Here is a 49268-nt window from a genome sequence, read left to right as displayed (position 1 = left end):
CGCGAATGCGGTGCATCAGTCGCCGTTATGCTGAATGACGCACCGCTTTCGCGAGCAAGCCCGCTCCCACAGGAGGAATGTGGTGAATCCGAGAGATCTTCAGCGCATAAAAAAAGGGCCTGCAATTGCAGGCCCTTTTTATTTGCCGAAATCCGCTTAAGGCTTGTGCGCCCGCGATAGAAACTCGTGGGATTGCATTTCCAGCAATCGGCTCAGCGTGCGCTGGAACTCGAAGGTCAGGCGTCCGCCGGTGTACAGATCCTTCAGCTCGACTTCGGCAGAAATGATCAGTTTGACGTTGCGGTCGTAGAATTCGTCGACCATGTTGATGAAGCGCCGGGCGATGTCGTCGGTGGTGACGCTCATCTGCTCGACGCCGCTGAGCAGCACGGCGTGGAAAATCTTGCCCAGTTCGATGTAGTCGTTCTGGCTGCGCGGGCCGTCGCACAGTTCGCGGAAGTCGAACCAGGCCACATCGTCGCAAGTACGCAGGGCACGGATTTCGCGGTTCTCGATGATCAGCACATCGTTTTCCACCGCCGCCGTGCACTCCGGGGTCAGCGCCTTGAAGCTCTTGCGCAGGCTTTCGTGGGCCGCTTCGTCGAGCGGATAGTGGAACAGCTCGGCCTGTTCGAGGTGACGCAGACGATAATCGACGCCGCTGTCGACGTTGACGATCTCGGTGTTCTGCTTGATCAGGGCGATGGCCGGCAGGAAACGCGCACGTTGCAGGCCATCCTTGTACAGGCCGTCCGGAACGATGTTCGACGTCGCGACCAGGGTCACGCCGTTCTTGAACAGCTCTTCCATCAGCGTGCCGAGGATCATCGCGTCGGTGATGTCGGAGACGAAGAACTCATCGAAGCAAATCACTCGCGACTCGGCTGCGAAGCGCTTGGCAATGATGGTCAGCGGGTTCTTCTCGCCGCCGAGGGTTTTCATTTCCTCGTGCACACGCTTCATGAAACGGTGGAAATGCGTGCGGGTCTTTTCCTTGAACGGCAGCGCTTCGAAGAAGGTGTCGACCAGGTAAGTCTTGCCGCGACCAACGCCGCCCCAGAAATACAGGCCCTTGACCGGTGCCTGATCTTTTTTGCCAAACAGCTTGCCGAGGAAACCCGGCTTGTTCTGGTCAGCGGCGATCAAGTCGTCGTACAGACGCTGCAAGTGACGCACAGCAGTTTCCTGCGCGGCGTCATGGAAGAAGTCCGGGCGTTTCAGATCAGCTTGATATCGTTCTAGGGGCGTCATAATTCGTTAGCAAGGCAACAAAAACGGGCCGTCACTGTAGCGACGGCCTGTGGGAATGGCAATCGGCCCTTGGTCGGGTCGTGCCGCCGATCAGTCTTGAGCTGGAGTCAGCGCGACGCGCAACGCCTCGATGGCGGCGTCTCGCGCGGCAGCGTCGGCGAAGGCCGGGCTGTCGCCTACGCACTCACCCGCCAGCCAGACGCTGAAGCTCAGGTCTTCATTGCGTACGTCCAGCGGCTCGCCGGACTGCAACTGTTTGCTCACCTGACCGGCGGTTTTGCCGTCGGCGAAGTTGCGCGACAGCAACAGTTGCTCGCCATCAGCCGCCAGCAGACGGAAACGGAAACTGCCGTCGTCTTCGCGGAAGCTGACAAAACGCGCGGCTTTCGCGGCTTTCTTCTTGGTGGTCGCGGCGACTTGAACCTGATTGACGAAAGAACGCAGGCCAACGGCTTCGCGCAGTTCGTTGAGGAACGGCGTGGCCACGGCGCGGGCCTTCTTCGCGCCGATCTGCAGAATGTCTTCCAGGTCCGCCGGACGCTCGATCAACTGGTGATATTTCTCGCGCGCCTCGCCCAGCTCGTTGTCGAGCAACTGGAACAGGCGATTCTTCGCCTCGCCCCAGCCCAGACCACCGAGCAGCTCGCTGCGGAATTCGTCAGCCTGCGCCGGGGTGGCGAAGGCCTGGAACAGGGTGAACAGGTGCGAGTTGTCCGGATCTTTCGCTTCGCCCGGGGCCTTGGAGTCGGTGACGATCCGCGAGATCGCGTCCTTCATCTCTTTGGCGCTGGAGAACAGCGGAATGGTGTTGTCGTAGCTCTTCGACATCTTGCGCCCGTCGAGGCCCGGCAGCGTTGCCACGCTTTCTTCGATCAGCGCCTCGGGCATGGTGAAGAATTCTTTGCCCTGGCCGAACAGATGGTTGAAGCGCTGGCCGATATCACGCGCCATTTCCACGTGCTGAATCTGATCGCGACCGACCGGTACCTTGTGCGCGTTGAACATCAGAATGTCCGCCGCCATCAGCACCGGGTAGCTGTAGAGGCCCATGGTGATGCCGGCGTCCGGGTCTTCGCCGGTCTCAACGTTCTTGTCCACCGACGCTTTGTAAGCGTGCGCACGGTTGAGCAGGCCCTTGGCGGCGACGCAGGTCAGCAGCCAGGTCAACTCGGGGATTTCCGGAATGTCGGACTGGCGGTAGAAGGTCACGCGATCAACGTCCAGACCACCGGCCAGCCAGGTCGCGGCGATTTCCAGACGCGAGCGCTGGATGCGCAGCGGGTCATCGCATTTGATCAGGGCGTGGTAGTCGGCCAGGAAATAGAACGAATCGGCCTGGCTGTCGCGGCTGGCGAGGATTGCCGGGCGAATGGCGCCAGCGTAGTTGCCCAGGTGCGGCGTGCCGGTGGTAGTGATGCCGGTGAGAATGCGGGTACGGTTGGTCATGGGTAATCGCTTGTCAGACTGCAATCAATTCGAGAGACGCGGCAGCAGCAGATCCTTGAGATCGGTCAGCTTGCCGTGAAAAAAGTGTCCGCATTCTGCCACTTTCAGCAGCTCATGGGGGCGCTGGAGTTGTTCCGACCACTGGTAGACCAGTTGCGGATCAATGACTTCATCGGTTTCCGGCTGGATCACGGTCAACCCGCCGTGTTGCGGCAGCTGATCCTGCTCACCCAGACGCATCACCGCCGGTGCAACCATGAACAGGTGCTCAAGCTGCACGCCCTGGGCCTCGAGACGGCCGCCGAGACTTGCTGCAACAAATCCGCCGAAGGAGAAACCGAACAGGGTCAGCGGCAGATTCGGGTGTTTTTCGCGCAGCCATGTGGCGGCGGCCTGGGCGTCGTCGACTTCACCGGTGCCCATGTCGTGCGTGCCCTGGCTGGCGCCGACGCCGCGATAGTTGAAACGCAAGGTGATCAGGCCTGCGTCGCGCGCGGTGCGCTGCAGGGTCGAGACGACCTTGTTGAGCATGGTGCCGCCCTGCACCGGGTTCGGATGGCAGATCAGCGCGATGCCGCGCGGCTGCTCGCTATCCAGGTAAAGGCTTTCCAATTGACCCACCGGGCCGTCAATCACTACAGGGGTTTCACGCATCAGCAAGGGAGGAACTCCGTGACCTCGAATCGGGTCGACTCGTCTAGCAAATTGTCTGTGCCAATCTATTGCGAGTGAATCGCGGTATACAGCGCAGGTTCGAGCCGTTAACGTAAAGCAAAGCCGTTTATAGAGGAAGGACTCGTGGAACACTCGCTCTTAGTTTGGTTGTTACCGACTCTTGCCCTGGTTGTGGGTGTCGCCATTGGATTCCTGATCGCGCGCGTTGCGCCGAACGCCGCACCGAGCCGCACGCAGCGTCAACTGGATGATATCCAGGAGCGTTTCGACAGTTATCAGAACGAAGTGGTCACCCACTTCAACAGCACCGCGATGCTGGTCAAGAAGCTGACCCAGAGCTATCAGGAAGTGCAGGACCACCTCGCCGAGGGCGCCAATCGTCTGGCCCTGGACGAGCAGACCCGCCAGCGCCTGATCGCCGCCCTGCACGCCGACGCAGCGCAGACACCCCGCGAACGCCTGACACCACCGCGCGATCAGGAACCACCGCGTGACTATGCACCGAAGAATCCAAACTCGCCGGGCATGCTCGATGAGCATTATGGTCTGAAGAAGTAATCGGGTTTCGCGCCCAACAAAAAGCCCCCGGACAATGCTGTTGTCCGGGGGCTTTTTTGTATCTGCAATCTTCGCTGCCCTCGCCGGCCTCTTCGCGAGCAGGCTCGCTCCCACAGGGGGAATGCATTTCAAATGTGGGAGCGAGCCTGCTCGCGAAAGGGCCGCTACAGGCGACACAAAAAAATGCCCGATCATAAGACCGGGCATTTCTTCAATCAGGCAATCGCTTACGGATACTGCTGCACCGTACCCGGCTGTTGCTGCTGACCGCCATACTCCTGACCCGGAATAGCCTTCAGGTTGACCTCGACGCGGCGGTTCTGCGCGCGGCCATTGACGTCGCCGTTGCTGGCGATCGGGTTATCCGGGCCGGCGCCACGGGCCGACAGGTTGGCACCGCTGACGCCTTGCGAGGTCAGGTAGGTCGCTACGCTCTGCGCACGACGCTGGGACAGGTCCATGTTGTGCTGGCGGCTGCCGGTGCTGTCGGTGTAGCCGACGATTTCGATCTGGTTCTGGTTGAACTCTTTCAGCGAGTTGGCCAGGTTGTTCAACGGCTGGTAGAAGCTCGGGGCAATGTTCGCCGAATCGGTGGCGAAGGTGATGTTGCCCGGCATGATCAGCTTGATCTGATCGCCCTGACGCTGCACTTCAACGCCAGTGTTGGCCATGCTTGCGCGCAGTTTCTTTTCCTGCTGGTCGGCGTAGTAGCCGTAGCCGGCAGCGGAGGCACCGACGACAGCAGCGCCGATCAAGGCGCCCTTGCCACGGTTGTCGTGGCCGATGGCAGCACCGGCGAGAGCGCCGGCCAGCGCACCGAGGCCACCGTATTTGGCGGTTTTGCTCATGCCTTGCGAGCCACCGTCGGCCTGACCCTGATTGTCATACGGATTAGGCGAGGCGCAGCCGGACAGCACGGCCACGGCAGTAGCGACAATAATCAAACGACGCGTGGTGAACATGGAGAGCTCCTGGTTTTTTGCATTCTGTGGTGCAGCGGCCACTGATCAACCAATGGACCTGCGCGGGCGTTGGATCATGACAATGCGCAAAAATTCCGCCGCACACCCGTGACAAAAATTTCAGGCACGCACAAACGGGTTCTCGCGCATCTCATCACCCAGACGAGTATCCGGGCCGTGCCCGGTGACAACCGTTGCGTCCTCGTCCAGCGTATACAGCCGCTGCTTGATCGAACGCACGATGGTCGCCTGATCGCCACCCCACAAATCCGTGCGCCCTACCCCGCGACGAAACAGCGTGTCGCCGGCTATCAACAGCTTAGCCTCGGAAAACCAAAAGCTCATGGAACCGGGTGTATGTCCTGGCGTGTGTAATGCCACGCCACAGCCGCAAGCCAGTTCTTCATCGTCACTCAACCAGCGATCCGGCGATGGCACCGGGGTGTAAGGCACGCCGAACATCTGGCATTGCATCTCCAGATTGTCCCAAAGGAACTGGTCTTCCTTGTGCAGATGCAGGGTCGCACCGGTTTTCTCCTTCATCTGCCCGGAAGCGAGAAAGTGATCGAGATGCGCGTGGGTATGGATGATGCTGACGACTTTCAGGCCATGGGCATCGAGGCGCGCCATGATCAGGTCAGGGTTGCCGCCCGGGTCGACGACGATGGCTTTTTTTGTGAGCGGGTCGCCGATGATGGTGCAGTTGCACTGGAGCGGGCCGACGGGGAAGGTTTCGCGGATGAGCGCAGGGCTGGGCGTGGTCATGGAAAATCCTGGACAGGGTCAACGCCGTTGGCAACGGCCGATGGCGAATTTTACCGTCGCTAGAGCAATAACCCCAACGCCTTCGCCCGCGCCACCGCCTGCGTACGCCGCTCAACCCCGAGCTTGCTGTTGATATGGCTGGCGTGGGTTTTCACGGTGTGCAGGGAAATGAACAACTGCTCGCTGATTTCCTGATTGGAACAGCCTTGAGCGATTAGACGCAGCACCGCCAGTTCACGGCTGCTGAGTTGTTCGGTAGTTGAGTTTTCTACGCTCGGTCGCGGCGCGGCTGTTGGGAACTGTGTGAGCAATTGCTGGCTGACGGCGTTGCAGGAAAGCGCCTGCAATTGCCCGCGCATCCAGTCGGCATGACTTTTCACCAGCGCATCGAAGGGCTGGAAGACGCCGCCGGCCGCTGCTTCCAGGGCCTGACTCAACACCTTGCGCGCCTCGGGCTCGCGTCCACTCGACAGCAACAGCGCCACCTTCTGCGTCAACGCCATTACGCTGAGCAACTGCCGCCCAGTCCGCTGACCATTCTCATGCAACACGTTCAACCGCCCTTCGGCGAGCATCGGCTGCCCCTGAATCACATCGAGCAGCGCCTGTTGCAGCTCCACGTGCAGTGGCAGCTGTGGATGAAACTCTGGCGGTGCGGCAGCGTGTTCGCCGGTGTAGGTCTGGCCCAATCGTGCGAGCCAGGCCTCGGCGAGATCGATGCGGCCCTGGGCCAACCACAGTTCGCATTTGACCAAGGTGATCATCGCCAGATAGTAGATCGGCGGTACGTCCCAGATGTGCATCAGGCGTTCAGCTTCGGCGAGTTCGGCGAAGGCCTTGGCGAACTCGCCACAGGCGCCGTCCAGGCGAGCGATCACGCAGTGACCGATCAGCACGCTGATGTCGCGACAGGCCCGTGCCTCGCCAATGCCGGCCAGCAGACGCACGCGTGCGGCCTGCGGCTGCAAACGCATCGCCAGCAGGAAACCTTCGTAAAGCGTCAGCCGCGCGCGCACGGCGTACAGGCGTTGCGGCGACAGACCGCGCAAGCGTTCCAGGCCCTGATGCACTTCATCCAGCGCGCGCAGGATCTCGCCACGCGACTGCAGAACCCGCGCCCTGTCGTAATGCGCCAGTGCTTCGAATAATGGATTGCCGACGCGTTGCGCCAGCTCGAGCGACTCACGGTTCAGGCCACGGGCGCGCCACAGATCGCCGTCGGCGATCGCCAGATTGGACAAGGTCGACAGGCACATCAGCCGCTGGCCGTAACGCTTGGCCGGCAGGCTCTCCAGCGCTTCACTGCAATAACGCAGGGTCAGTTCGCGATGGCCGCGTCCGCGAGCGATGATCCCGCTCAGCGCCAGCCATTGCGCCAGCATGGATTTCTGCGCCGTGGCCGAGGGCGCCGGCAGGAAACGGCTCAAATGGCTGGCCAGCTCTTCAGCGGCATCGAGCTGACAGGCCAGCCCCAAGGCCCAGCTGTAGAGCACGATCAGTCGTGGCGTGCTGATCAGCAGGCTGTCGGGCAAGTCCATCTTCCAGCGCAGCAACATGCCGACGTTCTGCTCGGCGAGGAGTTGTTCTTCGGAGAGGTTCTGTACCAGATTTGCCGCAACATCGAGATGCCCGGCACGCAAGGCCTGTTCCACTGCTTCGTCGAGCAGGCCTTGCGCGTTGAACCAGCGGCAGGCGCGCAAATGCAGGGTGGCGTTGGGCACCATCGCCTGGGCGATGGGCCGGCTGCGCAACAAGTCAGAAAACAAATGGTGATAGCGATACCAGTGGCCGTGCTCGTCCAGCGGCACCAGAAACACTTGGTGGGCGAGCAGAAAGCGCAGGATCTCGGCGCTGTCGTGGGCTTCGCGGACGGCGTCGCACAGTTCGCTGCAAAAGCGTTCCTGCGGAGCGGTTTCGTAGAGAAACGATTGCACTTCGGACGGCAGGCAATCGATGACTTCTTCGAGCAGATAATCGCGGATCAGCCCTTCCCCGCCGTTCAGCGCCTGCGGCAGCGCGGCATCGTTGCCCGCCTCGGCCACCGCCAGCAGCCAGAAGCGCAGGCCGGCGACCCAGCCTTCACTGCGCTGGATCAGGCTCTCCAGCGCCTCGCCGCGCAGTGAGCTGCTGTGGCGATCGAGCAGAGTCAGGGCTTCGTCGTGGTTCAGGCGCAAGTCCTGTTCGTGCAGCTCGAGCAACTGCCGCGACAGACGCAGACGCGCCAGATGCCACTCCGGGCGCTGGCGGCTGGTGACCATCACCAGCAAGCCATCGGGCAGATGATTGAGGAAAAATTGCAGGCAACGATCCAGCACCGGCCCTTGGGCAAGGTGGTAGTCGTCGAGGACCAGCAGCAACGGCGCGGCAGGATCGAGATGCAGCGCCAGCTCATCGAGCAGTCCGTCGAGCCACTCTTCGAACGCGAATGGTTGATGGCGCTGACGCATTTTCAACAGGCCGAGGGCGCCAGCGCCCAACGCCGGAAAATAGTCCTGTAGCCCTTCAAGCAAGCGCTCAAGAAAACGTCCGGGATCGCTGTCACGCGGACTCAAGCCCAGCCAGAGGCTTTGCCAGTGCGCCGGCAGGCTCTGACAGAACTCCACCGCCAGCGAGCTCTTGCCGAATCCGGCCGGGGCGCTGACCAGCAGCAACCGACCTCCGAGCCCGGCCTGCAGACGCTGGCATAGGCGCGGCCGCAAGACATAGCCATCAGGCAGCGGCGGGCGAAAAAAACGCCCGTCCAGTGCTGCGACGGTGATGCTTGCGGGACCCGGAAGTGGGGACAGATCAGTCATGGCCGGCTCTTGTTCGAAGGCGATTGGCGGCGTTGCAGATGTCCGCAGCCTAGCCTTAAACGAGGAGGTAATGAAGGTCGCTGCTACAAATGGCTACAAAAAGCATACATCCACCGGCGCGCGCCCCCCTGTAGGAGCTGCCGAAGGCTGCGATCTTTTGATCTCGCTTTTGCTGTTGCAAAGGCAAAGTCAAAGTCAAAGTCAAAGTCAAAAGATCGCAGCCTTCGGCAGCTCCTACATGAGCGGTGCGGCGTAAACCGCACGCAAAAAAACGCCCCGAACCGGTCGGGGCGTTTTCACGAGGATGCGGCCTCGGGTTACGCAGGGTTAGCGAACACCGTCCTGACGCAGAGCGGCCGGGGTGAAATCGCTGGTGGTGGCGGTGAAGCCGAAGTCATACGCCTGCTTCTCTTCGTTCTTCATGCCCAGTGCCAGATAGCGGCCAGACTGCAGGTCATAAAGCGTTTCGAGGGCGTACCACGGCACTTGTTTGTCGTAGTAGTTCTCGGCGTGCGCCTCGGCTACGCGCCACAGTTGGCCACGACCGTCGTAGTGGTCGATGACCGCTGCCTGCCAAGTGTCCTCGTCGATATAGAAGTCACGTTTGGCGTAGATGTGCCGCTGGCCTTCCTTCAGGGTCGCGACCACGTGCCAGACGCGGCGCAGCTCGTAGCGCGCCAGGTCCTGGTTGATGTGACCGGCCTTGATGATGTCCGAGTACTTCAGTTTCGGATCGTCGAGCTTGTAGCTGTCGGAGGCGATGTACATCTCTTTCTTGCCTTCAAGCTTCCAGTCGTAACGATCCGGCGCACCGTTGTACATGTCGAGGTTGTCGGAAGTACGCAGGCCGTCGGCGGCAGTACCCGGGCCGTCATACGACACTTGCGGTGCACGACGCACACGACGCTGACCGGCGTTGTAGACCCACGCCGAACGCGGCTCCTTGACCTGATCGAGCGTCTCGTGCACCAGCAGTACGCCACCGGCCAGACGCGCCGGCGCGGTCACTTTCTGCTTGAAGTAGAACAGGATGTTGCCCGGGTTCGCCGGATCGTAGTCCTTCATCTTGTCGCGGAACACGAACTGATCCTGGAAGTACACCAGGCTGTACGAGCCGTTCGGTTGCGGCGTGGCCTGGGTCACCAGACGGGTCACGCTGCCGCCGCGATAGCGGGTGATGTGGTTCCAGATCACTTCCACACCGGTTTTCGGGATCGGGAACGGCACGGCGGTATCGAAGTTTTCCAGACCGTTGCCGCCGGACACCAGGTTGGTGCTGGTGGCGTTCTTCTTGATGGCGGCGAACACGTCATCCGGCACGGTGGCGCCGCGATGGGACGGGTAGACCGGCATCTTGAAGGTTTCCGGGTAGCGCTTGAACATCGCGTACTGGCCCGGGGCAAGCTTGTCCTTGTACTTGTCTACATCCTTGGCGGTGATGGTGAACAGCGGCTGCTCACTGGCGTAAGGGTTGGACAGGAAGCCCTTGCTGTCGACACTACCGGCGTTTTTCGGCAGTGGTTTCCAGGCCGGGATCGAACCGTCGGCATTACCGGCCATTTCCGCGCCCATCGGCGTCAGGCTCTTGCCCAGTTTATCCGCTTCGGCAGCAGGCACCGCCGCCATGACACTGGTCGCCAGCAGCGACAGGCCCAGAACACCGGCGTGGAACAGACTCTTTGTTATTTTCATAAATTCGTTCGTCCTGAAATGCAGTGCTTAGAAGTTCACGCCGAAGCTGAGTGCCACGAAGTCGCGGTCATCCACGGTGGTGTACTTGCCGTCGAAGAAATTGGTGTAAGCCAGGCTCGCGGTGTAGGTGTTCTGGTATTCGGCATCGACGCCCAGGCTGACCGCTTTACGACCTTCCTCGAAGTTACCGCCAGGGCCTGGAGAGTAACCGCTGACGTCGTGGGACCAGGCTACGTTCGGTTTCAGGTTCACACCGGCGAACACATCGTTGTATTCCCAGATTGCCCGACCACGGTAGCCCCAGGACATCGAGGTGGTGAAACCGTCGTTGTCGCAATTGCGGCTGCGGTTGTTCTGTGGCGAACCCGGGCCGGCGCCGTTGATGGTGCTGTTGTTGAGGATGTTGGCGCAGGTATTGATCCCACCGGTGGCTGGCAACTCACCCGGACCGTAGACCGGATCGCGGCCATAACGTTTGTCGGAACGGCTTTCCAGGCCACCGACGTAGGTAGCACCGACTTCGCCGACGAGGGTCAGACGGCTGGCGCCCATGACCTGATCGAAGAAGTGCGTGAAGGTCGTTTGCAGTTGGGTGATTTCCTTGCGCTCGTAACCATGCAGATCCTGGCCTGGCACGCCAGTGAGCAGCGAAGCGTTGGTCAGCGCGCCGCCCAATGGGCGTACGCCGGCAAACAGGATGTCGGTGGAGTTCAGTTGTACCGGCGCGTTCGGACGGTAGCTGATCTCACCGCTCCACGCCGTACCGGTTGGCAGGGTGGTGGAGAAGCTCAGACCGTAGAGACGAATGTCTTCCGGGTATTCGATGAAGTAGTTCGAGTTACCCGCGACCAGCAATGGTGCGAGCGCGGCAAACGGCCCCGGCAGACCGGCGGCGGTGTTGTACACCGATTGCGGTGCACCGGTGGCGCTGAAGATCGGCGCACGGCTGTGGTAGTTCATGAAGTAGGCGCCGAACTCGGTGTCGAGTGGCTCGAACATGTATTTGAGGGACGCGCCCCACTGACCGCTGTCACGGGCATCGCGATCCGGGCCACGGCGTACCAGCACGCCTTCTTCGTCGACGTTCACACCGTTGGCGGCCAACGGCCCCAAAGCGATCGCCGGAATCTGCGAACGCTTGTTCAGCACGCGCAGATTGTTGTCGCAACCATCGGCAACGATGTCCGGCTGAGAGAAGAAGGTGCCGCAGTTATCGACAACGGTCTGGTCCCATTCCAGTTGGTAGAACGCTTCTGCCGAAAGGTTATCGGTGAGGCTCTGCGACACGTAGAACATGTTGACCGGAATCAGGCCTTCCTTGATTTCGGCGCCCGGACGACGGAACGCGGAGACGTCGATCGGGTTGATCGAGTTGATACCGCCGCCGATGAAGGTGCTTTCACCCCAGCTCACTACCTGCTTGCCCAAACGCACGGAACCCGGCTGATCGGCAATCGCGTAGTTGTGGTAGACGAAAGCGTCGAGGATCTGCCCGCCGGAGGACTTGGCGCCCTCTTTGCGGTTGCTGTCGCTGATGTCCTTGAACTGGCGGCTCTCGTCCTTCAGTTCAAAGTCGTACCAGTACTTGCCACGGACGAACACGCCGGTGTCGCCGTATTTCAATTCAAGGTCATGAATACCCTTGAAGATCTTCGAGAAGGTTTCGCCGCTCTTGAAGTTGGCGTGCCCGTCATCGGAAGTCTGCGACAGGCCACGGCCGCCGTTGTTGACGCCGATAAGGTTCTTGTTCGGGCTCTGAGTAGACCAACTGGCGCCGATCGACAGGGACGAGTCGAACTGGCCTTCGATTTCACCGACGTTGAAACTGACGCCGAATGCAGGCCCGGCGAGCGAGGAGGCAAGACTGACCGCCAGAGGCAGTTTCGCCCGGCGCCAGAACTGGTTTACTGAGGTCATCGACGCTACTCCATGTGCATTATTGTTATGGCAGTGAGTACTTTTAAAAACGCTGTGGAGGACCGGGCGCCAGGGTTGCCCGAAATCGCTCCAGAGTTGCTCGCCCCGATCAGTGCGTGTGCTCCGTTTCTAAAAAGTCCTTGAGCGGACTATAGCCAGCGGGTGGTAGTGCTTGATCCCTCTAAAGTGTGATTTGCAGCCGCCAACCACTCTGGAACAGTCCTTTCGCCAGTCCGACACAAGTCGGCACGGCAAGGATGGCTGATTTTTTCGATTTCACAAGCCAAGCGCTTGCTTGGTGGGTCTGGCGCGCCGCTTTCGGCGCGCCAGCAGACACTCAAAGTGTCGAAAGGAAGGTGCTGTTGTTGGCCTGCCATTCGGTGATGTCGAGGCGGATGCGCTTCTTGTCGAGCTTGCCGACACTGGTCTTGGGAATTTCGGTAACAAGGGCGATCTGACTGGGGATCGCCCACTTGCTCAGGTGTCCCAGCTCGACGAATGGCTTGAGGTGTTCCTTCAGTTCCCGTGCACCGATCACCTGCCCTTCGCGGACCACCAGCAAGGCAAACGGGCGCTCGCCCCACTGCGGATCGGCGATGCCCACCACTGCTACTTCGCGTACCGCCGCATGCCGGCTGATGAGGTCTTCGAGGTCGAGGGAGGAGATCCACTCGCCGCCAGTCTTGATCACATCCTTGATGCGGTCACGAATATCGATCACGCCCATGCTGTCGAGCGTGGCGACGTCACCGGTGTGCAACCAGCCACCGGCCCAGAGCTCGGCACCCTTTTGCGGTTCGTTGAAATAACCTTCGGTCAGCCACGGCGCGCGCAGCACCAGTTCGCCCTGGGTTTCGCCGTCGGCCGGAAGGAAATTGCCCTCGCCGTCGACAATCGCCGCTTCGACCAGTGGCCCCGGCACGCCGGCCTTGATCCGGTAAGTGGTGCGCTCGTCTTCGCTGCCAGCCATCAGCTCGTCATTGAGGTGCGCGCAGGACACCAGCGGGCCGGTTTCCGACATGCCGTACGCGGCCGTCAGCTGAATGCCACGGGCCTTGGCGTTTTCATAAAGGCTGCGATTGAGCGCGCTGCCGCCGATGACGATTTTCCAGCCGCCAAAATCCGCACCTTGCGCGGCTTTGGCATTGAGCAGCATCTGCAGGATGGTCGGCACGCAGTGAGAAAAGGTGACCTTCTCCTTGCGCCACAACTCCACCAGATACTCCGGATCGTAACGCCCCGGATAGACCTGTTTAAGCCCGAGCATGGTCGCCACGTACGGCAAACCCCAGGCGTGAACGTGGAACATCGGCGTGATCGGCATGTACACATCGTTGGTGCCGAGCAGCCGTACGCTGTCGATCGAACCCATGATCGTCGCCACGCCGATGGTGTGCAGCACCAGTTGCCGGTGGGTGAAATACACGCCTTTCGGATTGCCCGTGGTGCCGGTGGTGTAGAACGTGGTGGCGACCGAGTTTTCGTCGAAGTCCTGGAAATCGTACTGCGCACTCGCAGCGGCCAACAGTTGCTCGTATTCGCCGACGAGGTTGGGCAGCTCTGCGGTTTTCTCCGGGAGATCGGTCAGCAGCAGGGTTTTCTCCACCGTGGTCAGTTGCGGCGCAATCGCCTGATACAGCCCGACGAACTCGCTGTTGACCAGCACGAAGCGGTCCTCGGCGTGGTTCATGGTGTAGAGGATCTGCTCGGGCGACAGGCGCACGTTGATGGTGTGAATCACCGCGCCGATCATCGGAATGGCGAACATGCATTCCAGATAACGGTGGCTGTCCCAGTCCATCACCGCCACGGTGTCACCGGCCTTCACCCCGGCAGCCGTCAGCACATTGGCCAGCCGCGCAACCCGCTCGATCAGGGTCGGATAGCTATAGCGCAACTGGTCGCGGTAGATGATTTCGCGGGTTTTCTCGTAACGGGCGCCGGACATCAGCAGCCGTTTGATCAGCAATGGATACTGGTAGGCCCCATCGGCCGGCGGAATGACCCGAGTCTGCAACATAAGAATCCCTTTTCTGACTGCACGGTGTTGGCGGAGAGATTCGTACTCTAGTGCGCCTGCATGACAGTCAAATCAGCCAAAGGAATGATTTGCAGAGCCGTACAAATGCTAGCTTTGCGCCAGCACCCCAGGTATCAGGAAATTGGATATGGCCCCTGTAGGAGCTGCCGAAGGCTGCGATCTTTTGATCTTGATCCTGAAACAAAATCAAAAGATCGCAGCCTCGTTGCACTCGTCAGCTCCTACAAGAGAACAATGCGGCCCGGTCAGTGCATTTCGGTGAACGCGATTTTCACCCCGAGTGTAATCAGCACCGCGCCCATGGTGCGGTCGAACCAGTGGCCCATGCGGGCGAAGCCGGCGCGCACGCGGTGTTGGCTGAACAGCATCGCCACCAGGCAGAACCAGATCGCCGTCGCCACCGCCAGGTACACCCCGTAACCGGCCTGCACAGACAGCGGCGTGTGCGGGTTGATCACCACGGTGAACAGGGAGAGGAAAAACAGCGTGGCTTTCGGGTTCAGGCCGTTGGTGACGAAGCCCGAGGTGAATGCCCCCCGCGCGGTGCGTACGCCTGCTTCCTTGTGCAGATCATCGGCGACGGTTTTCGCCGGTTGCGCGCGCAAGGCCTTGAAGCCGATGTATAGCAAGTAAGCCGCCGCCGCCCACTTCAGCGCGTTGAACAGCACAATTGACTGCGAGACGATCAGACCGATGCCGAGCAACGAATAGCCGACGTGCAGGAAAATCGCCGAGCCCACGCCCAGCGCGGTCCAGGTGCCGGCGCGGCGCCCATGGGTCACGCTCTCGCGCACGACCACGGCAAAGTCCGGGCCGGGGCTGGCGACGGCCAGCAAATGGATCAGGGCGACGGTCAAGAACTCGGTCCAGTACATGGGGGCTCCTCTTGGATTGATCGATCACATCGTTGCCATGCTGTAGACGCAACTTTTGTGGGAGCGGGCTTGCTCGCGAATACGGTGTCCCATTCAACCTTTGCATTGACTGACACACCGCCTTCGCGAGCAAGCCCGCTCCCACACGAGATGGCACTACTTCAGGGCTGAGTAACCAATTGTTTCATCTGGTAGGCTCGGCAGAGTACGCCCTCCGCTCACAGCACAAAAGGTACAGTTGATGACGAACACGCGCCGCGCGGTATTCCTTGATCACCCTTCGCTGGATCTCGGCGATCTGGACCTCGGTCCGTTGCGTGAATGCTTCAGCGACTTGCAACTGTTCGCCCAGACGTTGCCGCAGCAGGTCAGCGAACGCCTGCAAGGCGCCAGTGTGGCGATCACCAACAAGGTGGTCATCGACGCGGCTGCCATGGCTGCCAACCCGCAGCTGAAACTGATCCTGATCAGCGCCACCGGCACCAACAACGTCGACCTCACTGCCGCGCGCGCCCACGGCATTACGGTGTGTAATTGCCAGGCATATGGCACGCCGTCGGTGGCGCAGCACACGATCATGCTGTTGCTCAACCTCGCTACGCGCCTGGCCGACTATCAGCAAGCTGTGGGCGAAGGCCGCTGGCAGCAGGCGAAACAGTTCTGCCTGCTCGACTACCCGATCGTCGAACTGCAAGGCAAAACCCTCGGCCTGCTCGGCCATGGCGAACTCGGTGGTGCCGTGGCGCGACTGGCCGAAGCGTTCGGCATGCGCGTATTGCTCGGGCAGATTCCCGGGCGCCCGGCGCGGCCGGATCGTTTGCCGCTGAATGAACTGCTGCCGCAGATCGACGCACTCACCCTGCACTGCCCGCTCAACGAGCACACCCGGCATTTCATCGGCGCCCACGAACTGGCCTCGATGAAGCCCGGCGCATTTGTGGTCAATACCGCTCGTGGCGGCTTGATCGATGAGCAGGCGCTGGCTGACGCTTTGCGCAGTGGTCACCTCGGCGGCGCGGCGACCGACGTGTTGAGTGTCGAGCCACCAACCCAGGGCAATCCGCTGCTCGCCGCCGATATCCCGCGCCTGATCGTCACCCCGCACAACGCTTGGGGCAGCCGCGAGGCGCGCCAGCGTATCGTCGGGCAACTGAGCGAAAACGCCCAGGCGTTCTTCAGCGGTGAGGCGCTGCGGGTCGTCAGTTGATAAACTGCGGCACTTTTTTTCAAGGAGCAGTTATGGATCCGCGCAGTGAAGTACTGCTTCGTCAGGCCGAGTTATTCCAGGGTTCGCTGCTGTTGGCCGGCCTGCCCGCCGATGATTTGCTCGGGCGCCTGCCCAATGCATTCGGCTGGTGCTGGCACGCTGGCGATCAGGCCGCGCTGGACGCGCGGTTCGAAAGCCGCAGTCACTTCGGCGTAAATGTCCCGGAGCGCGAATTCGACAGCGCTGTGGTGTTTTTGCCCAAGTCCAAGGACCTGACCGACTACATCCTCAACGCCGTGGCGTCGCGCCTGGCCGGGCGTGAAGTATTTCTGGTCGGCGAAAAGCGCAGCGGCATCGAAGGCGCGTCCAAGCAGCTCAATCCGTTTGGCAAGCCGCGCAAACTCGACAGCGCCCGCCACTGCCAGCTCTGGCAAGTCACCGTGGCCAATGCGCCTGAAGCGAAACCGCTGGAAAGCCTGGCGCAGACCTACGAACTGCCGCTGGCCGAAGGGCCGTTGAAAGTCATCAGCCTGCCGGGCGTGTTCAGCCACGGTCGACTGGATCGCGGCAGCGCTCTGCTGCTGGAGCATCTGGACAAACTGCCGAGCGGCCATCTGCTCGATTTCGGTTGCGGCGCCGGCGTGCTCGGGGCTGCGGTGAAACGTCGCTATCCGCACAATCAGGTGACCTTGCTGGATGTCGACGCGTTCGCCGCCGCCAGTAGCCGTCTGACCCTGGCCGCCAATGGCCTGGAAGCCGAAGTGCTGACCGGTGATGGCATCGATGCCGCGCCAATGGGTTTGAGCGCGATTCTGAGCAATCCGCCGTTCCATGTCGGCGTGCATACGGATTATTTCGCAACGGAGAACCTGCTGCGAAAAGCAGCCAAACATCTGAAAAACGGTGGCGAACTGCGCCTGGTGGCCAACAGCTTCCTCAAGTATCAGCCGTTGATCGAGGAGCACCTTGGCATTTGCGCGATCAAGGCTGAAGGCAATGGTTTCCGGATCTACCGGGCCAAGCGCGGCTGAAAATTTGTTCTTGCCCAATCGGATTTGCCTAGGCAGAATCCGCTCCGTCCTAGGGGAGTAGTCTCCCACGAGCGCCATGCTCGTCCGGCATACGTCAACATACTTGATCCTCAGATCATGGCGTATGCGACCCAAGCGTCCGCACCAGACGGATCGCAGGGTTTGACAAGACCTATGACACGCACACCTTACCCGGGGCGGGAAGGCTGTACGTGTCATAGCCGTGTCGACCCGCCCCTTAGGAAATCCCTGATGCTGGACTCGCTACTCGTTCCCACCGCTATCGTTGCCTTGGCCGAAATCGGCGACAAGACGCAACTGCTCGCGCTGATTCTCGCCGCTCGCTTTCGCAAACCCTGGCCGATCATTGCCGGGATTGTCGCCGCGACTTTGGCCAACCACGCAGCAGCCGGTGCGGTAGGTGCCTGGGTCGGCAGTTTCTTCTCCGACACGGTCCTGCACTGGATCCTCGCCGCCAGCTTCGCCGCCACGGCACTGTGGACCCTGGTCCCGGACAAGATGGATGACGACGAGGCCAGCACGGCGCGCAAGTTCGGGCCGTTCCTGACCACGCTGATCGCGTTCTTCCTTGCGGAAATCGGCGACAAGACCCAGATCGCTACGGTGATGCTCGCCGCGCAATATCCGGAACTGTGGCTGGTGATTATCGGCACCACCGTGGGCATGCTGATTGCCAACGTGCCGGTGGTATTGGCGGGCAATTTTGCCGCAGAGAAACTGCCGCTGACCCTGATCCGCCGCCTCGCGGCTTCGGCGTTCATGATTCTGGCGATTGTTGCGGTGTATAAAGCGATGCAGAGCAGCGGATGGGTTTGAGGCAGCTGCAAGCCTCTAGCTTCTAGCTGCAAGCTGCAAGCTGCAAGCTGAGAGTAAAAAGCTGCAAGCCAAGCGAATCTGCTTTGACTTGCAGCTTGTCACTTGAAGCTTACAGCTGCCTTATTCAGGATTTTGGCGCTTTTTCGTACAACGGCATCACCTTCGGAATCGCTGCCTGTAGCGCGGCGATCCGGCTGCTCGATGCCGGGTGAGTGCTCATGAATTCCGGTGGCGCGCCTTCGGAAGCCTTGCTCATCTTGTCCCACAGGGTGATTGCCGCGTTCGGGTTGTAGCCGGCGCGGGCGGCCAGTTCCAGGCCGATCAGGTCGGCTTCGTTTTCGTTGGCGCGGCTGTTGGGCAAGGTCATGCCGTAGTTGGCCACGGTGTCGGCCAGCGCCAGGCTGTCCTGACCCAGACCGAACAAGGCACCGGCGCCCTGCTTCGCCATCTCCATTCCGTAAGCCTTGGACATCGCTTCACGACCGTGCTCGCGCAGGGCGTGGGCGATTTCATGGCCCATGACCGCAGCGATTTCATCGTCGGTGAGTTTCAAACTGTCGATCAGCCCGGTGTAGAAAATGATCTTGCCGCCGGGACCACAGTTGGCGTTGAGCTCATCGCTCTTGATCAGATTGACTTCCCATTGCCACTGCGCAGCGTCGGGGCGGAAGGTCGGCGCCTGGGCGATCAGGCGGTTGGCGATGGTCTGCACGCGCTTGGCTTCCGGGCTGGTCTTGTCCAGCACACCCTTGCTCGACGCCTCGCCGACGGTCTTCTGATACGACTGCGCGTACATCTGGTCGACCTCTTGCGAGGACAGCATGCTGAACATGTACTGCTTGCGCTCCACGCCCACGGCACCGCCGCTGGTGGTGTTGACCGACTGACAACCGGCGAGCAACAGCGCCGCGCTCAGTGCACTTGTAACCAATGTCTTGTTCATTCAAAAGCTCCCTGAAAACCTGAGGCGTATCCTAGGCGGCTAATTGTATTGGCGCCAGATACAACGCACGCATTGCGCGTACATCCACCTAAGGCTGCAAGACTGGCTGGAAATTCCTCAACGCGCATTGAATCCGCCGTGCACCGATCCATCAGCGACATCGCGCGGCGATTCCGACCAGCGTCTCTCATGGCCGCGCCCACCCCGCCGATAAATCCCTCGCAGATTGTCCTCTTGCGTGCGGAGCTCCCATGAAGTTCAAGTCGATCCAGTTTTCCGTCGCCGCTCTGGCCGGCGCCATCGTTCTCAGCGTGGTCGCGGCGCTGGTGCTGTACGCGCTGTTCTCCGGGGCTCGCACTCAAGAAATGGTGCAACAGCGCACCCAGGCGCAGTTCGAGCAAGTCATCGAGCAGCGCCTGACTTCGCTGGCGCAGACCCAGGTCAGCCAGATCCAGCGCGAACTCGAAGCCCCGCTGTTGATTGCCGGCGGTCTGGTGCGCGTCAACGCCCTGCTCGGCACAACCGGCGCCGACGGCCAGCCGCGCCTGAGCGTCAGCCGCGAACAACTGATCAGCCTGATCAAGGAAAACGTCGAAAAGAACCCGAAGATTCTCGGCACCTACATCGGCTGGGAAAAAAACGCACTGGACCACAATGACGCGGCCTACATCGGCAGCGCCGTGGTCGGCATCGATCCGGCCAGCGGACGTTTCCTGCCGTGGTGGTTCCGCAATACCGACGGCAGTCTGGGTGTGGACAAACTGGCCGATGTCGACGACCAGAAAACCCTGTCCACCGGGGTCCGCGCCAGCGAGTACTACCTGTGCTCGAAAGAGACGAAGAAACCCTGCGTGATCGACCCGGCACCGTACAAGGTAGGCGACAAGATCGTCATGCTCGCCTCGTTCATTGAACCGATCATGGTCAACGGCGCGTTCCAGGGCATCGTCGGCGCGGACCTCTCGGTCAATTTCATTCAGGACATGCTCCTCGCCGCCAACCAGAAGCTTTACGGCGGCGCCGGTGAAATGGCTCTGGTCGGCGGCAACGGGCGGATCGTTGCCTACACCAAGGATTCGAGCAAATTCGGTGAGAAAGTCAGCGACATTCTCGACGCCGAACAAACCAGCAATCTCGCCAATCTGAAACGCGACGAGGTCACTTACTCGGTGAATCAGGCCAAGGGCCGCATCGAGCTGTACCTGCCGTTCGGCATCGGCCAGACCGACGCGCGCTGGACGCTGATGCTGCAACTGCCGCTCAACGCGGTCATGGCCGATCTGCAAAACCTGCAGGCCGACCTTGATGCCCAGCGCAAATCCGACACCTTCGGCATGGCCATGGTCGGCCTGATCATTGCCGGCATCGGCCTGCTGGTGATCTGGCTGGTAGGGCACGGCATTGCGCGGCCACTCAAGCAAATGGTCGCCATGCTCGATGACATCGCTCAGGGCGAAGGTGACCTGACCCGGCGTTTGAGCAGTGATCGCAGCGATGAACTGGGCTCGATTGCCAAGGGCTTCAACACTTTCCTCGCCAAGTTGCAGGCGATGATCACCCAGGTGGTGACTTCAGTGCAGAGCGTCAGCGATTCCTCGGAACACACCGCCGACATTGCCATTCGCACCAACATCGGCGTGCAGAAACAGATGGCCGAGATCGATCAAGTGGCGACCGCAGTTCAGGAAATGACCGCGACCGCCCAAGACGTAGCGCGCAACGCCACCCAGGCCGCACAAGCGGCAAGCCACGCCGATCAGGCCGCCAGCCAGGGCATGCACATTGTCCGCGACACCTCGAATTCGATTGGTGCTCTGGCGGTGGAAATCGGCAAGGCTGTCGACGTGGTGCAGACGCTGGCCAAGGACAGCGAAAACATCAACGCCATCCTCACCGCCATTCGCGGCATCGCCGAACAGACCAACCTGCTGGCCTTGAACGCGGCGATCGAAGCCGCACGGGCCGGCGAGCAGGGTCGCGGTTTTGCCGTGGTCGCGGATGAGGTGCGCAATCTGGCGCAGAAAACCCAGAAGGCCACCGAAGAAATCCAGAGCATGATCCAGCAGTTGCAACAGGGCACCCGCGACGTAGTGCGTGTGATGGAAGACAGCCAGAGCCGCACCGACGAAAGCGTGCAACACGCGGCGAAAGCGGCCGAAGCGCTGGAGACGATTACGCAGGCGGTGTCGGTGATCAACGACATGAACACGCAGATTGCCAGCGCGGCGGAAGAGCAAAGTGCAGTGGCCGATGACATCAACCGCAATGTGATCAACATCGGTCAGGTGGCGAATGAAGTGGCGGGCGGTGCGGATGAGTCGAGTTCGGCGAGTGCCGGGTTGACCAGACTGGCCGAGCAGCAGCGGCGGTTGATCAATCAGTTCAAGGTCTGATCTTTAGATCCTCTTCGCGAGCAGGCTCGCTCCCACAGTTGGATTGCATTCCCCTGTGGGAGCGAGCCTGCTCGCGAATACGCCGGCACAGATCACTCATCAAGCCGGGGTCAAACACTCCGGCCCATTCAACTTCGGATCATTCACCAGATTCGCCAACACCCGCTCGCGCAGCGCCGCCGGCTCACTGGCGAGCAAACCCTGCAGCACATGCAGCGGCGTTTCGGGATCGAGCCATGCCGCTTGCCCCGCCTCATCAAGAATCAACGGTCGCCGCTGGCTCGCCGCCGACTGAGTGATCACCGCCGTGCTTAGCCAGACCTGCTCCTGCACCGGATACGCTTCCCATATCGCCGCGAAAAACAACGACGAGCCCTCCCCCGGCGTCAACCAGTACGGCCGCTTGCGCTGGGTGCCACGCCATTCGTAGAAACCGTTGGCGGGCAGCAGGCAGCGGCGCAGACGCAAGGCCTCGCGAAACATCGGCTGTTCTGCGACGGTTTCAGCGCGGGCGTGTGCCGGGGTTTTCGACAGATCGGTCAGCCACGGCGGCGTCAGGCCCCAGCGCGCACGGGCCAACGTGCGCTGGCCTTCTTCTTCGGCGCGCAGCATCAACACCGAATCATTCGGGGAGATGTTCCACTGCGCCTGCTGATCGGCGGGAAAACCTGGCAGGGCCGCGAAGTCGCGGTTCCAGCGAAACAGGGCATAACGTCCACACATGGGGCAACACGACTCTGAATAAAACGAAGGCCAGCCTAACAGACCAGCGTCCCGGGGAAGCTCTCCGGTTCGTCGCCGGGCAGCGGCAGCGCGGCATTGTACGCGGTGATCAGCTCGCGGGCGTATTCGGCCTGATCGTTATCCACCGACAACCCGAGCAGGCCGAAGATCGGCAGTTCACCCGTGCCGCCCACCAGGTCACGGCCGATCAAGTGCGCCTCGATCCCTTCATTGGCGAGCATGCCCTTGAGCATTTCGCCTTCCATCAGGTTTGCCGGCTCGTAGATACGCTGCATACGCGGCCCTCACTCGTTTTCGCTGAAGACTTCAAGAAACCAGTCTTCACCGTGCACTTGCAGGACGAAGGTGATCGGCCGACAGCACACCTGGCAGTCCTCTATATAGGTCTGATCGCCGCCGGACAGGTCCACGGATGTCTCAACCACTTCCCCACAATAAGGACATTCATACTCAGCGGCTTCCAGCATCGCGGTCTCCCAAGTGACTTGTGCGTATAATCGCCGGTCTATTTGCAGGGCTATTTTTGTCTGGCTACTTTTTCAGACCGTGCCCCGCGGGTTTTCGATCAAACCCTTTACTTACCCTAGCCGTTTCCAACAAGAGAGCATGATGGGCGAATTCGATGCCATCCGACCTTACGACGACAGCGAAGTACCTGCGGTACTGGCAAGGCTGCTCGGCGACAAGGCGTTTCTAGATATCCTCACCCACTTCCGCTTCCCGCGTTTTGCCGGTGCCTTCGGCTGGATGCTCAAACCTCTTATAGCCCATCGGCTGCGTCGTGAGTTTGCCGACGTGAATTCCGTGGCTACCTTACAGGACAAAGTCGAGTTCTACGTCGACCACACCATCGAGCGCGCCACCGACGGCGTGACGTATACCGGTGTCGAGCAGTTCAAGTCCGGCAGCGCCTACCTGTTCATCGCCAACCACCGCGATATCGTCATGGACCCGGCCTTCGTCAACTATGCCGTGTACCATGCCGGCCTGCCGACACCGCGCATCGCGATTGGCGACAATCTGCTGCAAAAGCCGTTTGTCAGTGACCTGATGCGCTTGAACAAGAGCTTCATCGTCCACCGTTCGATCACCGGCCGTCGCGAGAAAATGGCGGCGTATCAACTGCTATCGGCGTACATCAACCACTCGATCCGCAACGATTGCGCCTCGATCTGGATTGCTCAGGCTGAAGGTCGGGCGAAGGACGGCGACGACCGTACCGAGTCGGCGATCCTCAAGATGTTCCACATGAGCCGCAAGGACGAGCCGTTCGGCGAAGTGATCCGCTCGCTGAACGTCACCCCGGTGTCGATCAGCTACGAGTACGACCCCTGCGACCAGGCCAAGGCCCGCGAGCTGTATATCCGCGCCACCACCGGCACCTACGCCAAGGCGCCGGGCGAGGATGACGTGAGCATTGCCAAGGGCATCACCGGCTACAAGGGTCGGGTGCACGTGAACTTTGCCGCGCCGATTACCGAGGTGTTCGAAGACACCAAGCAGTTGGCGATCGAGATGGACAAGCAGATTCTCGGCGGCTACCGGTTGTTCCCGGTGCATTACCTGGCGTACGCGCAATGGGCGGATGCCGATCCGCAACTGAATGTGCCGAAGGCGGCCGAAGTGTTCCCGGCTGACGAACTGGCCAAGGCGCAGGATGAGTGGCAGAGCCGACTGGATGGCTGCCCTGCCGAGCATCGTCCGTATCTGGTGCTGCAATATGCGACGCCGGTGCGCAATCAGTACCGGGTCAAGGCTGGGTTGCCGCTGTAAAGCAACAGCAAGATCAAAAGATCGCAGCCTTCGGCAGCTCCTACATGGGAATGATGTACATCCTGTAGGAGCTGCCGAAGGCTGCGATCTTTTGCTTTTAAAAGCGGGTGCTGATCCAGGAGACGATCAAAGCAAGCCCCAGGCAGGCGAAACCGAAGCGATAGAAAAAGCGGTTCATGCGCAATGTCGCCCAATCGAGCATCGGCTCGGCATTCGGCTGCGCCTGGCGCTGTGCCGCCAGACTGGCCTGCGCGCGTTGCTCACGACGGCGGGTCGCGTGTAGCAGCCAACTGCCCGGAAAGGCCAGCAGCAAGGCCAGCAGGTTGATCAATTTGGCGGGATGGGCGGTAAACAGCGTCATCAAGTGCAGCGACATCACAGACCTCGAACTTAACCGGTGTGGCAGACGCCAGACCGACGACCGCGGCGCGGATTCTACCCAAACCCTGACGCCCTGCCCCAGCCTTTGCGACAAATAACCTGACAATCGACCGATGGCTGCCCTGTGTCATGGCATCGTCACGTGGATGCTTCACCCTGCGCGCCTCGAAACCCGAATGGAATGCGACATGCTGCACGCGGAAAATCAGGATCGCCTGTACCTCATCACCCCTTACGACGATCAGCAAAGCCTGATCGGCAGCCTCGCCTTCAACGTGCAGGACCGGCACTGGCTGGTGTATTGCGCGCTGGGCGGGCATCAGCATGCGGACTTGCCCGAGACCGATTTGCTGACAGGAGTGAGCGTGCTCGATTTCTATTCCCAGGCTGCCTGAAACACCACAGATCCCCCTGTGGGAGCGAGCCTGCTCGCGAATGCATTGGGTCACTCAACATTGGTTCGACTGAGCCAGCGCTTTCGCGAGCAGGCTCGCTCCCACAGGTTTATGTGGTATTCAAAACATGCGGCCACAAAAAAGCCCGGAACCATCACTGGCCCCGGGCTTTTTCACATTCGCTGCAAGCTTACTCAGCGAGTACCTGACCCACAGTCGGGTCCTTGAACAGACGCGTCAGTGCATCACTCAATACGTCGCTGACCAGTTTGGTATTGGTTTCCTGATTCGGCGCCATGCCGAAGCGCTGGTCCAGCGAAGCACCGTAACGGCCGCTGTAGCGGCGGTTGGCGTTCTGCACGTCGGAGCGGAAGGTCGCGCCGATGGTCGCTTCGGTCACGTACATGCCTTCTTTCGGCGACTGGTACTTCAGCTCGGCCAGGGTCACGGTCAGCTGCGGCGCGTTGGGTGCGTTAGTGGTCGGGGTGAAGCCGAGCAGGCGTACGGCGGCTTCGGCCTGGGCCTGAAGCTTGGGCAGGATCTGCTCGCGCTGCACGGTGATGGCGCTGGTTTCCGGGTACAGACCGCCACGGGTGCCGAGGGTTGGCGACGGACGACCGTCGACCACACGGACTATGACCGGCTGCCCGCGACCGACCGCTGGCAGTTGCGTGGTCAGCTTCGGCTCCGGATTCAGTTGTTGCGGGCTGTGGGCGCAGCCGGCGAGGGTCAAACCGGCGACAGTGATCAAACCGAACAACAGGCGTTGCAACATGCTCTTCTCTCCAGAATCAGGCACAAACAGGCCGGCAGTATAGCGGTGGGCCACTGCGCGTAACCAGCGCCGCACAGTGAATACTGAAATGTCTGACAAACCCCGCCGAAAGCGGTTCCTGTCACACATTCTTCACCGTCCATACACCCTGGCGTCATGGCTCGCCGACAAGCTTCAAAGCAGTCCCCCTTCAAGGAACTCTGCCATGCGCTATCTGATCTCGCTGTTCGCCCCACGCCCGCTGCATCGCAGCTTCGCCCTGCTCGACCGCAATGGCCATTGCCAGGCTTTCAAGCAGTGCAGTCTGCAACCGATGGGTGACGGCTGGGTGGAAATCGAAGAAATCCGCCTGACCTGGCTGAACCAGCCGCTGCCCGCCAGCGCCCGGGTCGTACCGCGACAAATGCGCGCACGGGGCCAGGTGCAGTTGAGCATCTGACCGGATGCCTAATAAAAGTCATTAAACACGAGCAACTGCGCGCATTTCTTCGCTACAATCTCCCCCCGATTATAAGGACGTCTCCTGATCGGGCCCCGCAACAGCGTCAATGCGCATGCATCGACATCAAAATCGCCCACAGAGAGCCGCCCACACAGATCGAGTGAAGTTGGCGCGCTTGCCTGTTCTTCCGGCAAAACCCCGCTTTTCGCGAATCTGCAGAGCTGTCATTCGCTCGGCCACCGCGTTGTTTTGCCCTTGCGGGCAGGTGCCAGGCCAAGGCAGCCCTTTTTTGAGGTTCACGTCTTCAAAAGAGCGTGAAAAAAACGGGTTTTCACAACTTCACAAGAGTGTGGCGAGCAAATGAATAGTTTTGCGTCTGAACATGCACCATTAGCGTCTGAAACAGCCCAACGACACAGGACCGGGTATACCTCGAACATCGGAGCCTGAAGCCTGTCCGCTACGGATTTGGTTGCACGAAAACGGATGACTCGACCATAAGTCGAATTGCCAGCCCTGCGTGAAAATGCGTTCATGGAACGCTTGAAACCAGGCCGCACGCATCCGTCGAAGTTGCGAAAAATTGCGAAGATTCGGACATGGCCCACCTGACCACGGATAGCCCGGGCCCACTGACCTGCCCTGGAACGCCTGGCAGCCATGCCGACAATTTGGTGCTGCAGATTTGGGAGACGCGTTAAATGGCGCATAACGAAGCAGTCGACGTAGTTCTGGTAGGGGCCGGCATCATGAGTGCCACCCTGGCCGTACTGCTCAAAGAGCTCGACCCCGCGATCAAGCTGGAAGTCGTCGAGCTGATGGATTCCGGCGCCGCCGAGAGTTCCAATCCGTGGAACAACGCCGGTACCGGTCACGCCGGCCTGTGCGAGCTGAACTACACCCCGCAGGCTGCCGACGGCAGCGTCGACATCAAGAAAGCCGTGCACATCAACACCCAGTTCGAGGTGTCGAAGCAGTTCTGGTCGTACCTGACCAAGAAGGGCACGTTCGGCTCGTGCAAATCCTTCATCAGCCCGGTGCCGCACCTGAGTTTCGTTCAGGGCGAAAGCGGCGTGTCGTTCCTCAAGGAACGCTTCAACGTGTTGAGCAAGCACCACGCGTTTGCCGACATTGAATACACCGAAGACAAGGGCAAGATGGCCGAGTGGATGCCGCTGATGATGCCGGGCCGCTCGCCCGACGAAGTCCTCGCCGCCACCCGCGTGATGAACGGCACCGACGTCAACTTCGGCGCCCTCACCAATCAGTTGCTCAAGCACCTGAGCAGCGCCCCGGACACTCAGGTCAAATACTGCAAGCGCGTGACCGGCCTCAAGCGTAACGGCGCCGGCTGGACCGTCAGCATCAAGGACGTCAACAACGGCAACACCCGCGAAGTCGACGCAAAGTTTGTCTTCCTCGGGGCCGGTGGCGCGGCCCTGCCGTTGCTGCAGGCTTCGGGCATCGAAGAAAGCAAAGGCTTCGGCGGCTTCCCGATCAGTGGCCAGTGGCTGCGTTGCGATAACCCGGAAGTGGTCAAACATCACCAGGCCAAGGTCTACAGCCAGGCGGCCGTGGGTTCGCCACCGATGTCGGTGCCGCACCTCGACACTCGCGTCGTCGACGGCAAGAAATCCCTGCTGTTCGGGCCATACGCCGGTTTCACCACCAAGTTCCTCAAGCATGGCTCCTTCATGGACCTGCCGATGTCGGTGCGCGCCGGCAACATCGGGCCGATGCTGGCGGTGGCGAAAAACAATATGGACCTGACCAAATACCTGGTCAGCGAAGTGATGCAGTCGATGGAACAGCGTCTGGAATCCCTGCGCCGTTTCTACCCGCAGGCGAAAGCCGAAGACTGGCGCCTGGAAGTGGCCGGCCAACGGGTGCAGATCATCAAGAAGGACCCGAAAAAGGGCGGCATCCTGCAGTTCGGTACCGAACTGGTCGCGGCGAAGGACGGCTCCCTCGCTGCCCTGCTCGGCGCTTCGCCAGGCGCGTCGGTGACCGTTTCGATCATGCTCGAGCTGATCGAAAAATGCTTCCCGACCAAGGCGTCGGGCGAGTGGGCAAGCAAACTGGCGGAAATCTTCCCGGCCCGCGAGGAGGTTCTGGAAACCGATGCTGCGCTGTATCGCAAGATCAACACGCAGAACAACATCGCCCTGGAACTGGTTGAAGAAAGCAGCGAGACACCAAGCTACGCTTGATCTTGCGGCATAAAAAACGCCCCGGACTCAGAGAGTGCGGGGCGTTTTTTTATGCGGATAAACAGTCAGCCACAAAATCTATGGTGTGAGTGACATCGCTTTCGCGAGCAAGCCCGCTCCCACAGTGAATCTCATGTGCACACAAGATGTGTGGCAACAGAGATCAATGTGGGAGCGGGCTTGCTCGCGAAAGGGTCAGAGCCAACACCACCCATCTGGCAAGAATGTGTTTTTGCCAAATGTCAGGTACGGGACTTTTCGATCAGTTCGATGTAGTCCGGGGCATTACGCTGATCGGCGATCAGCTCAACAAAGGTCTTCCCCTGCTCGTCCTTGCCATCAACGTCATAACCGGCCTCAACGAAGAAACCCAGAAAACGCTCGAAGTCATCGATACGCAAACCGCGATACGCCTTGATCAGTTTGTGCAGCGACGGCGAAGTGGCGTCGACCGGCTCAAAATCGAGGAACAGCTTGATCTGCTCATCGCCGATCTCGTCACCAATCACTTGTTTCTTATCTTTACGCATTGCCGACTCCAGCTCGCAGACATGACACGGGGCGGGCAGTTTACCCCTGCCCGACCGCCCGGCTCAACGCGGACGAATCGCCCCGGTGTGCAAATCGGCCCAGATATGGCCGTTGGCATAACTGAGGAACTGCACATACACCGTGTCGTTGCGCAGCAGATCCATCACCACGCGGTATTGAGCGAGCGGATAGAACAGCGTCAGAGTTTTGCTTTTGTCATCGTAGGCCGGTTTTTTCAGGCTTTTGCTTTCGCCGTCGAAACTCACCAGCACCTGGCTGATGGTCGCGCCCTTGTTCAGCGATTTGCCTTTGAGGCGAATCAACAAGGATGAGGTGACCGGAATCGGCTGCTGATTGGACTGGCGCTGCGCACCGACCACTACCGAATACTCGCTGACCTGCAGCAGTTGCTGCTGCTCGGGTTCAGCGTCGCGCAGGGTCAGGTCGTCCGGCGGCAGAAACTGGCTGTGCATCGGCGCGGCGGACAGTGGCAGGCTGAGGGACAGCAACAGGGCAGCGAGACTGCAGATCAAGAGGCGCATGACAGGCTCCGGGGGGGCGGGGCCGAGCACTCTAGCATGGCTGTCGCGCAAGGATCAGCACACACAAAAACAACTGTGGGAGCGAGCCTGCTCGCGAAAGCGGTGTGTCAGTTTTCAATGATGCTGACTGACACGACGCCTTCGCGAGCAGGCTCGCTCCCACAGGGGGCAATGCAGGTTCTTACATGCCTTTAACGGCGTAAATCCCGTTGGCGTTGCGCCAGTAGCCCTTGTAGTCCATGCCATAACCGAAGATGTAGCGGTCGATGCATGGCAGGCCGACGAAATCGGCTTTCAGGTCAGGACGCGCCTTGCGGTCGTGGTCCTTGTCGATCAGCACAGCGGTGTGCACTTTGCGCGCGCCGGCGTGTTTGCAGAAGTCGATGATCGCGCCCAAGGTGTGACCTTCGTCGAGGATGTCGTCGATGATCAGCACGTCGCGGTCAATGAACGAGACTTCCGGCTTGGCTTTCCAGAACAGGTCGCCGCCGCTGGTTTCGTTGCGATAACGGGTCGCATGCAGGTAGGACGCTTCCAGCGGGAATTGCAGATGCGTGAGCAGTTTGCCGGAGAAGATCAGGCCGCCGTTCATCACGCAGAACACCACCGGGTTGCTGTCAGCCAGTTGTTCGTTGATTTGTGCACCGACGCGGGCGATGGCCGCCTCGACTTCAGACTCGGTGTACAGGCAGTCAGCCTCTCGCATGATTTGACGGATATGCTCGAGATCAGCGGACATGGCGCTCTCCAGGGGTTGGCGGAATTGGAAAAGCGGGCAAAGGTACGCATCCCGCGAGGTCGAATCAAGCTCTTATGGACTAACGTACAGAATGTCCTATAGGACATCACCCTCGGATAGATTAATCTAGGCCGGTTTTTTTGCCCGCCGCCGGAGCCTTTCCCATGCCCATCCTCGAGATCCGCCATCCGCTGATCCGTCATAAACTCGGCCTGATGCGCCGCGCTGACATCAGCACCAAGAATTTCCGCGAGCTCGCTCAGGAAGTCGGCGCCCTGTTGACCTATGAAGCTACAAAAGATCTGCCGCTCGAATCCTACGACATTGCCGGCTGGTGCGGCACCGTGTCGGTGGAGAAGATCGCCGGCAAGAAGATTACCGTTGTGCCGATCCTGCGTGCAGGCATCGGCATGCTCGAAGGCGTGCTCAGCCTGATCCCGGGCGCCAAGGTCTCCGCTGTGGGCGTGGCCCGCAATGAAGAAACCTTGCAAGCGCACACCTATCTGGAAAAACTGGTACCGGAAATCGACGAGCGTCTGGCGATGATCATCGACCCGATGCTCGCCACCGGCAGCTCCATGGTTGCCACCATCGACCTGCTGAAAAAGGCCGGTTGCCGCGACATCCGCGCCATGGTCCTGGTCGCCGCGCCGGAAGGCATTGCTGCGGTAGAACAGGCGCACCCGGACGTGACCATCTATACCGCGTCCATCGATGAGCGCTTGAACGAGCACGGCTACATCATTCCTGGACTTGGCGACGCCGGTGACAAGATCTTCGGCACCAAGCAGAAGGACGCGTAACCATGCAGCAAGAGTTCAACGATCCGCTCTGGCGCACGGTGCTGTCCGGCGCGCAGATGCTGTTCGTGGCTTTCGGCGCCCTGGTGCTGATGCCACTGATCACGGGCCTGGACCCGAACGTGGCACTGTTTACCGCAGGTCTGGGGACAATCCTGTTCCAGATCGTCACCGGGCGTCAGGTGCCGGTGTTTCTGGCGTCGAGCTTCGCCTTCATCACGCCGATCATTCTCGCCAAGGGCCAGTTCGGCCTCGCCGCGACCATGGGCGGAGTGATGGCGGCCGGTTTCGTCTACACCTTCCTCGGCCTGGCCGTGAAGATCAAAGGCACCGGCTTCATTGACCGCTTGCTGCCACCGGTGGTGATCGGTCCGGTGATCATTTCCATTGGCCTGGCCATGGCGCCGATTGCCGCGAACATGGCGATGGGCAAGGCCGGTGACGGCACCGAACTGATCCACTATCAGACGGCGATGATGATTTCCATGCCGGCGCTGCTGACCACGTTGATCGTGGCGGTGTTCGGCAAGGGCATCTTCCGTCTGGTGCCGATCATTTCCGGCGTGCTGGTGGGTTTTGCCATGTCGTTCTATTTCGGCGTGGTCGATACGGCGAAGATTGCTGCAGCGCCTTGGTTCGCCCTGCCGCACTTCACTGCGCCCGAGTTCAACTGGCAGGCGATTCTGTTCATCGTTCCAGTGGCGCTGGCCCCGGCGATCGAGCACATCGGCGGCGTGATTGCCGTGGGTAGCGTGACCGGTCGCGACTATCTGAAGAAGCCGGGCCTGCATCGCACCCTGCTCGGTGACGGCATCGCCACCACCGCCGCCGGCCTGTTCGGTGGCCCGCCCAACACCACGTACGCCGAAGTGACCGGCGCGGTGATGCTGACTAAGAACTACAACCCGAAAATCATGACCTGGGCGGCGATCTTCGCCATCACCCTGGCCTTCATCGGCAAGTTCGGCGCGCTGCTGCAAAGCATTCCGGTGCCGGTGATGGGCGGGATTCTGTGCCTGTTGTTCGGTTCGATTGCGGCGGTGGGCATGAACACCCTGATCCGCCACAAGATCGACCTGGGCGAAGCGCGCAATCTGGTGATTGTTTCGGTGACGCTGGTATTCGGTATCGGCGGCGTGCTGGTCGGCACCGGCACCGGTCCTGATGACTTCGGCCTCAAAGGCATCGCGCTGTGCGCGGTGGTGGCGATTGTGCTGAACCTGATCCTGCCGGGCAATGATGGCTGGAAGAACAAGAAGGCGGATGAGCCGCTGATTTAAGTCTTTAGAGCTTCATCGCCTGATACACCGCATTCGCGAGCAGGCTCGCTCCCACAGGTTGGAATGCATTTCAACCTGTGGGAGCAAGCCTGCTCGCGAAGCTTTTGACTTTCAGAGCGCCAGCGGTGCGCGCTCGCAGAGCGTGGCCAGCGCCTTGGCCCATTGCGGGTCGTCATTGAGGCACGGCACCAGCACCAACTCCTCGCCCCCCGCTTCGCGGAACTGTTCCTTGCCGCGATCGCCAATCTCTTCCAACGTCTCGATGCAGTCAGCGACGAACGCCGGGCACATCACCAGAATCTTTTTCACTCCGCTTTTGGCCAGTTCATCCAGCCGCGCTTCGGTGTACGGCTCGATCCATTTCGCCCGGCCCAGGCGTGACTGAAACGACACCGACCATTTGCCGTCCGCCAGGCCCATGGTTTTGGCGAAGGCAGCGGCGGTGCGGAAACACTGCGCGCGATAACAGGTCGCCAATACCGCCGGCGAGGCGGTCTGGCAGCAATCGGCGCCCTTGAGGCAGTGATTGCCCGTCGGGTCGAGTTTGCTCAGATGGCGCTCCGGCAAGCCGTGAAAGCTCAGCAGCAGATGATCGTAATCCTGCTGCAGATGCGGACGCGCGCTGGCGACCAATGCTTCGATATATTCCGGCTGATCGTAGAACGGCTGCAGGATCGACAACTGCACGTCGAGCTTCTTCTCGCGCAGCACGCGCCGGGCTTCTTCGATCACCGTGGTCGTGGTGCTGTCGGCAAACTGCGGATACAGCGGCGCCAACGTGATTTTCTTGTGCCCGGCCTTCACCAGCCGCAGCAGACAGGTTTCGATCGACGGCTCGCCATAACGCATCGCCAGATCCACCGGGCCGTGTTTCCACGTGCGGGTCATCTGCTCTTGCAAGCGGCGGCTGAGCACCACCAGCGGCGAGCCTTCCTCCCACCAGATCGAGGCGTAAGCGTGCGCCGACTGCTCAGGGCGCTTGATCAGGATCAGTGACACCAGCAACCGCCGCAGCGGCCATGGCAGGTCGATCACATACGGGTCCATCAGAAACTGATTGAGGTAGCTGCGCACGTCGGCCACCGAGGTGGAGGCCGGAGAGCCCAGGTTGACCAGAAGCAAAGCGTGATCGGTCATGCAACGTCCTATTTCAGAGGCGGCTGGAGAGGTCATCCAGAGCCGCGCGTAAATCCGTAAAGCGGAAGCTGAACCCCGCATCCAGCAAGCGTGCCGGCGTCGCGCGCTGGCCGCCGAGCAATAACAGTGACAACTCGCCGAGCATGACTTTCAGCGCCAGGGTCGGCATCGGCATGAACGCCGGGCGGTGCAATACACTGCCCAGGGTCTTGGCAAATTCGCGGTTGCGCACAGGTTTTGGCGCGCAGGCATTATAAGGACCGCTGGCCTGATTACGGTGCAGAAGAAAATCAATCAGGGCGATTTGATCGTCGATGTGAATCCACGGCATCCACTGCCGACCATTGCCCAAAGGCCCGCCCAGCCCGAGCTTGAACGGCAGCAACAGCCGCGACAAAAAGCCGCCCTCGGCCGACAGCACCAGACCGGTTCGCACCAGCACCACACGGATGCCGAGATTTTCCGCGCGCAGTGCGGTTTCTTCCCAAGCGATGCACAACTGACTGGCGAAGTCGTCGATGCCGGGCGGCGATTGCTCTGTCAGCTCGCGCTCGCCACCGTCGCCGTACCAGCCGATCGCCGAGCCGGAAATCAGCAGTTCTGGTTTCTGCGCACGAGTTTCCAGCCACGCCAGCAGCGTTTCCGTCAGGGTGATGCGACTGCTCCACAGCAATGCCTTGCGTCGATGGGTCCAGGGGCGGTCGGCAATCGGCGCGCCAGCAAGATTGACGATCGCATCCAGAGGCTCTTCGCCGAGGTCCTCCAGACGGGCAATCCCGCGCACTTGCGCGCCGCAGATCTGCGCGACTTTTTCCGCGCGGCGACTCCACACCGTCAGGCGATGGCCCTGCTCCAGCCAATGCCGGCAGAGCTGACGTCCGATCAAACCAGTACCGCCGGTCAGCAATATGTGCATGACATCTTCCTCGCGTGGCGTTTAACCCGGATCACTAGTCTATTTTTATAGGCAGGGATCTTTTCTATCGGGCAGGCTCTATTGTTTAACAATAGGCCAAGCTGTCAGAACGAGAACGCTAGAAGTTATACCAAAAAACAGAATTGTACAGGTTTCATCGACGGCGTAGTCTGTACAGAAAGGTAAACGAGGCCCCTATGACTGTACCTATCGCAATCATCGGCACCGGCATCGCCGGGCTCTCCGCCGCCCAGGCTCTGACAGAGACCGGGCATACCGTTCAACTGTTCGATAAAAGCCGCGGCAGCGGCGGACGCATGTCGAGCAAGCGCAGCGACGCGGGCTCGCTGGATCTGGGCGCTCAATACTTCACTGCGCGCGATCGACGCTTCGTCACCGAGGTGCAGCGCTGGCAAAGCCAGGGCTGGGCCGCCGAGTGGACGCCGCAGCTGTACACCTTCCAGGGCGGCCAATTGAACATGTCGCCGGACGAGCAGACCCGCTGGGTCGGCACGCCGCGCATGAGCGCCATCACCCGTGGCCTGCTCGATGGTCTGGATGTGCAGTTCGCCTGCCGCATCACCGAGGTCTATCGCGGTGAAGAACACTGGCATCTGCAGGACGCCGACGGCGGCACCCACGGCCCTTTCAGCCACGTGGTGATCGCCACACCAGCACCGCAAGCCACCGCGTTGCTCGCCGCCGCGCCGAAACTTGCCGGCGTCGCTGCCGGGGTGAAAATGGAGCCGACCTGGGCCGTCGCTCTCGCCTTCGAAACCCCGCTGGATACGCCGATCGAAGGCTGCTTCGTGCAGGACAGCCCGCTCGACTGGCTGGCGCGCAACCGCAGCAAACCCGGGCGCGACAGCACTCTCGACACATGGGTGCTGCATGCAACCAGCGCCTGGAGCCGGCAACACATCGACCTGTCCAAGGAGGCGGTGATCGAGCATCTGCACGGTGCCTTTGCCGAACTGCTGCACAGCGCCATGCCTGCGCCAACCTTCAGCCTCGCCCACCGCTGGCTCTACGCCCGCCCCGCCACAGGCCATGAGTGGACCACACTGGCGGACGTCGATCTGGGCCTGTACGCCTGTGGCGACTGGTGCCTGTCGGGTCGCGTCGAAGGCGCCTGGCTCAGTGGTCAGGAGGCTGCACGTCGCTTGCACGAACACCTGCAATGAATCGCATCAATCCGCGCAAATTGCTGCTGTCGAAGTGGACAGCAGCCCACCCGCAAAATCGCGAAAAACATTTTCTGGTCACCGAACTGATCCGCGACGAGGAAGGTACGGTGCTGGAAGTTGAATTGCAGGCGGTGCTGACCCAGCGTAGCGAGCGACTGGATTGGCAGGTGCTCAAAGACAGCAAGCTCTGGTTACTTGGCTGGAAATAGATTTCCCTTGTGGTAGCGAGCCCACTCGCGAAAGCGCTGTATCAGATTCGAATTCGTCGACTGCCCCATCGTCTTCACAAGCAGGCTCGCTCCCACAGATTCAGCGCCGCACAAAAATCTTATACAAATCATTTGACTTGTACATCCATCGATCTATGCTGAGGAAAAGTTGTACAGAGATAACTCTCTGTACAGGTATAGATTCGAGGTGCTCATGTCTACTGCTTCCCTGTCCAAGCCGAAGATCGCCATCAGCGCCTGCCTGTTGGGCGAAGAAGTGCGCTACAACGGTGGGCACAAGGAATCGCGGCTGTGCAGCCGTACCCTCGCCGAATATTTCGATTTCGTCCCGTTGTGTCCGGAAGTCGCCATCGGCATGGGCATTCCCCGCGAACCGATCCGTCTGGTCGGCGACCCGGAGCAACCCGAGGCAGTCGGCACCGTCGACCGGACCATCAACGTCACCAAGCCGCTGGCCGAGTACGGCGAGAAAATGGCCGCTGAGCTGCAGGATCTTTCCGGTTACATTTTCATGCAGCAGTCGCCCTCCTGCGGATTGGAACGGGTCAAGGTCTATCACGCCAACGGCGCCCCGGTGAACGGTGGCGGACGCGGCATCTATGCGCAGGCATTCTGTGCACAACATCCGGATTTGCCGGTGGAAGAGGCCGGGCGCCTCAACGATCCGGTGCTGCGGGAGAACTTCATCACCCGCGTCCTGGCCTACAGCGCCTGGCAGCAAGTGCTCGCCGAGGGCCTGAGCCGCCGCGCCCTCACCGAATTCCATTCGCGCTACAAGTACCTGCTGATGGCGCACAACCCGCTGCAATACAAAAACCTCGGCAAGATGCTTGGCAACATGGCCGACAGCGATCCCGCCGAACTCGGCCCGCGCTATTTCAGCGAACTGATGGCCGCGCTGAAGAAATGCGCCACCCGCGGCACCCATTGCAACGTGCTGCTGCACCTCAGCGGATATTTGAAACAATCGCTGAGTGCCGAAGACAAACAGGAAATGCAGCAGGTCATCGGCCAGTATCGCCAGGGCATCGTGCCGCTGGTGGTGCCGTTGACGCTGCTCAAACATCACTTTCGACTCCATCCGGATCCGTACATCGCGCAGCAGGTTTATCTGCAGCCGCATCCGGAAAACCTCAGTCTGCGAAACGCGATCTAATGAACGATAAAACCGATAGCAGCGCCCAGGAAGACCTCGGCGCCGACTTCAAGAAAGCCCTCGACGAGGGCTGGTTGCCGATTCGCGAAGTCGCGCGGCAGACCGGCGTCAACGCCATCACCCTGCGTGCGTGGGAACGTCGCTACGGATTGGTGGTGCCGCAGCGCACACCGAAGGGCCATCGACTGTATAGCGCCGAACATGTGCAGCGGATCATGGCCATCCTCACATGGCTCAATCGCGGCGTTGCGGTCAGTCAGGTCAAGCCACTGCTTGACGCGCCGCAGGCCTTCACGGAAACCGTGGAGAACGACTGGCAGCGTCTGCGTCAGACCTTGCTTTCGGCGGTCACCGCGCTCAATGAGCGCACTCTGGATGACAGCGTCAATCAGGCCATCGCACTGTATCCGCCACGGACTCTGTGCGAGCAACTGCTGATGCCGCTGTTGGCCGAACTCGAACAGCGCTGGCAGGGCCAGTTTGGCGCGCAGATGGAGCGGACGTTTTTCTTCTCCTGGTTGCGCAGCAAATTCGGTGCACGCATCTACCATAACAACCGTCAGCTGCATTCGGCGCCGCTGCTGTTGATCAATCATTCCGACCTGCCGCTGGAGCCACATCTGTGGCTTTGCGCATGGCTGATCAGCAGTGCCGATTGCCCGGTGCAAGTGTTCGACTGGCCACTGCCGGCCGGTGAACTGGCGCTGACCGTCGAGCATCTGCAAGCCCGTGGCGTGCTGCTGTATTCGAGCAAAGCCATGCAACTGGTGCAGTTGCCCAAGCTGTTGGCGAACGTCAATTGCCCGACCTTGATTGCCGGCCCCACGGTGCACATCCACCACACCGAGCTGTCCGCACGCACCGCCCAGACTGCCGATCTGTTCCTGGCTGAAGATCCGCTTGCCGCACACCAGGCGCTGCTCGAGCGCGGATTGATTTGATGATGGGTTTAATCACATGCAACTGATCTGGCTGCGCAGCGACTTGCGCCAACATGACAACACTGCCCTCGCGGCCGCCGCAGCGCGCGGCCCGACCGTGGCCGTGTATCTGTTGAGTCCGCAGCAATGGCTGGAGCACGACGATGCGCCGTGCAAGGTGGATTTCTGGCTGCGCAACCTGCGCGAACTGAGCAAAAGCCTCGGCGCGCTGAACATCCCGTTGTTGATTCGCAGCGCGCCGCACTGGGATCAGGCGCCGGCAGAACTGCTCAAGCTCTGCCGGCACTTGAAGATCGAGGCGGTGCACGTCAACGAGGAATACGGCGTTCACGAAAGCCGCCGCGATGAAGCCGTCGCTCAAACGTTGCGGGACGAAGGTATCGAGTTTCACAGCTATCTGGATCAGTTGCTGTTCAAACCCGGCACGGTCTTGACCAAGAACGGTACCTACTTCCAGGTATTCAGTCAGTTCCGCAAGGTCTGCTACGACCGCCTGCATCGCTCGATGCCAGCACTGGTCAAAACACCGGGCAAGCAGGCTACGCTGGATATCGAAAGCGATGCCATTCCCGAAGCAGTCAAGGGCTTCGCCACACCGAGCGAGTCCCTGCGCGCCTTGTGGCCGGCCGGCGAGCAAGAGGCGCGGCGCCGCCTCGACACCTTCACCGATGCGCAGATCGACTACTACCGCAGCGAACGCGACTTCCCGGCCAAACCGGGCACCAGCCAATTGTCGGCGTACCTCGCCGCCGGGGTGATCTCGCCACGCCAGTGCCTGCACGCCGCGCTGCAAAGCAATCAGGGCGAATTCGAAAGCGGCAAGGTCGGCGCGGTCAACTGGATCAACGAGCTGCTGTGGCGCGAGTTCTACAAACACATTCTGGTCGGCTATCCACGCGTCTCCCGGCATCGCGCCTTCCGCCCGGAAACCGAGGCGCTGGCCTGGCGCGATGCGCCGGAAGAACTCAAGGCCTGGCAGGAGGCACGCACCGGACTGCCGATCATCGACGCGGCGATGCGTCAATTGCTCGAAACCGGCTGGATGCACAATCGCCTGCGCATGGTCGTGGCGATGTTCCTGACCAAAAACCTGCTGATCGACTGGCGCGAGGGCGAACGCTTTTTCATGCGCCACCTGATCGACGGCGATCTGGCGGCCAACAACGGTGGCTGGCAGTGGAGCTCATCGACCGGCACCGACTCTGCGCCCTACTTCCGCATTTTCAACCCGCTGAGCCAGTCGGAAAAATTCGACGCCGAAGGTGTGTTCATCAAGCACTGGTTGCCGGAACTGGCCGGGCTCAACAAGAAGGAAGTGCACAATCCGGCGGCCGCCGGAGGGCTGTTCGGCGTGGCGGATTATCCGGCGCCGATCGTCAACCTCAGCACCTCACGCGAGCGCGCGCTGACGGCGTTCAAGAACCTGCCGTCGCGCCAGCCAGTGGGCGGCAGCGATGAGTGAGTTCCTGCGCAGCTTCGCCCGCGAATTTTCCGGGTTGAACAAAGACAACCTGCATCGCCTCGGCGAGCTGTACAGCGACGATATTCATTTCACCGATCCGCTGCACGAAGTTCAGGGCCTGGCACAACTGCAGGATTACTTCAGTGAGCTGTACGCCAACGTCAGCGACCTGCGCTTCGACTTTCATGGTTTCGACCAGATTCGCGAAAGTGAAGGTTACCTGCGCTGGGTCATGAGTTATCGCCATCCGCGCCTGGCCAATGGCCGGGAAATCAGGGTCGGTGGCTGTTCGCACCTGCTCTGGCGCGACAAGGTTTATCGCCATCGGGATTATTTCGATGCCGGGGCGCTGCTGTATGAACACTTGCCAATATTGGGCCGGGTGATTGCCTGGCTGAAAAGGAGAATGGGATGAGTCGTACACCTCCACGGCGGTACTGGCTGACCGGGGCCAGCAGTGGCATCGGCGCAGCATTGTGTGAGGACATTCTGAAAAGCGGCGCGCATCTGGCGGTCAGCTCGCGCTCGGTGGCGCCGCTGAAAGTCTTGTCCCAGCGTTATCCGGGCCAGGTGCTGGTGGTGCCCGGCGATCTGACCAACAGTCAGACCGTGCGCGAAATCGGTGAGCAGATCGCCGAGGCCTGGGGGTCGCTGGACAGCGTGATTCTCAACGCCGGCACCTGTGAATATGTCGACGCGCGCCAGTTCGATTCGTCGATCATCGAGCACGTGGTGCGCACCAATCTGCTCGCCAGCAGCTATTGCATCGAAGCCGCACTGCCGCTGCTGCGCAAAGGCACGGCGCCGCATCTGGTCGGCATGGCCAGCTCAGTGACTTACCTGCCGCTGCCTCGCGCCGAAGCCTATGGCGCATCGAAGGCCGGACTGCGTTACCTGTTCGAATCGCTGCGCATCGATCTGGCGGATGAAGGCATTGAAGTCACCATCATCAGCCCGGGTTTTGTCGAAACGCCGCTGACCGAGAGGAACGATTTCCCGATGCCGCTGAGCTGGCCTGCGGATAAAGCGGCGCGGCACATCTTCGCCAAACTCAAGGACCGTCCGCTGGAAATTGCCTTCCCGGGGCTGTTCATGGCCGCGCTGTGGCCGCTGTCGAAACTGCCGGCCCGCGCGCAATTGGCGATCGGCAAACGCATGGTGCGCAAGAACCCACCGCAGCGGGACCCGATATGAAAATCGCCGTGATTGGCAGCGGTATCGCCGGGCTCACCTGCGCTTACCTGCTGAACCGCCGCCACGACATCACTGTGTTCGAAGCCAGTGATTGGGTCGGCGGCCATACCCACACCGTGCCGGTCAGCGTGGCTGGGCAATCGTTCGCCATCGACACCGGCTTCATCGTGTTCAACGACTGGACCTACCCGAATTTCATTCGCTTGCTCAACCAGCTTGGCGTGGCGTTCAAGCCGACTGAAATGAGCTTTTCGGTAACCGACCCGGACACTGGCGTCGAGTACAACGGCAACAACCTCAACAGCCTGTTCGCCCAGCGCAGCAATCTGTTGTCGCCGGGGTTCTGGGGCATGCTGCGCGACATTCTGCGCTTCAACAAAGAAGCCCAGCGCGACCTGATGGAACTGCGCATCGCCGCCGACACCACCCTCGACGATTACCTCAAGGCCGGCGGCTACGGCGAGCGTTTCATCCTGCATTACATCGTGCCGATGGGCGCGGCGATCTGGTCGATGCCGATGGCAGAAATGCTCAATTTCCCGCTGCAGTTCTTTCTGCGCTTCTTCAAGAATCATGGCCTGCTGTCGGTCAGTGATCGGCCGCAGTGGCAGGTCATCGAGGGCGGTTCCAGTGCCTACGTCGCACCGCTGACCGCTTCATTCAGCGACAGGATTCGTCTGAGCTGCCCGGTGAGCCGCGTCGAGCGCAATCAGCATGGCGTGGTTATCCACAGCCCGGCCGGCCTCGAACATTTCGACAAAGTGGTGTTCGCCTGTCACAGCGATCAGGCTCTGCAACTGCTGGCCAACCCGAGCGACACCGAGCGCTCGATTCTCGGTGCCCTGCTCTACGCCAACAACGATGTAGTACTGCACACCGACACGCGCCTGCTGCCAACGCGCAAACTGGCCTGGGCCAGCTGGAATTATCGCCTCGGCGGTGCCGGCCACACGCGCGCGGCGGTCACCTACAACATGAACATCCTGCAGGGCATCGAAAGCGACACCACGTTCTGCGTCAGCCTCAACCAGACTGCCGGCATCAGCCCCGATAAAGTGCTGGCCCGCTACACCTACGCCCACCCGCAATACACCCTCGCAGCAGCAGCCGCGCAAAACCGTTGGGGCGAACTCGATGGCGAGCAGCACACGCATTATTGCGGCGCCTACTGGGCCAACGGCTTTCACGAAGATGGCGTCGTCAGCGGCTTGCGCGTGGCCGCCGCGTTCGGTGAAACCCTGTGAACAGCGCTCTGTACAGCGGCGTCATCGGCCACCGACGTTTTGCGCCGCGCCGCCACGAATTCCGCTATCGCATCGGTTTGCTCTATCTCGACCTGAGCGAACAGGACGAAGTGCTGGCCCTGTCGCCAATGGCGGGCCGCAGCCGCTTTGCGCCGTTCTCGTTTCGCGAAACCGATTACCTGAAAGCCTTCACCGGCAAGGGCATGCGCCTGATCGACGCGGTGCGCCAGCAGGTCGGTGCAGCCATCGGTCATGAGCCACAAGGCGCGGTATGCCTGCTGACCCAACCGCGCAGTTGGGGCCTTTCGTTCAATCCGGTGAGTTTCTTCTATTGCCATGAAGCCGACGGGCAACTGGCGGCGATTGTTTGTGAAGTGACCAACACGCCGTGGCGCGAGCGTTATCACTATGTGCTGCCGGCGCAGACGCCGACCAGCCTGGTGGATTTTCATCAGCACTTTGCCGTGGCCAAGGCCTTTCACGTCTCGCCGTTCCTGCCCCGCGACCTCGAATACCGCATGAGCTTCAGCCCCGCTGCGCAAAGCCTTGGCGTGCACATGGCCGATTGGCAGGGCAGCGAGAAATTGTTCGACGCCACGCTCAATCTGCGCCGCGAACCGCTCGATCGTCGCAGCCTGCACCGCTACCTGCGGCGCTTTCCGTGGATGACCGCAAAAACCGCTTTGGCGATCTACTGGCAAGCGCTGCGACTGCTGCTCAAGCGCGCGCCGATTTTCGCCCATCAGGCTGCCGACGGCAGCTTTAAAACCGCCACTGTGCCTCCGAAGGAGCCGCACCATGAAATCCTCTAGCCTGCCGCTCGGTCGCTTCAGCACCAACGGTTTGACCGGCTCGCTGCTGCGCCGTGGCGTGTTACGCCAGTTGGCGCAACTCAAACACGGACAATTGATGGTCGTCGAGGATGGCGAACAAATGCTCTTCGGCACCCCGGGCAGTGCTCTGCTCGGCGAAGTCCATGTACTCGACCCGGCCCTGTGGGGCATGGTCGCCAGCAGCGGCTCGATCGGCGCTGGCGAAGCATTCATCCACGGCTATTGGAGTTCGCCGGACCTGACGGCTGTAGTGCGCGTGTTCGTCAGCAATCTCGATGTACTCGATGCCATGGAGGGCGGCCTGGCGCGTCTTGGCCGGCCCCTGGTGCAAGGCCTGCACTGGCTCAATCGCAACACGCGCAAGGGCTCGCAGAAAAACATCGCCGCGCACTACGACCTCGGCAATGAACTGTTCGAACAGTTTCTCGACCCGACCATGATGTATTCCGCCGCCCAGTTCCTTTCGCCGAGCGACACCCTGGAACAGGCGCAACTGAACAAACTCGAACGCATCTGCCAGAAACTTGCGCTCAAGCCCAGCGACCATCTGCTGGAAATCGGCACCGGTTGGGGCAGCATGGCCCTGTACGCAGCGCAGCATTACGGTTGCCGCGTGACCACCACGACCCTGTCGAAAGAGCAGTTCGCGTTCACCGCCAAGCGCATCGAACAACTCGGCCTGCAGGATCGCGTCACCTTGCTGCTCAAGGATTACCGCGACCTCAGCGGCGAGTACGACAAACTGGTGTCGATCGAGATGATCGAAGCGGTCGGCCATCGGTTCCTGCCGACCTACTTCAAACAATGCGCGCAGTTGCTCAAGAGCAACGGCCTGATGCTGCTCCAGGCAATCACCATTCGCGAGCAACGCTACGAACAGGCCAAGCGCAGCGTCGACTTTATCCAGCGCTACATCTTCCCCGGCGGCGCTCTGCCCTCGGTGCACAAGATGCTTGATGTGGTCAGCCGCGAGACCGACATGAACCTGCTGCACATGGAAGATTTCGGCCTGCATTACGCCAGGACATTGCGCCTGTGGCACGAGAATTTTCGCCTCGCCCATGCTCGCCTGAGCGAACTGGGCTACGACGATTATTTCCTGCGATTGTGGGAGTTTTATCTGTGCTACTGCGAGGGCGGATTCCTCGAACGCACCATCGGCACCGCGCAATTGCTGCTGGCCAAACCGGCGGCGATGACCGCGCCGCTGCTCGGTCGCTTCGATGCGTGAGCGAATCGCCAATGCCGTGCTGTTTCAGCTCGGCTGGCTGGCCTGCGTGCTCGGCGGCAACAGTTTGTGGCTGTTGCTGACGCTGGCGGCACTGGTGATTCATCTGCGCTGGATCAGCAGTTGGGCGGCAGAAGGTCGTTTGATTCTGTGCGTGGTGATTGTCGGCACGGCGGTGGACAGCGTCTTGCGTTACCTCGGCGTGTTCCGCTTTGAAGACGCCTCGCCGCTGATTCCGTTGTGGCTGATGCTGCTGTGGGCGCTGCTCGCCACCACGTTGCGCCATTGCCTGGAGTGGAGCGCGCGGCCATGGTGGCTGGCCAGCGGACTGGGCGCGGTGGGTGGCGCACTGTCGTACTACGGTGGCGGACGCCTGGCCGGCGTGCAATTCCCTTACGGCGAATTTTCGACGCTGATCGTCATCGGGCTGCTCTGGGCAGGGCTGTTCCCGCTGTTGCACTTGATGGCGCGGCGTCTGGCGCCGTGAGCGTCCGTCAGCGCTTTCACACCCACAGCGATCACTGCCTTACACTGCCGCCATGAAAACCATTCCTCACACACAAATCGCCGAACCGGCGGTCACCTGCTCGACCTGCGCGGCGTGCTGCTGCCAGCTCGAAGTGATGCTGATCACCGACACTGGCGTGCCTGATCGCTTTATCGATACCGATGAATGGGGCGGTGAAGTGATGCTGCGTCTGGACGACGGCTGGTGCGCGGCGCTGGATCGCGACAGCATGATGTGCACGATCTATGAACGACGCCCGCTGATTTGCCGCGAATTTGAAATGGGCGCGCCGGAGTGCATCGAAGAGCGCCGGGGTATTGCGACAGCCTACCGCTGATTTCTTTGACAACGCAGAAACAACTGTGGGAGCGAGCCTGCTCGCGAAGGCGGTGTGTCAGCCACCATTTGAATTGACTGACACTCAGCTTTCGCGAGCAGGCTCGCTCCCACGTTGGTTGCGCGTAGCGGCGTGTTACAGCGGCATTGTGTAATGCAGCGCGTAGCTTTCTACACCATCGTTGTCGCTGGACAGGCCGGCGTTGGAGTAGTGCGTGGCGCGGATGCCGACTTCGTGGCCACCGTTGAAGCGCAGGCCGACACCGATGCGGTCTTCGAACTGGAAGGAACCGCCCAGCTTGTTGCTTTCGTATTCGGTGTTGGAGAAGAACGCCGCGCCGATACCCGCTTCTACGTATGGCTTGACCGACTGACCGGCAAACTCGTAAACGAATACAGGCGAGAACGACAGGCTGTTGTTGCTGGAAGTCTTGTCACCTTCCCAGTACGTGTAGGCGCCGCTCCAGTAGCCGGTCAGGCGACCGACGTCGCTCTGCAGCCAGCTCTTGTCCCAGTCGAAATTCATGCCCAGGCGATACGTCATTGTCGAATCGCTGGTACCGCCGACGGCGAATTCAACGCCAGCGGCTTGTGCAGAAATGCTTTGCCCCATCAGTGCGGCCGCAATCGCGGCCAAGCAGAATAGTCGCTTCACTTTGAAACTTCCTTTTCCGGAACGATCGTTTGGTTTTTAGTTGCTGCTGTCGCTATAGAAATCCGCGCTTGGTCAGAAGTTCAGCGTTTTTTCAGTTATTTCACATTTTTTTTACAAGTCGAAGTTTTGCACATTCGACGCAGTTTGGCCCAGCAACGGTAGGATTTTTCTGAGGGATTGTGGATCGGCGCTAGTCCAGAACTTCACCGGCGCGCTTGGTCCGTTTGACAGAATATCGCGCTCGGCAAGCAGCCTTTGCAGCTGCCGGGCCACGGCAGCTCCGGTATCGATCAGGCTGATATCGTCGGCGATCATCGACCTTAGCAGTGGCTTGAGAAAAGGGTAATGGGTGCATCCGAGGATGATCGTATCGCAGCCATGGGCCACTAGAGGCGTGACGTAACCCTGCAATAAAGTACGCAACTGTGCGCTGCGCAGATCACCCTTTTCGATCAACTCGACCAGCCCCGGACAGGGCTGAGTGATGACTTTTACATCGGCCGCGAAACGATCGAGCAACGCGGCGAACTTCGCGCTCTGCAAAGTGCCGGTCGTGGCCAGAACGCCAACCACGCCGCTTCGTGTGGCCGCTGCGGCCGGTTTGACCGCCGGCTCCATGCCGACAATCGGCCAGTGCGGGAAATCACGACGCAGGTCGGCGACACCTGCCACGGTCGCAGTGTTGCAGGCCAGCACCAAAGCCTTGGCGCCCTGCTCGCGGAAAAAACCGGCTATCACGCTGCAACGCTGACGGATGAATTCCGGGGTTTTTTCGCCGTAAGGAATGTTCCCGCAATCGGCGACATAAAGCAGCGATTCGTTGGGCAGCAAGCGCTGGATTTCGCCGAGGACCGACAAGCCGCCGACCCCGGAATCGAACACGCCGATCGGCGCTTCACGCATGGCGGGCGCCACAGACGCTGCAGCCCGGATCGCGCTTGACGCGAAGCTCACGGAATCGCGAGCCCAAGGCGTCGATCAACAACAGTCGCCCCACCAATGGTTCACCAAAGCCGACAAGCACCTTCAACGCTTCCAGCGCCTGCAAACTGCCAACCAGACCGACCAGTGGCCCGACCACGCCGGCCTCGCTGCAGGTCAGTTCGGCTTCGCTGCCGTGACCGTACAGGCAGTGATAGCAAGGGCTGTCGGCACGCCGTGGATCGAACACCGACAACTGCCCTTCCAGACGAATCGCCGCGCCACTGACCAGTGGCTTGCGCGCAGCGACGCACGCAGCGTTGACCGCCTCACGGGTAGAAAAATTATCGGAACAGTCAAGCACCAGATCCACACTCTCCACCGCTGCGGCGAGAGAATCCTCGTCCAGCGCCTGGCGATGGGCGATCAGTTGAATCTCGGGATTGATCGCGCCAAGACGCTTGAGCGCCGAATCGACCTTGGACATGCCGACGCTGTCGGTGTCGTGAATGATCTGCCGTTGCAGGTTGGTCAGGTCGACCGTGTCGAAATCCGCCAGATGCAATTCGCCGACGCCCGCCGCCGCCAGATATAACGCCACCGGCGCGCCGAGGCCGCCGAGGCCGACGATCAGCACGCGGCTGGCCTTGAGCTTCAGTTGCCCGTCGATGTCGATGTGTTGCAGCAGAATCTGCCGGCTGTAGCGCAGCAATTCCTGATCATTCAGCACGGCAGGCGCCCCAGACTGATGCGTTGATGGCCGCCCAGGTCGGTGCGGCTGTGGACTTCCTCAAAGCCGCGAGTGAGCAGCAGATCACGCACGGCTTCGGCCTGATCATAGCCGTGTTCGAGCATCAGCCAGCCACCAGCCTCCAAATGCTCCGGAGCCTGCGCAACAATCAGGCGCAAATCGTCCAGACCATCTTCCCCAGCGACCAGCGCACTGGCCGGTTCGAAGCGTACATCGCCCTCGACCAGATGCGGATCGGCGGCGGCAATGTACGGCGGGTTGCTGATGATCAGATGGAAGCGCTGGCCTTCAAGGGCGCTGAACCAATGGCTGCTCAGCACCGTAGCGTTGTTCAGGTGCAGACGCTGGCGATTGCGTTCGGCCAGGGCCACGGCTTCGAGCACGCGATCGACGGCGGTGACTTTCCACGCCGGGCGCTCGCTGGCCAGAGCCAAGGCAATCGCGCCACTGCCGGTGCCCAAGTCGAGAACTTTGGCCGGCGTTGCCGGTAGCAGCTCAAGGGCGGCCTCTACCAAAAGTTCTGTATCGGGACGCGGGATCAGCGTGTGCGGCGCAACTTCCAGATCGAGTTTCCAGAAGCCCTGCTGGCCGAGAATGTAGGCCACCGGCTCACCGCTGCGTCGCCGTTGCAGATATTCGGCAAAGGTCAGCGCAGCCTCGCTCGGCACGATGCGCTCGGGCCATGTGTGCAGGAAGCTGCGCGACTTGCCCAGTGCGGCGGCGAGGAGCAGTTCCGCGTCCAGACGCGCTGTCGGCGAGTCCGGCAGCTCGGCGGCGCGCAACAGGCTGGCGATGATGGTCATTTATTCACCTATCGCTGCGAGTTGGTCTGCCTGATATTCGGCCAGCAACGGCTCGATCACGGCTTCGACGCCACCGGCGAGAATCTCATCCAGCGAATACAGGGTGAGGTTGACGCGATGGTCGGTGACCCGGCCCTGGGCGTAGTTGTAGGTGCGGATGCGCTCGGAACGATCACCGGAGCCGACCAGCAACTTGCGCTCACTGGCAATCGCGTTGGCTGCCGCTGCGTTTTGCTGATCGTTGAGTTTGGCCGACAGCCACGCCATCGCCCGGGCGCGGTTCTTGTGCTGGGAACGTTCTTCCTGGCATTCGACGACAGTGCCGGTCGGGATGTGGGTAATGCGGATCGCCGAGTCGGTGGTGTTGACGTGCTGGCCACCAGCGCCGGAGGAACGGTAAGTATCGACGCGCAGATCCGCCGGGTTGATCTCGATGGCTTCGCGCTCGTCCGGCTCGGGCAACACCGCCACGGTGCAGGCCGACGTGTGGATCCGGCCCTGGGATTCGGTGGCGGGTACACGCTGTACGCGGTGCGCCCCGGACTCGAATTTGAGCTTGCCGTAGACGTTGTCGCCTTCGATCCGGGCGATGACTTCTTTATAGCCACCGTGTTCGCCTTCGTTCTCCGAGAGGATCTCGACACGCCAGCCACGACGCTCGGCGTAACGCGAGTACATGCGGAACAGATCACCGGAGAAGATCGCCGCCTCGTCGCCACCGGTGCCGGCGCGAATTTCGAGGAAGACGTTGCGCCCGTCATTCGGATCCTTGGGCAGCAACATGCGCTGCAGATCGGATTCGAGGGTGACCAGCAACTCCCTGGCTTCGCGAACCTCTTCCACGGCCATTTCGCGCATGTCCGGGTCGTTGTCCTTGAGCAGCGCCTGCGCGCCTTCAAGATCGTTTTGTACGCCGAGCAGCTTTTTATAGGCGGCCACTACCGGCTCGAGTTCGGCGTACTCCTTGGAATAGGCGCGGAATTTGGCCTGATCGGCAATGACTTCACCGTCGCCGAGCAGCGCGGTCAGTTCCTCGAAACGGTCCTGGAGAATGTCCAGCTTGTTGAGCAGTGACGCTTTCATTGCGGTTTTTTATCCGAAAAACTATCCGGTGAGCCCTCAAGGGCAAAGAGTTCCTGGGCCATGGCCAGCGCATCGAGGCGGCCTTCGGCAGACAGCTTTTTCAACTGCACGCTGGGCGCATGCAAGAGTTTGTTGGTCAGGCCACGGGCCAGTTGCCCGAGCACGTCTTCGGCGTTGCCGCCATTGGCCAGCAGACGCAGAGCCTTTTGCAATTCTTCGTCACGCAGGCGTTCGCTCTGTTGACGATAGGCCTTGAGCACATCGACCGCCGCCAGTTCGCGCAGGCGCACCATGAAATCGTCGGCGCCGACCGAGACCATCTCCTCCGCCGCTTGTGCAGCGCCCTGACGGCTCTTGAGGTTCTCGGCGACCACTTCGTGGAGATCGTCGACGCTATAAAGATAAACGTCGTCCAACTCGCCGACTTCTGGCTCGATATCTCGCGGTACGGCAATGTCGACCATGAAGATCGGCTTGTGCTTGCGCAGCTTCAGTGCACTTTCCACCGCGCCCTTGCCAAGAATCGGCAACTGGCTGGCGGTCGAACTGATGACGATGTCGCTGCGCACCAGCTCCGCCGGAATGTCCGAGAGCAGCACCGCGTGGGCGCCGAACTGTTCGGCCAGTTGACTGGCGCGCTCCAGCGTACGGTTGGCAACGACGATGCGCTTGACCCCAAGCTC

At 60.8% G+C, this 49268-nt stretch carries 51 protein-coding genes, 1 pseudogene and 1 riboswitch (1 of these 53 running past the window's edge); of the genes and pseudogenes, 25 read left to right on the top strand and 27 right to left on the bottom strand.

Translation table 11 applies throughout. The annotated features are described in order from the left end of the window. Positions 1 to 156 precede the first annotated feature (156 nt). The 3 genes from zapE to AC4IHP_RS19470 all read right to left on the bottom strand — a co-directional run bounded on the left by zapE (position 157) and on the right by AC4IHP_RS19470 (position 3351). Positions 157 to 1251: a cell division protein ZapE gene (gene zapE / locus AC4IHP_RS19480; protein WP_039761353.1), complete on the bottom strand. Its 1095-nt coding sequence runs from the start codon at positions 1249 to 1251 to the stop codon at positions 157 to 159. 90 nt (positions 1252 to 1341) lie between these two features. Further along, complete coding sequence (locus AC4IHP_RS19475) at positions 1342 to 2697, bottom strand: tryptophan--tRNA ligase (protein ID WP_490832490.1); 1356 nt, start codon at positions 2695 to 2697, stop codon at positions 1342 to 1344. A gap of 24 nt (positions 2698 to 2721) precedes the next feature. After that, positions 2722 to 3351: an alpha/beta hydrolase gene (locus tag AC4IHP_RS19470; RefSeq protein ID WP_490832493.1), complete on the bottom strand. Its 630-nt coding sequence runs from the start codon at positions 3349 to 3351 to the stop codon at positions 2722 to 2724. Positions 3352 to 3495: 144 nt separating this feature from the next. Between AC4IHP_RS19470 and AC4IHP_RS19465 the strand changes: the two genes are divergently transcribed. Further along, positions 3496 to 3930 carry a Z-ring associated ZapG family protein gene (locus AC4IHP_RS19465; protein ID WP_490832489.1) on the top strand — a complete coding sequence of 145 codons (435 nt, stop codon included), beginning with the start codon at positions 3496 to 3498 and terminating at the stop codon, positions 3928 to 3930. A gap of 227 nt (positions 3931 to 4157) precedes the next feature. Here the strand turns inward: AC4IHP_RS19465 and AC4IHP_RS19460 are convergent, their stop codons facing one another. The 3 genes from AC4IHP_RS19460 to AC4IHP_RS19450 all read right to left on the bottom strand — a co-directional run bounded on the left by AC4IHP_RS19460 (position 4158) and on the right by AC4IHP_RS19450 (position 8452). Further along, positions 4158 to 4892, bottom strand: coding sequence for a YiaD family glycine zipper/OmpA-like lipoprotein (locus tag AC4IHP_RS19460; RefSeq protein WP_460121371.1), 735 nt, complete (start codon positions 4890 to 4892; stop codon positions 4158 to 4160). Positions 4893 to 5012: 120 nt separating this feature from the next. Beyond that, a complete protein-coding gene (locus tag AC4IHP_RS19455) occupies positions 5013 to 5657 on the bottom strand; it encodes an MBL fold metallo-hydrolase (protein WP_041479973.1) in 645 nt (214 codons plus the stop codon). 59 nt (positions 5658 to 5716) lie between these two features. Next, complete coding sequence (locus AC4IHP_RS19450; protein WP_490832488.1) at positions 5717 to 8452, bottom strand: winged helix-turn-helix domain-containing protein; 2736 nt, start codon at positions 8450 to 8452, stop codon at positions 5717 to 5719. Positions 8453 to 8522: 70 nt separating this feature from the next. Between AC4IHP_RS19450 and AC4IHP_RS19445 the strand changes: the two genes are divergently transcribed. After that, positions 8523 to 8708 carry a hypothetical protein gene (locus tag AC4IHP_RS19445; RefSeq protein WP_490832487.1) on the top strand — a complete coding sequence of 62 codons (186 nt, stop codon included), beginning with the start codon at positions 8523 to 8525 and terminating at the stop codon, positions 8706 to 8708. Positions 8709 to 8779: 71 nt separating this feature from the next. Here AC4IHP_RS19445 and AC4IHP_RS19440 read toward each other — a convergent pair whose 3' ends face one another. From AC4IHP_RS19440 to AC4IHP_RS19425, 4 genes are all read right to left on the bottom strand, one after another. Beyond that, positions 8780 to 10144, bottom strand: coding sequence for a DUF1329 domain-containing protein (locus AC4IHP_RS19440; protein ID WP_024014265.1), 1365 nt, complete (start codon positions 10142 to 10144; stop codon positions 8780 to 8782). Positions 10145 to 10171: 27 nt separating this feature from the next. Further along, complete coding sequence (locus AC4IHP_RS19435; RefSeq protein ID WP_129997661.1) at positions 10172 to 12061, bottom strand: DUF1302 domain-containing protein; 1890 nt, start codon at positions 12059 to 12061, stop codon at positions 10172 to 10174. A 337-nt stretch (positions 12062 to 12398) separates the two neighbouring features. Then, on the bottom strand, positions 12399 to 14081 hold the full coding sequence (locus AC4IHP_RS19430; protein ID WP_073473480.1) for a fatty acid--CoA ligase: 1683 nt from the start codon (positions 14079 to 14081) through the stop codon (positions 12399 to 12401). A gap of 266 nt (positions 14082 to 14347) precedes the next feature. After that, positions 14348 to 14977 carry a LysE family translocator gene (locus tag AC4IHP_RS19425; RefSeq protein ID WP_490832486.1) on the bottom strand — a complete coding sequence of 210 codons (630 nt, stop codon included), beginning with the start codon at positions 14975 to 14977 and terminating at the stop codon, positions 14348 to 14350. A 241-nt stretch (positions 14978 to 15218) separates the two neighbouring features. On the opposite strand from AC4IHP_RS19425, the gene AC4IHP_RS19420 reads away from it, so the two are divergent. The 3 genes from AC4IHP_RS19420 (at position 15219) to AC4IHP_RS19410 (ending at position 18052) form a co-directional block, all read left to right on the top strand. Next, positions 15219 to 16184 (top strand): 2-hydroxyacid dehydrogenase, encoded by a 966-nt coding sequence (locus AC4IHP_RS19420; RefSeq protein ID WP_490832485.1) that lies wholly within the window; start codon positions 15219 to 15221, stop codon positions 16182 to 16184. A gap of 32 nt (positions 16185 to 16216) precedes the next feature. After that, the gene (locus AC4IHP_RS19415) at positions 16217 to 17215 is read left to right on the top strand and encodes a methyltransferase (protein ID WP_460121381.1); all 999 of its coding nucleotides are present in this window, start codon (positions 16217 to 16219) and stop codon (positions 17213 to 17215) included. 39 nt (positions 17216 to 17254) lie between these two features. Next, a riboswitch (yybP-ykoY riboswitch) is annotated at positions 17255 to 17379 on the top strand. Positions 17380 to 17467: 88 nt separating this feature from the next. Further along, positions 17468 to 18052 carry a TMEM165/GDT1 family protein gene (locus AC4IHP_RS19410; RefSeq protein ID WP_490832484.1) on the top strand — a complete coding sequence of 195 codons (585 nt, stop codon included), beginning with the start codon at positions 17468 to 17470 and terminating at the stop codon, positions 18050 to 18052. Between the two features lie 124 nt (positions 18053 to 18176). Here AC4IHP_RS19410 and AC4IHP_RS19405 read toward each other — a convergent pair whose 3' ends face one another. After that, on the bottom strand, positions 18177 to 18995 hold the full coding sequence (locus AC4IHP_RS19405) for a M48 family metallopeptidase (protein ID WP_039761327.1): 819 nt from the start codon (positions 18993 to 18995) through the stop codon (positions 18177 to 18179). 251 nt (positions 18996 to 19246) lie between these two features. On the opposite strand from AC4IHP_RS19405, the pseudogene AC4IHP_RS19400 reads away from it, so the two are divergent. Both AC4IHP_RS19400 and AC4IHP_RS19395 read left to right on the top strand, forming a co-directional pair. Further along, positions 19247 to 20533: pseudogene (locus AC4IHP_RS19400) on the top strand (methyl-accepting chemotaxis protein); the annotation flags it as partial. Positions 20534 to 20545: 12 nt separating this feature from the next. Next, positions 20546 to 21388 (top strand): methyl-accepting chemotaxis protein, encoded by an 843-nt coding sequence (locus tag AC4IHP_RS19395; RefSeq protein ID WP_490832492.1) that lies wholly within the window; start codon positions 20546 to 20548, stop codon positions 21386 to 21388. A 99-nt stretch (positions 21389 to 21487) separates the two neighbouring features. Here AC4IHP_RS19395 and AC4IHP_RS19390 read toward each other — a convergent pair whose 3' ends face one another. The 3 genes from AC4IHP_RS19390 to AC4IHP_RS19380 are packed head-to-tail and all read right to left on the bottom strand — an operon-like array spanning position 21488 to position 22599. Next, positions 21488 to 22111: an SOS response-associated peptidase gene (locus AC4IHP_RS19390; protein WP_490832483.1), complete on the bottom strand. Its 624-nt coding sequence runs from the start codon at positions 22109 to 22111 to the stop codon at positions 21488 to 21490. A 35-nt stretch (positions 22112 to 22146) separates the two neighbouring features. Then, positions 22147 to 22407 carry a putative signal transducing protein gene (locus AC4IHP_RS19385; RefSeq protein ID WP_042609728.1) on the bottom strand — a complete coding sequence of 87 codons (261 nt, stop codon included), beginning with the start codon at positions 22405 to 22407 and terminating at the stop codon, positions 22147 to 22149. Positions 22408 to 22416: 9 nt separating this feature from the next. Continuing rightward, positions 22417 to 22599, bottom strand: a complete 183-nt coding sequence (locus AC4IHP_RS19380) for a CPXCG motif-containing cysteine-rich protein (RefSeq protein WP_042609727.1) — start codon at positions 22597 to 22599, stop codon at positions 22417 to 22419. Positions 22600 to 22741: 142 nt separating this feature from the next. Here AC4IHP_RS19380 and AC4IHP_RS19375 point away from each other — a divergent pair, with 142 nt between their 5' ends. Then, a complete protein-coding gene (locus AC4IHP_RS19375) occupies positions 22742 to 23905 on the top strand; it encodes a 1-acyl-sn-glycerol-3-phosphate acyltransferase (RefSeq protein ID WP_460121388.1) in 1164 nt (387 codons plus the stop codon). A 97-nt stretch (positions 23906 to 24002) separates the two neighbouring features. On the opposite strand, the gene AC4IHP_RS19370 is transcribed toward AC4IHP_RS19375, so the two are convergent. Then, a complete protein-coding gene (locus AC4IHP_RS19370) occupies positions 24003 to 24281 on the bottom strand; it encodes a hypothetical protein (protein ID WP_016770663.1) in 279 nt (92 codons plus the stop codon). Between the two features lie 193 nt (positions 24282 to 24474). Here AC4IHP_RS19370 and AC4IHP_RS19365 point away from each other — a divergent pair, with 193 nt between their 5' ends. Beyond that, positions 24475 to 24681 (top strand): hypothetical protein, encoded by a 207-nt coding sequence (locus AC4IHP_RS19365; protein WP_095181665.1) that lies wholly within the window; start codon positions 24475 to 24477, stop codon positions 24679 to 24681. A gap of 190 nt (positions 24682 to 24871) precedes the next feature. Here AC4IHP_RS19365 and AC4IHP_RS19360 read toward each other — a convergent pair whose 3' ends face one another. Further along, complete coding sequence (locus tag AC4IHP_RS19360; RefSeq protein ID WP_024014276.1) at positions 24872 to 25456, bottom strand: YajG family lipoprotein; 585 nt, start codon at positions 25454 to 25456, stop codon at positions 24872 to 24874. Between the two features lie 205 nt (positions 25457 to 25661). On the opposite strand from AC4IHP_RS19360, the gene AC4IHP_RS19355 reads away from it, so the two are divergent. Continuing rightward, positions 25662 to 25895, top strand: coding sequence for a hypothetical protein (locus tag AC4IHP_RS19355; RefSeq protein WP_039761314.1), 234 nt, complete (start codon positions 25662 to 25664; stop codon positions 25893 to 25895). Positions 25896 to 26599: 704 nt separating this feature from the next. Next, positions 26600 to 28108, top strand: a complete 1509-nt coding sequence (mqo, locus tag AC4IHP_RS19350; protein WP_490832482.1) for a malate dehydrogenase (quinone) — start codon at positions 26600 to 26602, stop codon at positions 28106 to 28108. A gap of 242 nt (positions 28109 to 28350) precedes the next feature. On the opposite strand, the gene AC4IHP_RS19345 is transcribed toward mqo, so the two are convergent. The 3 genes from AC4IHP_RS19345 to AC4IHP_RS19335 form a co-directional block, all read right to left on the bottom strand. Further along, positions 28351 to 28638 carry a PA4642 family protein gene (locus AC4IHP_RS19345; protein ID WP_400754536.1) on the bottom strand — a complete coding sequence of 96 codons (288 nt, stop codon included), beginning with the start codon at positions 28636 to 28638 and terminating at the stop codon, positions 28351 to 28353. A 63-nt stretch (positions 28639 to 28701) separates the two neighbouring features. Further along, positions 28702 to 29181 (bottom strand): hypothetical protein, encoded by a 480-nt coding sequence (locus AC4IHP_RS19340; RefSeq protein ID WP_460121396.1) that lies wholly within the window; start codon positions 29179 to 29181, stop codon positions 28702 to 28704. Positions 29182 to 29362: 181 nt separating this feature from the next. Beyond that, a complete protein-coding gene (locus tag AC4IHP_RS19335) occupies positions 29363 to 29920 on the bottom strand; it encodes a hypoxanthine-guanine phosphoribosyltransferase (RefSeq protein ID WP_016773231.1) in 558 nt (185 codons plus the stop codon). Between the two features lie 164 nt (positions 29921 to 30084). Here AC4IHP_RS19335 and upp point away from each other — a divergent pair, with 164 nt between their 5' ends. Together upp and AC4IHP_RS19325 are read left to right on the top strand one after the other, a co-directional pair. Further along, a complete protein-coding gene (gene upp / locus AC4IHP_RS19330) occupies positions 30085 to 30723 on the top strand; it encodes a uracil phosphoribosyltransferase (RefSeq protein WP_024014279.1) in 639 nt (212 codons plus the stop codon). A gap of 2 nt (positions 30724 to 30725) precedes the next feature. After that, entirely contained in the window at positions 30726 to 32000 is a 1275-nt protein-coding gene (locus tag AC4IHP_RS19325) for a uracil-xanthine permease family protein (RefSeq protein ID WP_460121398.1), read from the top strand. 111 nt (positions 32001 to 32111) lie between these two features. Here AC4IHP_RS19325 and hemH read toward each other — a convergent pair whose 3' ends face one another. Next, the gene (gene hemH / locus AC4IHP_RS19320) at positions 32112 to 33137 is read right to left on the bottom strand and encodes a ferrochelatase (protein WP_490832481.1); all 1026 of its coding nucleotides are present in this window, start codon (positions 33135 to 33137) and stop codon (positions 32112 to 32114) included. Between the two features lie 13 nt (positions 33138 to 33150). Further along, positions 33151 to 34053: a TIGR01777 family oxidoreductase gene (locus AC4IHP_RS19315; protein WP_490832480.1), complete on the bottom strand. Its 903-nt coding sequence runs from the start codon at positions 34051 to 34053 to the stop codon at positions 33151 to 33153. Positions 34054 to 34250: 197 nt separating this feature from the next. Here AC4IHP_RS19315 and AC4IHP_RS19310 point away from each other — a divergent pair, with 197 nt between their 5' ends. From AC4IHP_RS19310 to AC4IHP_RS19255, 12 genes are all read left to right on the top strand, one after another. Continuing rightward, the gene (locus AC4IHP_RS19310) at positions 34251 to 35237 is read left to right on the top strand and encodes an NAD(P)/FAD-dependent oxidoreductase (RefSeq protein WP_460121405.1); all 987 of its coding nucleotides are present in this window, start codon (positions 34251 to 34253) and stop codon (positions 35235 to 35237) included. Continuing rightward, positions 35234 to 35449 (top strand): TIGR02450 family Trp-rich protein, encoded by a 216-nt coding sequence (locus tag AC4IHP_RS19305; RefSeq protein WP_016773224.1) that lies wholly within the window; start codon positions 35234 to 35236, stop codon positions 35447 to 35449. Before AC4IHP_RS19310 ends, AC4IHP_RS19305 begins: the two co-directional genes overlap by 4 nt. Before the next feature lie 214 nt (positions 35450 to 35663). Further along, the gene (locus AC4IHP_RS19300) at positions 35664 to 36626 is read left to right on the top strand and encodes a YbgA family protein (protein WP_460121407.1); all 963 of its coding nucleotides are present in this window, start codon (positions 35664 to 35666) and stop codon (positions 36624 to 36626) included. Then, a complete protein-coding gene (locus AC4IHP_RS19295; protein ID WP_490832479.1) occupies positions 36626 to 37567 on the top strand; it encodes a MerR family transcriptional regulator in 942 nt (313 codons plus the stop codon). Before AC4IHP_RS19300 ends, AC4IHP_RS19295 begins: the two co-directional genes overlap by 1 nt. Positions 37568 to 37583: 16 nt before the next feature. Further along, entirely contained in the window at positions 37584 to 39029 is a 1446-nt protein-coding gene (gene phrB / locus AC4IHP_RS19290) for a deoxyribodipyrimidine photo-lyase (RefSeq protein WP_490832478.1), read from the top strand. Beyond that, the gene (locus tag AC4IHP_RS19285; protein ID WP_490832477.1) at positions 39022 to 39444 is read left to right on the top strand and encodes a nuclear transport factor 2 family protein; all 423 of its coding nucleotides are present in this window, start codon (positions 39022 to 39024) and stop codon (positions 39442 to 39444) included. Before phrB ends, AC4IHP_RS19285 begins: the two co-directional genes overlap by 8 nt. Beyond that, a complete protein-coding gene (locus AC4IHP_RS19280) occupies positions 39441 to 40223 on the top strand; it encodes an SDR family NAD(P)-dependent oxidoreductase (protein WP_460121415.1) in 783 nt (260 codons plus the stop codon). Before AC4IHP_RS19285 ends, AC4IHP_RS19280 begins: the two co-directional genes overlap by 4 nt. Continuing rightward, positions 40220 to 41467, top strand: coding sequence for an NAD(P)/FAD-dependent oxidoreductase (locus tag AC4IHP_RS19275; RefSeq protein WP_490832476.1), 1248 nt, complete (start codon positions 40220 to 40222; stop codon positions 41465 to 41467). Before AC4IHP_RS19280 ends, AC4IHP_RS19275 begins: the two co-directional genes overlap by 4 nt. Then, entirely contained in the window at positions 41464 to 42279 is an 816-nt protein-coding gene (locus AC4IHP_RS19270) for a DUF1365 domain-containing protein (RefSeq protein WP_460121419.1), read from the top strand. Before AC4IHP_RS19275 ends, AC4IHP_RS19270 begins: the two co-directional genes overlap by 4 nt. Next, positions 42266 to 43531, top strand: a complete 1266-nt coding sequence (locus AC4IHP_RS19265; protein WP_490832475.1) for a class I SAM-dependent methyltransferase — start codon at positions 42266 to 42268, stop codon at positions 43529 to 43531. The genes AC4IHP_RS19270 and AC4IHP_RS19265 overlap by 14 nt, the downstream gene beginning before the upstream one ends. After that, on the top strand, positions 43524 to 44015 hold the full coding sequence (locus AC4IHP_RS19260; protein WP_490832474.1) for a DUF2878 domain-containing protein: 492 nt from the start codon (positions 43524 to 43526) through the stop codon (positions 44013 to 44015). The genes AC4IHP_RS19265 and AC4IHP_RS19260 overlap by 8 nt, the downstream gene beginning before the upstream one ends. Before the next feature lie 52 nt (positions 44016 to 44067). Beyond that, positions 44068 to 44373, top strand: coding sequence for a YkgJ family cysteine cluster protein (locus AC4IHP_RS19255; RefSeq protein WP_024014290.1), 306 nt, complete (start codon positions 44068 to 44070; stop codon positions 44371 to 44373). A 135-nt stretch (positions 44374 to 44508) separates the two neighbouring features. Here the strand turns inward: AC4IHP_RS19255 and AC4IHP_RS19250 are convergent, their stop codons facing one another. From AC4IHP_RS19250 to hemA, 6 genes are all read right to left on the bottom strand, one after another. Beyond that, positions 44509 to 45027: an acyloxyacyl hydrolase gene (locus tag AC4IHP_RS19250; protein WP_122507863.1), complete on the bottom strand. Its 519-nt coding sequence runs from the start codon at positions 45025 to 45027 to the stop codon at positions 44509 to 44511. A 111-nt stretch (positions 45028 to 45138) separates the two neighbouring features. Next, a complete protein-coding gene (murI, locus tag AC4IHP_RS19245) occupies positions 45139 to 45930 on the bottom strand; it encodes a glutamate racemase (protein ID WP_460121425.1) in 792 nt (263 codons plus the stop codon). Then, positions 45923 to 46678, bottom strand: coding sequence for a molybdopterin-synthase adenylyltransferase MoeB (locus AC4IHP_RS19240; protein ID WP_490832473.1), 756 nt, complete (start codon positions 46676 to 46678; stop codon positions 45923 to 45925). Before AC4IHP_RS19240 ends, murI begins: the two co-directional genes overlap by 8 nt. After that, a complete protein-coding gene (prmC, locus tag AC4IHP_RS19235) occupies positions 46672 to 47502 on the bottom strand; it encodes a peptide chain release factor N(5)-glutamine methyltransferase (RefSeq protein WP_460121429.1) in 831 nt (276 codons plus the stop codon). The genes AC4IHP_RS19240 and prmC overlap by 7 nt, the downstream gene beginning before the upstream one ends. Next, positions 47503 to 48585 (bottom strand): peptide chain release factor 1, encoded by a 1083-nt coding sequence (gene prfA / locus AC4IHP_RS19230; RefSeq protein WP_122699516.1) that lies wholly within the window; start codon positions 48583 to 48585, stop codon positions 47503 to 47505. Beyond that, on the bottom strand, positions 48582 to 49268 hold the 3' portion of the coding sequence (gene hemA, locus AC4IHP_RS19225; RefSeq protein ID WP_016773209.1) for a glutamyl-tRNA reductase. 600 nt of this gene lie beyond the right edge of the window; only the last 687 of its 1287 coding nucleotides appear in the window; the start codon falls outside the window, past its right edge — the gene reads right to left on this strand; it ends in the stop codon at positions 48582 to 48584. The genes prfA and hemA overlap by 4 nt, the downstream gene beginning before the upstream one ends.

Source organism: Pseudomonas sp. UF-293 (assembly GCF_058245595.1).
Note: the sequence above shows the minus strand (reverse complement) of the source record. Positions and strands in the feature narration are given on the sequence as shown.

What these genes read in the sequence shown, in the direction of transcription:
- zapE (WP_039761353.1), bottom strand. Translation starts at nt 1,251, where the DNA reads ATGACGCCCCTAGAACGATATCAAGCTGATCTGAAACGCCCGGACTTC.
- AC4IHP_RS19475 (WP_490832490.1), bottom strand. Translation starts at nt 2,697, where the DNA reads ATGACCAACCGTACCCGCATTCTCACCGGCATCACTACCACCGGCACG.
- AC4IHP_RS19470 (WP_490832493.1), bottom strand. Translation starts at nt 3,351, where the DNA reads ATGCGTGAAACCCCTGTAGTGATTGACGGCCCGGTGGGTCAATTGGAA.
- AC4IHP_RS19460 (WP_460121371.1), bottom strand. Translation starts at nt 4,892, where the DNA reads ATGTTCACCACGCGTCGTTTGATTATTGTCGCTACTGCCGTGGCCGTG.
- AC4IHP_RS19455 (WP_041479973.1), bottom strand. Translation starts at nt 5,657, where the DNA reads ATGACCACGCCCAGCCCTGCGCTCATCCGCGAAACCTTCCCCGTCGGC.
- AC4IHP_RS19450 (WP_490832488.1), bottom strand. Translation starts at nt 8,452, where the DNA reads ATGACTGATCTGTCCCCACTTCCGGGTCCCGCAAGCATCACCGTCGCA.
- AC4IHP_RS19445 (WP_490832487.1), top strand. Translation starts at nt 8,523, where the DNA reads ATGAAGGTCGCTGCTACAAATGGCTACAAAAAGCATACATCCACCGGC.
- AC4IHP_RS19440 (WP_024014265.1), bottom strand. Translation starts at nt 10,144, where the DNA reads ATGAAAATAACAAAGAGTCTGTTCCACGCCGGTGTTCTGGGCCTGTCG.
- AC4IHP_RS19435 (WP_129997661.1), bottom strand. Translation starts at nt 12,061, where the DNA reads ATGACCTCAGTAAACCAGTTCTGGCGCCGGGCGAAACTGCCTCTGGCG.
- AC4IHP_RS19430 (WP_073473480.1), bottom strand. Translation starts at nt 14,081, where the DNA reads ATGTTGCAGACTCGGGTCATTCCGCCGGCCGATGGGGCCTACCAGTAT.
- AC4IHP_RS19425 (WP_490832486.1), bottom strand. Translation starts at nt 14,977, where the DNA reads ATGTACTGGACCGAGTTCTTGACCGTCGCCCTGATCCATTTGCTGGCC.
- AC4IHP_RS19420 (WP_490832485.1), top strand. Translation starts at nt 15,219, where the DNA reads ATGACGAACACGCGCCGCGCGGTATTCCTTGATCACCCTTCGCTGGAT.
- AC4IHP_RS19415 (WP_460121381.1), top strand. Translation starts at nt 16,217, where the DNA reads ATGGATCCGCGCAGTGAAGTACTGCTTCGTCAGGCCGAGTTATTCCAG.
- AC4IHP_RS19410 (WP_490832484.1), top strand. Translation starts at nt 17,468, where the DNA reads ATGCTGGACTCGCTACTCGTTCCCACCGCTATCGTTGCCTTGGCCGAA.
- AC4IHP_RS19405 (WP_039761327.1), bottom strand. Translation starts at nt 18,995, where the DNA reads ATGAACAAGACATTGGTTACAAGTGCACTGAGCGCGGCGCTGTTGCTC.
- AC4IHP_RS19395 (WP_490832492.1), top strand. Translation starts at nt 20,546, where the DNA reads ATGATCACCCAGGTGGTGACTTCAGTGCAGAGCGTCAGCGATTCCTCG.
- AC4IHP_RS19390 (WP_490832483.1), bottom strand. Translation starts at nt 22,111, where the DNA reads ATGTGTGGACGTTATGCCCTGTTTCGCTGGAACCGCGACTTCGCGGCC.
- AC4IHP_RS19385 (WP_042609728.1), bottom strand. Translation starts at nt 22,407, where the DNA reads ATGCAGCGTATCTACGAGCCGGCAAACCTGATGGAAGGCGAAATGCTC.
- AC4IHP_RS19380 (WP_042609727.1), bottom strand. Translation starts at nt 22,599, where the DNA reads ATGCTGGAAGCCGCTGAGTATGAATGTCCTTATTGTGGGGAAGTGGTT.
- AC4IHP_RS19375 (WP_460121388.1), top strand. Translation starts at nt 22,742, where the DNA reads ATGGGCGAATTCGATGCCATCCGACCTTACGACGACAGCGAAGTACCT.
- AC4IHP_RS19370 (WP_016770663.1), bottom strand. Translation starts at nt 24,281, where the DNA reads ATGTCGCTGCACTTGATGACGCTGTTTACCGCCCATCCCGCCAAATTG.
- AC4IHP_RS19365 (WP_095181665.1), top strand. Translation starts at nt 24,475, where the DNA reads ATGCTGCACGCGGAAAATCAGGATCGCCTGTACCTCATCACCCCTTAC.
- AC4IHP_RS19360 (WP_024014276.1), bottom strand. Translation starts at nt 25,456, where the DNA reads ATGTTGCAACGCCTGTTGTTCGGTTTGATCACTGTCGCCGGTTTGACC.
- AC4IHP_RS19355 (WP_039761314.1), top strand. Translation starts at nt 25,662, where the DNA reads ATGCGCTATCTGATCTCGCTGTTCGCCCCACGCCCGCTGCATCGCAGC.
- mqo (WP_490832482.1), top strand. Translation starts at nt 26,600, where the DNA reads ATGGCGCATAACGAAGCAGTCGACGTAGTTCTGGTAGGGGCCGGCATC.
- AC4IHP_RS19345 (WP_400754536.1), bottom strand. Translation starts at nt 28,638, where the DNA reads ATGCGTAAAGATAAGAAACAAGTGATTGGTGACGAGATCGGCGATGAG.
- AC4IHP_RS19340 (WP_460121396.1), bottom strand. Translation starts at nt 29,181, where the DNA reads ATGCGCCTCTTGATCTGCAGTCTCGCTGCCCTGTTGCTGTCCCTCAGC.
- AC4IHP_RS19335 (WP_016773231.1), bottom strand. Translation starts at nt 29,920, where the DNA reads ATGTCCGCTGATCTCGAGCATATCCGTCAAATCATGCGAGAGGCTGAC.
- upp (WP_024014279.1), top strand. Translation starts at nt 30,085, where the DNA reads ATGCCCATCCTCGAGATCCGCCATCCGCTGATCCGTCATAAACTCGGC.
- AC4IHP_RS19325 (WP_460121398.1), top strand. Translation starts at nt 30,726, where the DNA reads ATGCAGCAAGAGTTCAACGATCCGCTCTGGCGCACGGTGCTGTCCGGC.
- hemH (WP_490832481.1), bottom strand. Translation starts at nt 33,137, where the DNA reads ATGACCGATCACGCTTTGCTTCTGGTCAACCTGGGCTCTCCGGCCTCC.
- AC4IHP_RS19315 (WP_490832480.1), bottom strand. Translation starts at nt 34,053, where the DNA reads ATGCACATATTGCTGACCGGCGGTACTGGTTTGATCGGACGTCAGCTC.
- AC4IHP_RS19310 (WP_460121405.1), top strand. Translation starts at nt 34,251, where the DNA reads ATGACTGTACCTATCGCAATCATCGGCACCGGCATCGCCGGGCTCTCC.
- AC4IHP_RS19305 (WP_016773224.1), top strand. Translation starts at nt 35,234, where the DNA reads ATGAATCGCATCAATCCGCGCAAATTGCTGCTGTCGAAGTGGACAGCA.
- AC4IHP_RS19300 (WP_460121407.1), top strand. Translation starts at nt 35,664, where the DNA reads ATGTCTACTGCTTCCCTGTCCAAGCCGAAGATCGCCATCAGCGCCTGC.
- AC4IHP_RS19295 (WP_490832479.1), top strand. Translation starts at nt 36,626, where the DNA reads ATGAACGATAAAACCGATAGCAGCGCCCAGGAAGACCTCGGCGCCGAC.
- phrB (WP_490832478.1), top strand. Translation starts at nt 37,584, where the DNA reads ATGCAACTGATCTGGCTGCGCAGCGACTTGCGCCAACATGACAACACT.
- AC4IHP_RS19285 (WP_490832477.1), top strand. Translation starts at nt 39,022, where the DNA reads ATGAGTGAGTTCCTGCGCAGCTTCGCCCGCGAATTTTCCGGGTTGAAC.
- AC4IHP_RS19280 (WP_460121415.1), top strand. Translation starts at nt 39,441, where the DNA reads ATGAGTCGTACACCTCCACGGCGGTACTGGCTGACCGGGGCCAGCAGT.
- AC4IHP_RS19275 (WP_490832476.1), top strand. Translation starts at nt 40,220, where the DNA reads ATGAAAATCGCCGTGATTGGCAGCGGTATCGCCGGGCTCACCTGCGCT.
- AC4IHP_RS19265 (WP_490832475.1), top strand. Translation starts at nt 42,266, where the DNA reads ATGAAATCCTCTAGCCTGCCGCTCGGTCGCTTCAGCACCAACGGTTTG.
- AC4IHP_RS19260 (WP_490832474.1), top strand. Translation starts at nt 43,524, where the DNA reads ATGCGTGAGCGAATCGCCAATGCCGTGCTGTTTCAGCTCGGCTGGCTG.
- AC4IHP_RS19255 (WP_024014290.1), top strand. Translation starts at nt 44,068, where the DNA reads ATGAAAACCATTCCTCACACACAAATCGCCGAACCGGCGGTCACCTGC.
- murI (WP_460121425.1), bottom strand. Translation starts at nt 45,930, where the DNA reads ATGCGTGAAGCGCCGATCGGCGTGTTCGATTCCGGGGTCGGCGGCTTG.
- prmC (WP_460121429.1), bottom strand. Translation starts at nt 47,502, where the DNA reads ATGACCATCATCGCCAGCCTGTTGCGCGCCGCCGAGCTGCCGGACTCG.
- prfA (WP_122699516.1), bottom strand. Translation starts at nt 48,585, where the DNA reads ATGAAAGCGTCACTGCTCAACAAGCTGGACATTCTCCAGGACCGTTTC.